This window comes from Streptomyces sp. NPDC002776 (genome assembly GCF_053592195.1).
Window position 1 is genome coordinate 167,832 of record NZ_JBSFVG010000009.1, and the last position, 55,288, is coordinate 223,119.

General features: G+C 72.7%; 52 protein-coding genes and 3 pseudogenes (2 of these 55 only partly in view). 25 read left to right on the forward strand and 30 right to left on the reverse strand.

Annotated elements, in window-relative coordinates:
- Positions 1–1,001: the 3' portion of a right-handed parallel beta-helix repeat-containing protein gene (locus tag ACWD11_RS19980; RefSeq protein ID WP_451284455.1), read on the forward strand. It extends 1,438 nt beyond the left edge of the window; the window shows 1,001 of its 2,439 coding nt (coding positions 1,439–2,439); the start codon falls outside the window, past its left edge; its stop codon occupies positions 999–1,001.
- Here the strand turns inward: ACWD11_RS19980 and ACWD11_RS19985 are convergent.
- Positions 971–3,304, reverse strand: coding sequence for a hypothetical protein (locus tag ACWD11_RS19985; RefSeq protein WP_389417821.1), 2,334 nt, complete (start codon positions 3,302–3,304; stop codon positions 971–973). The genes ACWD11_RS19980 and ACWD11_RS19985 overlap by 31 nt on opposite strands.
- 289 nt (positions 3,305–3,593) lie before the next feature.
- On the opposite strand from ACWD11_RS19985, the gene ACWD11_RS19990 reads away from it, so the two are divergent.
- Together ACWD11_RS19990 and ACWD11_RS19995 are read left to right on the forward strand one after the other, a co-directional pair.
- Entirely contained in the window at positions 3,594–4,424 is an 831-nt protein-coding gene (locus ACWD11_RS19990; RefSeq protein ID WP_389417820.1) for a DeoR/GlpR family DNA-binding transcription regulator, read from the forward strand.
- Between the two features lie 37 nt (positions 4,425–4,461).
- Positions 4,462–4,938, forward strand: a complete 477-nt coding sequence (locus tag ACWD11_RS19995; protein WP_451284625.1) for an SRPBCC family protein — start codon at positions 4,462–4,464, stop codon at positions 4,936–4,938.
- A 1-nt stretch (position 4,939) separates the two neighbouring features.
- Here the strand turns inward: ACWD11_RS19995 and ACWD11_RS20000 are convergent, their stop codons facing one another.
- On the reverse strand, positions 4,940–6,064 hold the full coding sequence (locus ACWD11_RS20000) for an L-cysteine desulfhydrase Cds1 (RefSeq protein ID WP_389417819.1): 1,125 nt from the start codon (positions 6,062–6,064) through the stop codon (positions 4,940–4,942).
- A gap of 326 nt (positions 6,065–6,390) precedes the next feature.
- Here ACWD11_RS20000 and ACWD11_RS20005 point away from each other — a divergent pair, with 326 nt between their 5' ends.
- The 5 genes from ACWD11_RS20005 to ACWD11_RS20025 all read left to right on the forward strand — a co-directional run bounded on the left by ACWD11_RS20005 (position 6,391) and on the right by ACWD11_RS20025 (position 9,029).
- Positions 6,391–6,714, forward strand: a complete 324-nt coding sequence (locus tag ACWD11_RS20005; protein ID WP_389417818.1) for a hypothetical protein — start codon at positions 6,391–6,393, stop codon at positions 6,712–6,714.
- Positions 6,715–6,898: 184 nt separating this feature from the next.
- Positions 6,899–7,435: an ATP-binding protein gene (locus tag ACWD11_RS20010; protein WP_389417817.1), complete on the forward strand. Its 537-nt coding sequence runs from the start codon at positions 6,899–6,901 to the stop codon at positions 7,433–7,435.
- Between the two features lie 112 nt (positions 7,436–7,547).
- On the forward strand, positions 7,548–8,123 hold the full coding sequence (locus ACWD11_RS20015; protein ID WP_451284458.1) for a TetR/AcrR family transcriptional regulator: 576 nt from the start codon (positions 7,548–7,550) through the stop codon (positions 8,121–8,123).
- Positions 8,124–8,132: 9 nt separating this feature from the next.
- Positions 8,133–8,717 (forward strand): DUF4865 family protein, encoded by a 585-nt coding sequence (locus ACWD11_RS20020; RefSeq protein WP_451284460.1) that lies wholly within the window; start codon positions 8,133–8,135, stop codon positions 8,715–8,717.
- A gap of 123 nt (positions 8,718–8,840) precedes the next feature.
- On the forward strand, positions 8,841–9,029 hold the full coding sequence (locus tag ACWD11_RS20025) for a DUF1272 domain-containing protein (protein ID WP_389417980.1): 189 nt from the start codon (positions 8,841–8,843) through the stop codon (positions 9,027–9,029).
- Positions 9,030–9,044: 15 nt separating this feature from the next.
- Here the strand turns inward: ACWD11_RS20025 and ACWD11_RS20030 are convergent, their stop codons facing one another.
- A complete protein-coding gene (locus ACWD11_RS20030; protein WP_389417814.1) occupies positions 9,045–10,289 on the reverse strand; it encodes an ROK family protein in 1,245 nt (414 codons plus the stop codon).
- Between the two features lie 36 nt (positions 10,290–10,325).
- Positions 10,326–10,970 carry an alpha-ketoglutarate-dependent dioxygenase AlkB family protein gene (locus ACWD11_RS20035; RefSeq protein WP_451284462.1) on the reverse strand — a complete coding sequence of 215 codons (645 nt, stop codon included), beginning with the start codon at positions 10,968–10,970 and terminating at the stop codon, positions 10,326–10,328.
- Positions 10,971–11,028: 58 nt separating this feature from the next.
- On the opposite strand from ACWD11_RS20035, the gene ACWD11_RS20040 reads away from it, so the two are divergent.
- The gene (locus tag ACWD11_RS20040; protein ID WP_389417979.1) at positions 11,029–12,162 is read left to right on the forward strand and encodes a methyltransferase; all 1,134 of its coding nucleotides are present in this window, start codon (positions 11,029–11,031) and stop codon (positions 12,160–12,162) included.
- On the opposite strand, the gene ACWD11_RS20045 is transcribed toward ACWD11_RS20040, so the two are convergent.
- Together ACWD11_RS20045 and ACWD11_RS20050 are read right to left on the reverse strand one after the other, a co-directional pair.
- Complete coding sequence (locus tag ACWD11_RS20045; RefSeq protein WP_451284464.1) at positions 12,152–13,012, reverse strand: class II fructose-bisphosphate aldolase; 861 nt, start codon at positions 13,010–13,012, stop codon at positions 12,152–12,154. The genes ACWD11_RS20040 and ACWD11_RS20045 overlap by 11 nt on opposite strands.
- 39 nt (positions 13,013–13,051) lie before the next feature.
- Positions 13,052–13,933 carry an SIS domain-containing protein gene (locus ACWD11_RS20050; protein ID WP_451284466.1) on the reverse strand — a complete coding sequence of 294 codons (882 nt, stop codon included), beginning with the start codon at positions 13,931–13,933 and terminating at the stop codon, positions 13,052–13,054.
- A 122-nt stretch (positions 13,934–14,055) separates the two neighbouring features.
- Here ACWD11_RS20050 and ACWD11_RS20055 point away from each other — a divergent pair, with 122 nt between their 5' ends.
- Both ACWD11_RS20055 and ACWD11_RS20060 read left to right on the forward strand, forming a co-directional pair.
- Complete coding sequence (locus ACWD11_RS20055) at positions 14,056–14,835, forward strand: DeoR/GlpR family DNA-binding transcription regulator (RefSeq protein WP_451284468.1); 780 nt, start codon at positions 14,056–14,058, stop codon at positions 14,833–14,835.
- 77 nt (positions 14,836–14,912) lie between these two features.
- A complete protein-coding gene (locus tag ACWD11_RS20060; protein ID WP_451284470.1) occupies positions 14,913–16,754 on the forward strand; it encodes a glycoside hydrolase family 15 protein in 1,842 nt (613 codons plus the stop codon).
- A gap of 2 nt (positions 16,755–16,756) precedes the next feature.
- On the opposite strand, the gene ACWD11_RS20065 is transcribed toward ACWD11_RS20060, so the two are convergent.
- Positions 16,757–17,710 carry a hypothetical protein gene (locus tag ACWD11_RS20065; protein ID WP_451284472.1) on the reverse strand — a complete coding sequence of 318 codons (954 nt, stop codon included), beginning with the start codon at positions 17,708–17,710 and terminating at the stop codon, positions 16,757–16,759.
- Between the two features lie 167 nt (positions 17,711–17,877).
- Here ACWD11_RS20065 and ACWD11_RS20070 point away from each other — a divergent pair.
- A pseudogene (locus ACWD11_RS20070) lies at positions 17,878–18,098 on the forward strand (heavy-metal-associated domain-containing protein).
- Between the two features lie 29 nt (positions 18,099–18,127).
- A complete protein-coding gene (locus tag ACWD11_RS20075; protein WP_451284474.1) occupies positions 18,128–20,353 on the forward strand; it encodes a heavy metal translocating P-type ATPase in 2,226 nt (741 codons plus the stop codon).
- Between the two features lie 577 nt (positions 20,354–20,930).
- Here the strand turns inward: ACWD11_RS20075 and ACWD11_RS20080 are convergent.
- Positions 20,931–21,956, reverse strand: a complete 1,026-nt coding sequence (locus ACWD11_RS20080) for a saccharopine dehydrogenase (protein ID WP_451284476.1) — start codon at positions 21,954–21,956, stop codon at positions 20,931–20,933.
- 140 nt (positions 21,957–22,096) lie between these two features.
- Between ACWD11_RS20080 and ACWD11_RS20085 the strand changes: the two genes are divergently transcribed.
- Positions 22,097–23,146, forward strand: a complete 1,050-nt coding sequence (locus tag ACWD11_RS20085; protein ID WP_451284478.1) for a glycerophosphodiester phosphodiesterase family protein — start codon at positions 22,097–22,099, stop codon at positions 23,144–23,146.
- A 42-nt stretch (positions 23,147–23,188) separates the two neighbouring features.
- Here ACWD11_RS20085 and ACWD11_RS20090 read toward each other — a convergent pair.
- From ACWD11_RS20090 to ACWD11_RS20110, 5 genes and pseudogenes are all read right to left on the reverse strand, one after another.
- Positions 23,189–23,925 (reverse strand): annotated as a pseudogene (locus ACWD11_RS20090) (cupin).
- The gene (locus tag ACWD11_RS20095; RefSeq protein WP_451284479.1) at positions 23,919–24,830 is read right to left on the reverse strand and encodes a DUF6807 domain-containing protein; all 912 of its coding nucleotides are present in this window, start codon (positions 24,828–24,830) and stop codon (positions 23,919–23,921) included. Before ACWD11_RS20095 ends, ACWD11_RS20090 begins: the two are co-directional and overlap by 7 nt.
- Entirely contained in the window at positions 24,827–25,942 is a 1,116-nt protein-coding gene (locus ACWD11_RS20100; protein WP_451284627.1) for a Gfo/Idh/MocA family protein, read from the reverse strand. Before ACWD11_RS20100 ends, ACWD11_RS20095 begins: the two co-directional genes overlap by 4 nt.
- 127 nt (positions 25,943–26,069) lie before the next feature.
- A complete protein-coding gene (locus tag ACWD11_RS20105) occupies positions 26,070–27,287 on the reverse strand; it encodes a DegT/DnrJ/EryC1/StrS family aminotransferase (RefSeq protein ID WP_451284481.1) in 1,218 nt (405 codons plus the stop codon).
- Between the two features lie 74 nt (positions 27,288–27,361).
- Positions 27,362–28,486 (reverse strand): GNAT family N-acetyltransferase, encoded by a 1,125-nt coding sequence (locus tag ACWD11_RS20110; RefSeq protein ID WP_451284483.1) that lies wholly within the window; start codon positions 28,484–28,486, stop codon positions 27,362–27,364.
- 244 nt (positions 28,487–28,730) lie between these two features.
- Between ACWD11_RS20110 and ACWD11_RS20115 the strand changes: the two genes are divergently transcribed.
- Positions 28,731–30,950 carry a WD40/YVTN/BNR-like repeat-containing protein gene (locus ACWD11_RS20115; protein ID WP_451284485.1) on the forward strand — a complete coding sequence of 740 codons (2,220 nt, stop codon included), beginning with the start codon at positions 28,731–28,733 and terminating at the stop codon, positions 30,948–30,950.
- Between the two features lie 7 nt (positions 30,951–30,957).
- Here the strand turns inward: ACWD11_RS20115 and ACWD11_RS20120 are convergent, their stop codons facing one another.
- The 5 genes from ACWD11_RS20120 to ACWD11_RS20140 form a co-directional block, all read right to left on the reverse strand.
- A complete protein-coding gene (locus ACWD11_RS20120) occupies positions 30,958–31,740 on the reverse strand; it encodes a cyclase family protein (RefSeq protein WP_451284487.1) in 783 nt (260 codons plus the stop codon).
- A 52-nt stretch (positions 31,741–31,792) separates the two neighbouring features.
- Complete coding sequence (locus ACWD11_RS20125) at positions 31,793–32,392, reverse strand: TetR/AcrR family transcriptional regulator (RefSeq protein ID WP_451284489.1); 600 nt, start codon at positions 32,390–32,392, stop codon at positions 31,793–31,795.
- 29 nt (positions 32,393–32,421) lie between these two features.
- Complete coding sequence (locus tag ACWD11_RS20130; protein ID WP_451284491.1) at positions 32,422–34,479, reverse strand: galactose-binding domain-containing protein; 2,058 nt, start codon at positions 34,477–34,479, stop codon at positions 32,422–32,424.
- 147 nt (positions 34,480–34,626) lie between these two features.
- Positions 34,627–35,085, reverse strand: a complete 459-nt coding sequence (locus ACWD11_RS20135; protein ID WP_451284493.1) for a DUF6069 family protein — start codon at positions 35,083–35,085, stop codon at positions 34,627–34,629.
- A 140-nt stretch (positions 35,086–35,225) separates the two neighbouring features.
- Positions 35,226–35,627: a helix-turn-helix domain-containing protein gene (locus ACWD11_RS20140; protein WP_389417794.1), complete on the reverse strand. Its 402-nt coding sequence runs from the start codon at positions 35,625–35,627 to the stop codon at positions 35,226–35,228.
- Positions 35,628–35,701: 74 nt separating this feature from the next.
- On the opposite strand from ACWD11_RS20140, the gene ACWD11_RS20145 reads away from it, so the two are divergent.
- Positions 35,702–36,544 (forward strand): class I SAM-dependent methyltransferase, encoded by an 843-nt coding sequence (locus ACWD11_RS20145; protein ID WP_451284628.1) that lies wholly within the window; start codon positions 35,702–35,704, stop codon positions 36,542–36,544.
- Positions 36,545–36,581: 37 nt separating this feature from the next.
- Here ACWD11_RS20145 and ACWD11_RS20150 read toward each other — a convergent pair.
- From ACWD11_RS20150 to ACWD11_RS20160, 3 genes and pseudogenes are all read right to left on the reverse strand, one after another.
- Positions 36,582–36,854: pseudogene (locus ACWD11_RS20150) on the reverse strand (expansin EXLX1 family cellulose-binding protein); the annotation flags it as partial.
- Positions 36,803–37,426, reverse strand: a complete 624-nt coding sequence (locus tag ACWD11_RS20155) for a DUF5937 family protein (protein WP_451284495.1) — start codon at positions 37,424–37,426, stop codon at positions 36,803–36,805. The pseudogene ACWD11_RS20150 and the gene ACWD11_RS20155, both read right to left, overlap by 52 nt.
- Before the next feature lie 28 nt (positions 37,427–37,454).
- A complete protein-coding gene (locus ACWD11_RS20160; RefSeq protein ID WP_451284497.1) occupies positions 37,455–38,645 on the reverse strand; it encodes a M20 family metallopeptidase in 1,191 nt (396 codons plus the stop codon).
- A 261-nt stretch (positions 38,646–38,906) separates the two neighbouring features.
- Between ACWD11_RS20160 and ACWD11_RS20165 the strand changes: the two genes are divergently transcribed.
- Positions 38,907–39,347 carry a MarR family winged helix-turn-helix transcriptional regulator gene (locus ACWD11_RS20165; RefSeq protein WP_451284499.1) on the forward strand — a complete coding sequence of 147 codons (441 nt, stop codon included), beginning with the start codon at positions 38,907–38,909 and terminating at the stop codon, positions 39,345–39,347.
- A gap of 109 nt (positions 39,348–39,456) precedes the next feature.
- Positions 39,457–40,617 (forward strand): MFS transporter, encoded by a 1,161-nt coding sequence (locus ACWD11_RS20170; RefSeq protein ID WP_451284501.1) that lies wholly within the window; start codon positions 39,457–39,459, stop codon positions 40,615–40,617.
- Positions 40,618–40,661: 44 nt separating this feature from the next.
- Here ACWD11_RS20170 and ACWD11_RS20175 read toward each other — a convergent pair whose 3' ends face one another.
- Positions 40,662–41,225 carry a DM13 domain-containing protein gene (locus ACWD11_RS20175; RefSeq protein ID WP_451284503.1) on the reverse strand — a complete coding sequence of 188 codons (564 nt, stop codon included), beginning with the start codon at positions 41,223–41,225 and terminating at the stop codon, positions 40,662–40,664.
- Between the two features lie 138 nt (positions 41,226–41,363).
- Between ACWD11_RS20175 and ACWD11_RS20180 the strand changes: the two genes are divergently transcribed.
- A complete protein-coding gene (locus ACWD11_RS20180; protein ID WP_389417787.1) occupies positions 41,364–42,098 on the forward strand; it encodes a maleylpyruvate isomerase family mycothiol-dependent enzyme in 735 nt (244 codons plus the stop codon).
- Between the two features lie 12 nt (positions 42,099–42,110).
- Here ACWD11_RS20180 and ACWD11_RS20185 read toward each other — a convergent pair whose 3' ends face one another.
- Entirely contained in the window at positions 42,111–42,488 is a 378-nt protein-coding gene (locus tag ACWD11_RS20185; protein ID WP_451284505.1) for a MarR family winged helix-turn-helix transcriptional regulator, read from the reverse strand.
- A gap of 84 nt (positions 42,489–42,572) precedes the next feature.
- Between ACWD11_RS20185 and ACWD11_RS20190 the strand changes: the two genes are divergently transcribed.
- Together ACWD11_RS20190 and ACWD11_RS20195 are read left to right on the forward strand one after the other, a co-directional pair.
- Positions 42,573–44,066, forward strand: coding sequence for an MFS transporter (locus ACWD11_RS20190; RefSeq protein WP_451284507.1), 1,494 nt, complete (start codon positions 42,573–42,575; stop codon positions 44,064–44,066).
- A gap of 74 nt (positions 44,067–44,140) precedes the next feature.
- Entirely contained in the window at positions 44,141–44,425 is a 285-nt protein-coding gene (locus tag ACWD11_RS20195; protein ID WP_451284509.1) for a DUF6332 family protein, read from the forward strand.
- Here ACWD11_RS20195 and ACWD11_RS20200 read toward each other — a convergent pair.
- From ACWD11_RS20200 to ACWD11_RS20210, 3 genes are all read right to left on the reverse strand, one after another.
- Entirely contained in the window at positions 44,386–45,051 is a 666-nt protein-coding gene (locus tag ACWD11_RS20200) for a response regulator (protein WP_389417783.1), read from the reverse strand. The two genes, ACWD11_RS20195 and ACWD11_RS20200, sit on opposite strands and share 40 nt — an antisense overlap.
- 119 nt (positions 45,052–45,170) lie before the next feature.
- Positions 45,171–46,373, reverse strand: a complete 1,203-nt coding sequence (locus ACWD11_RS20205) for a sensor histidine kinase (RefSeq protein WP_451284511.1) — start codon at positions 46,371–46,373, stop codon at positions 45,171–45,173.
- Between the two features lie 136 nt (positions 46,374–46,509).
- The gene (locus ACWD11_RS20210) at positions 46,510–47,235 is read right to left on the reverse strand and encodes a TetR/AcrR family transcriptional regulator (protein WP_389417781.1); all 726 of its coding nucleotides are present in this window, start codon (positions 47,233–47,235) and stop codon (positions 46,510–46,512) included.
- A gap of 191 nt (positions 47,236–47,426) precedes the next feature.
- On the opposite strand from ACWD11_RS20210, the gene ACWD11_RS20215 reads away from it, so the two are divergent.
- The gene (locus ACWD11_RS20215) at positions 47,427–47,876 is read left to right on the forward strand and encodes a nitroreductase family deazaflavin-dependent oxidoreductase (protein ID WP_389417780.1); all 450 of its coding nucleotides are present in this window, start codon (positions 47,427–47,429) and stop codon (positions 47,874–47,876) included.
- Positions 47,877–48,059: 183 nt separating this feature from the next.
- Here the strand turns inward: ACWD11_RS20215 and ACWD11_RS20220 are convergent, their stop codons facing one another.
- Positions 48,060–49,346 carry a geranylgeranyl reductase family protein gene (locus ACWD11_RS20220; protein WP_451284514.1) on the reverse strand — a complete coding sequence of 429 codons (1,287 nt, stop codon included), beginning with the start codon at positions 49,344–49,346 and terminating at the stop codon, positions 48,060–48,062.
- Positions 49,347–49,539: 193 nt separating this feature from the next.
- Between ACWD11_RS20220 and ACWD11_RS20225 the strand changes: the two genes are divergently transcribed.
- Complete coding sequence (locus ACWD11_RS20225; RefSeq protein WP_451284516.1) at positions 49,540–50,895, forward strand: M20/M25/M40 family metallo-hydrolase; 1,356 nt, start codon at positions 49,540–49,542, stop codon at positions 50,893–50,895.
- A gap of 10 nt (positions 50,896–50,905) precedes the next feature.
- Here the strand turns inward: ACWD11_RS20225 and ACWD11_RS20230 are convergent, their stop codons facing one another.
- From ACWD11_RS20230 to ACWD11_RS20240, 3 genes are all read right to left on the reverse strand, one after another.
- Positions 50,906–51,946 carry an NUDIX hydrolase gene (locus ACWD11_RS20230; RefSeq protein ID WP_389417777.1) on the reverse strand — a complete coding sequence of 347 codons (1,041 nt, stop codon included), beginning with the start codon at positions 51,944–51,946 and terminating at the stop codon, positions 50,906–50,908.
- A gap of 144 nt (positions 51,947–52,090) precedes the next feature.
- Positions 52,091–52,282, reverse strand: coding sequence for a hypothetical protein (locus ACWD11_RS20235; RefSeq protein WP_389417776.1), 192 nt, complete (start codon positions 52,280–52,282; stop codon positions 52,091–52,093).
- A 93-nt stretch (positions 52,283–52,375) separates the two neighbouring features.
- Positions 52,376–53,323, reverse strand: coding sequence for an ROK family protein (locus ACWD11_RS20240; protein ID WP_451284518.1), 948 nt, complete (start codon positions 53,321–53,323; stop codon positions 52,376–52,378).
- 147 nt (positions 53,324–53,470) lie between these two features.
- Between ACWD11_RS20240 and ACWD11_RS20245 the strand changes: the two genes are divergently transcribed.
- The gene (locus ACWD11_RS20245) at positions 53,471–54,565 is read left to right on the forward strand and encodes a LacI family DNA-binding transcriptional regulator (RefSeq protein ID WP_389417774.1); all 1,095 of its coding nucleotides are present in this window, start codon (positions 53,471–53,473) and stop codon (positions 54,563–54,565) included.
- A gap of 7 nt (positions 54,566–54,572) precedes the next feature.
- Positions 54,573–55,288, forward strand: partial view of a hypothetical protein gene (locus tag ACWD11_RS20250; protein ID WP_389417773.1) — the 5' portion only. It continues 76 nt past the right edge of the window; the window shows 716 of its 792 coding nt (coding positions 1–716); it begins with the start codon at positions 54,573–54,575; its stop codon lies beyond the right edge, outside the window.

Genomic DNA, 55,288 nt, shown 5'->3' on the forward strand with positions numbered 1-55,288 from the left:
GCTCCGGGACCGGGCCCGTGGTGGAGGACTGCACGAGCGACGAGAGCGCGGGACTGCGCTCCCCGGCCGCGCCCCGCGAGCCGGCCGTGCAGACCGCGAGCCAGTCACCGGGCCTGCTCGGCACCATCCCCGGCCAGCGCGCCACCGGCCAGGACCCGTCGGCCGCCCCGGCCGCGCCGGAGCGGCCCGCGCGGACCTCTCAGGACGTCCTCGGTGAACTCGACGCGCTGGTCGGCCTGGACAGCGTCAAGCGCGAGGTGCGGGCGCTCACCGACATGATCGAGGTGGGCCGGCGCCGCCGGGAGGCGGGCCTGAAGGCCGCCTCCGTCAAGCGGCACCTGGTCTTCACGGGGTCCCCCGGCACCGGCAAGACGACGGTCGCCCGGCTGTACGGCGAGATCCTGGCCTCCCTCGGTGTCCTGGAGAAGGGCCATCTCGTCGAGGTGTCCCGGGTCGACCTGGTCGGGGAGCACATCGGTTCCACGGCGATCCGCACCCAGGAGGCCTTCGACAAGGCGCGCGGGGGTGTGCTGTTCGTCGACGAGGCCTACGCGCTGTCGCCGGAGGACTCCGGCCGGGACTTCGGCAAGGAGGCCATCGACACCCTGGTGAAGCTGATGGAGGACCACCGGGACGCGGTGGTGGTGATCGTCGCGGGCTATACGGCGGAGATGGAACGCTTCCTTTCGGTCAACCCGGGGGTGGCCTCCCGCTTCTCGCGGACCATCACCTTCTGCGACTACAGCCCCGGGGAACTGCTGCGGATCGTGGAGCAGCAGGCCGAGGAGCACGAGTACCGGCTGGCGCCGGGCGCCGCCGAGGCGCTGCTGGCGTACTTCACGGCGCTGCCCAAGGGGCCCGCGTTCGGCAACGGCCGTACCGCGCGGCAGACCTTCGAGGCCATGGTGGAGCGGCACGCGGGGCGGGTTGCCCAGGTGGCGGAGCCCAGCACGGAGGATCTGACGCTGCTCTATCCGCAGGACCTGCCCGAGTCGTCCTGAGCCCGGGGCGCGGGCAGCTGGGGGCGCAGCCGGGCCAGCAGCCGTTCGCGTTCCTCGGCGAAGGCCGGGTCCGCCTGGTAGTCGGAGTGGCCGAGGACCGGCGCGGGCAGGGGGTGCAGTTCGGTGCGGCCGAAGGCGAGGGGGTCCTTCAGGGCGTCGCGGTCCACCTCGGGGCCGCAGGCGCCGGACAGCAGGACGGGACCGCCGATGGGGTCGGTGGGCCGGTGGAGGTTGCGCCAGCAGTCGACGTCCTGGTGCAGGGCGCTGAGCGCGGCCGGGCCGAAGTGGGCGGGGAACCAGCGGCCGTAGAGGCGCTCCAGGGGCGAGCCGTAGGTCAGCAGGGCGACGCGCTTGCGGACGGCCGGGGGCAGCTGCCAGGCGGCGGACGCGGCGAGGACGCTGCCCTGGGAGTGGCCGGACAGCACGAGGCGGCCGCCCGTGGCCCGGGTCCAGGTGGCCATCCGCCAGGTCAGATCGGGCACCGCGCGCTCGGCGTAGCAGGGCGGGGCGAAGGGGTGGGCGGCGCGCGGCCAGAAGGTGCCCACGTCCCAGAGGATGCCGATGGTGCGCCGCGCGGAGGCGTCCTTGTAGGCACGCCGGCCCCAGGTGACGAACAGTATGAAGCCGAGGCCGATCAGCCAGGATCCGAGGGCCTGGGCGGTCTCGGCGGCGCCCTGCACGAAGGGGTGCGCGGGTTCGGTGGCCTCGGCCGGGGTCTCGTCGGTGGTGAGGGCGCCCACCAGGGCTGCCGCGCCGAGCAGCAGGGTCGCGGTGGAGACGACGGCGACCAGGAGCGGGCCCCGGTCGGTGAGGGAGGCCAGCGCGCGGGTGCGGGCGATACGGCGGCTGCGCGTGCTGTCCTGCGGTTCGCCGCCGTAGTCGCGCCGCACGGCGGCGAGTTCGGCGCGCGCGAGCCGAACGGTGTGCCGGGCGAGCCAGCCGCACAGCAGGAGCACCAGGATCAGCAGCGGCGGGATGACGGAGGCCTGCCAGGTCAGCAGGACCGGCGGGCCGGGGATCGAGGCGCGCGTGCCGTCCAGCCAGTCGGCCACGCGCTGGGCGACGCCGCCCGACATCACCCCGCCGAGGGCGCAGGCCAGCATGGTGACGGCCGGGCCGCCGAGGCCCCGCAGTGCGGCCCTCGGGTCGGGGTGGGTGCGGTGCAGGACGGAGGCGATGACGGCGAGGGCGATGACGAGCAGTCCCTGGACGAAGGCGAGGGCGCCGAAGGTGGCGTCGCCGGGGAGCCGGCCGCTGGACGTCCACTGCGGACGCTGCCAGGCGGCGTAGACCAGGGTGAGGGCCAGCAGGGCGAGGGAGACGAGCGGCAGGCGCCGTACCAGAGCGTTGTCGCGCCGCTGGTCCAGGCGGTGCTCGCTGCGGCCGCGGCGGCACACCACCCAGACCACGACGACCGCCGCGCTCAGCAGGGACGCTTCCATGAGGCGGCCGAGGGCGTCCAGGGCGGCGGGGCCGCCGGGCCGGTGGTCGAAGCGGGCCGCCGGCAGACCGGCCGCGGCGGCGACCGTGAGCAGGCCCGCCGCGGTGTGCGCGGCGCGCAGCCGGGCGACCAGGCGGCGGCCGTACCAGAAGCCGGGGCGGCCCAGCGCGGTGCGGTCGGTGTCCTCGTCGGGTTCGCCCGCGCGGACCGGCGGCTCCTGGGACTCGTACGCGCTCCAGGTGCGGTGGGAGAGGTACCAGAGCAGGCCGGTGAGGGCGAGCGGCACCAGGGCGGCGAGGGCGAGGCGGCGGCCGGGCAGGCTCCACCAGCCGGCGTCGGTGGCTTCGGGCGACAGGAAGTCCAGCCAGGAGTGGCGCTGCGCGCACGCGCGGGTGCCCGCGCACTGCCAGGCGGTGAGATCGAGGGCCACCTCGCAGGCAGCCGCGACGAGCAGCACCGTCAGGGACAGCGCGGCGAGGCGGACGAGCAGGCCGTAGAGGCGGACCGTGCGGATGCGGCCGCGGGCGCTGGGGCGCATCCAGTGGGCGAGATTGACCACCATGAAGGGCAGCAGCAGCAGCCACAGGGCGCGGGCGCCGTGGCCGGAGGTGAGGTTGCACCAGACGTAGGCCTCGGGGACCGGCCGGTCGCGGTAGTCGGCGGGGCGGGACTCGGCGTCGGCGTCGTCGGCGCGCCGGAAGACGGCCGCGGTGTCGTCGCCGGTGATCCGCTGGGTGCGGGGATCGCCGAGCATGTCCGCGGGTGTGGTGCCGCCGACGCCGTGGACCAGGAGTTCCAGGGCGATGTCGGCTTGCTCGGGCCGCGCCGCGGCGGCCGAGGCATGGTCTGGCGCACGCTCCACTGTTCGCCCTTCCCCCGTGACGAGCCGTCGGCCGGTGTCCGCGGGCACCAGGATCGCCGCTCGGCGGGCGGCTCACACCCCTCGTCACGGAATCTCCCCGATCCGGGTGCCAGACGGGGAACGGATGATGCGCGGGTGACATGCGCGCGTCGGGCAGCCGGTGGCGCGGGCCGTGCCCCGGCGTGCGAGGATGGGACGTCCGCGGCCCCCCAATGGTGAGAATGTGCTTGTCGGAGCGGGTGCGGCGCGGCGGGTGAGACGGCTTTTGGCGAAAGGAACCGGAGCGTACGTGAGTGAGAATCAGAACCTCCTCGCGGAGCAGCGGCGCGCCCTGATCCTGGACGAGGTCCGGCGCCGCGGCGGGGTCCGGGTCAATGAGCTCACCCGCAAGCTCGGCGTGTCGGACATGACCGTGCGCCGCGATCTCGACGCGCTGGCCCGGCAGGGCGTGCTGGAGAAGGTGCACGGCGGCGCGGTGCCGGTGGTCGAGGCGAGCACCCACGAGCCGGGCTTCGAGGCCAAGTCGGGTCTGGAGCTGACGGCCAAGGAGGACATCGCGCGGGCCGCGGCCGAGCTGGTCGCCCCGGGCGCGGCGATCGCGCTGTCCGGGGGGACGACGACGTACGCGCTGGCCCATCAGCTGGTGGACGTGCCCGACCTCACCGTCGTCACCAACTCGGTGCGGGTGGCCGATGTCTTCCATGTCGCGCAGCGCACCGCGGGCCCCCGGCAGGGCGCGGCCACGGTGGTGCTGACCGGCGGGGTGCGCACCCCGTCCGACTCGCTGGTGGGGCCGGTGGCCGACCAGGCCATCGCGGCGCTCCACTTCGATGTGCTCTTCCTCGGGGTGCACGGCATATCGGTGGAGGCCGGCCTGTCGACGCCGAACCTCGCCGAGGCCGAGACCAACCGCCGTCTGGTGCAGTCGGCGCGCCGGGTCGTGGTGGTCGCCGACCACACCAAGTGGGGTGTGGTGGGGCTGAGTTCGTTCGCGGCGCTGCACCAGGTGGACACGCTGGTGACGGACCGGGGTCTGCCCGTCGAGGCGCGGACCGAGGTGTCGGAGCAACTGCGGCGGCTGGTCGTCGCCGGAGAGCCGGAGGACCCCGCAGACAGCTAGGGTGGCGCTCGAGGCCATCGCCAAGGGGGTTGCGTCCATGCTGCGCCAACTGCGGCCGGAGGGGCTCGACTTCGTCGAGAGCGCTCCGGTACGGCTCGTCTTCGCCCGCGACATCTCCGCACCGCCCGAGGTGGTCTTCAGCGCCCTGGCCGACGACGTGCCCGGCTGGGCGCAGTGGTTCCCGTCGGTGACCCGGGCCCGCCCCGTCGAGGGCACCGAAGCCGGCCGCGACATCACCCTGCGCGGCGGCATCCGCTTCGTGGAGCACGTCCTTGCGGCGCGCAACCCCGAGGTGTACGCCTACGCCGTCGCCTCCACCAACGCACCCGGCCTGCGCGCCCTGGTCGAGGAGTGGCGGTTGGCCCCGGCCGGGACGGGCACGCGCGTGCGGTGGACGTTCGCGGCGGACGGCCCGGCGCCCTTGCGGATGATGCTCCGGGCCGCGCGGCCCGGACTCGGGCGGGCGTTCCGGGACGCCGTCACCGCGCTGGACCGGCGGCTGGCGGACCGCTGAGTCAGGACGGCCAGACGCCCGTCTCCAGCAGCGACTCGATCGCCTCGGTGTACGGCTGGATGTCCAGGCCCTGTTCGGCGAGCCAGGCGTCCGAGTAGTACTTGTCGAGGTAGCGGTCGCCCGGGTCGCACAGCAGCGTCACCACGCTGCCCTGCCGGCCCTCGGCCACCATCTCGGCGACGATCTTCAGCGCGCTCCACAGCCCGGTGCCGGTCGAGCCGCCCGCCTTGCGGCCGATGACCTTCTCCAGCGCCCGTACGGCGGCCACGCTCGCCGCGTCCGGGACCTTCATCATGCGGTCGATCGCGCCGGGCACGAAGCTCGGTTCCATCCGCGGTCTGCCGATGCCCTCGATGCGCGAGCCGCAGTCGCAGGTGACGTCCGGATCGCCGGTGGTCCAGCCCTCGAAAAAGCAGGAGTTCTCCGGATCGGCGACACAGATTCGGGTGTCGTGCTGCATGTAGTGGACGTACCGGGCGATGGTCGCCGACGTGCCGCCGGTGCCCGCCGTCGCCACGATCCACGCGGGCTCCGGATACCGCTCCAACTCCAGCTGGCGGAAGACGGATTCGGCGATGTTGTTGTTGCCGCGCCAGTCCGTGGCGCGTTCCGCGTAGGTGAACTGGTCCATGTAGTGGCCGCCGGTCTCCACCGCGAGGCGGGCGGACTCCTCGTACATGGTGCGCGGGTCGTCCACGAAGTGGCACTGCCCGCCGTGGAACTCGATGAGGCGGATTTTCTCGGCACTGGTCGTGCGCGGCATGACCGCGATGAACGGCACTCCGATCAGTTTCGCGAAGTACGCCTCGGACACCGCCGTCGAGCCACTGGACGCCTCGATCACCGGGCACCCCGGCCTGATCCAGCCATTGCACAGGCCGTACAGGAAGAGCGAGCGGGCCAGGCGGTGCTTGAGGCTGCCCGTCGGGTGGGTCGACTCGTCCTTCAGGTACAGGTCGATGCCCCACTTCTCCGGCAGCGGGAAGCGGAGCAGATGCGTGTCGGCCGAGCGGTTCGCGTCGGCCTGGACCTTGCGGACGGCCTCTTTCAGCCAGTGCCGATACCCGACATCGGTGTGATCGACGTCGAGGGTCGCGCCGGTCCGGGTCTGCTGAGGGGTGCTCACGACGGGCTCCTTACGCTTCGCGCCGACGGCGACTCGCGCGGCCGACGCCCCGATCATAGACACCTTCAGCACCCTTCTCACCTGCATAAACACACCTTTGGGCAGCTCAAAGGCCACCCTGGGGGCAGCGCCGCGCGACCGGTGGGGGGCGCACTCGGGCGAGTGCTCCGGCCCCGCACGGGCGACCCACGTCACGTACTGGTGCTCGACGCCGGACGGGGGCAGACTTCACCGAGGGCACACACGGGATCACGCACCCGAGCCGGACCTCGCCCGCTCAGACCCTTCGGTCCGGCCGAACGACACGCGCAAGGGGGCGGGACGGCATGGCGGAGCCGGAGTTCACGGCGACGGGCGTGCGGATCGGGAAGCGGCTGCGCTCGCTCACCCGGGCCGGGCAGGTCCGGATCAGCGGCGGTCGGCTCGAACTGCTCACCAGCTACGGCAGCGAGATCGACAGCGCGCCGGTGCAGGCGGTGCGGGCGTCCAAGCCCTGGTTCGTACCGGACGACCGGGCGCTCGCGGACCTCAACGGCAACCGGTACCTGCTGACCCTGGGCGACCACGACCCGGCGCCCGGAGAGGCGGGGCCGCCCGCGGCGCGCCGGTTCATCGAGGCGGTACGGAAGGCTGCGGGACGTAACCGCTGATGTACGGCGAGTTGCGGTACCTCACCCGCTGCGTCACGCTGGTCTCACGTCACTATGGGTTTACCGGCGATAACGCTGCGAACCAGCCGCCGGCCACGACAGCAGGCGGCCGTTGTACCAGGCACTCTGCTGGATCGATCCGAATCCCGTGTTCTTCCGGACCTCAAGTCGGGGAGTCGCAGCCGTGATCAGTCACCCAAGCAGGCACTGCACGGTGGAGCTCCAAGCCCTGCCGTCGCGGATCGGCCAGGTCCGCAGAATCGTATCTGCGCAGTTGCGCTACTGGCATCTGGATCCCTTGATAGACCGGGCGGCGCTCGGTGTGACGGAGCTGTTGACCAACGTCCACCAGCACGCACAGCCCGACAAGATGTGCACGGTGGAGATCGAGCTGCTGCTCGACCGGCTCATGGTCTCCGTGCACGACCACGACCCGCGTCTGCCGGTCGTGGAGGACATCGACGAGGTCGCGACCCTCGCCACGTGCGGCCGGGGCCTCGCGATGGTGGCCGCCGTCAGCGAGAGCTGGGGTGTGCGGCCGGACGGCGAGTCGGGCAAGGTCGTGTGGTTCACGCTGCCGACCCCGGCGTCGGCCAGGGCAGCGGCGGCGCGTCCGCCACGGCGGACGGTGCTGGACACGCACCGGTACACGGACATCGGACCGCGTGTCGATCTGCGCAGGCCCGAACATGCTCCCGCCCGGTCAGCCGCTGTCGGCTGACCGGGCGGTGAGATTTCTGCGGTGACGCCGATCGCGCTCAGCCCTCCGGGGTTGCGCGCGATCGGCATCGTGGCCCCCGGCTCAGCCGTCACTGGCTTCTGTAACTACTAGTATGTACAGTGAGGGTATGAGCACCCCCGAGCGGCTGATCGAGTCCACGCGCGCGTTGCTGTGGGAGCGCGGTTACGTCGGTACCAGTCCCAAGGCGATCCTGGAGCGGTCCGGGGCCGGGCAGGGCAGCATGTACCACCACTTCAAGGGCAAGCCCGACCTCGCCCTGGCCGCGATCCGGCGGACCGCCGAGGAACTGCGGGCCACCGCGGAGGCGGTCCTGAGCGCGCCGGGGACGCCGTACGAGCGCATCGAGGGCTATCTGCGGCGTGAGCGTGAGGTGCTGCGCGGCTGTCCGGTCGGGCGGCTGACCATGGACCCGGAGATCGTCGCGAGCGAACAGCTGCGCGCGCCGGTCGACGAGACCCTGGACTGGCTGCGCGAACGGCTCGCCGGGATCGTCGAGGAGGGCAAGGAGCAGGGGCAGTTCGCTCCCGGCCTGGACGGCGAGGAGATCGCGGCGACGATCGTCGCGACCGTCCAGGGCGGCTATGTGCTGGCCCGCGCGTCGAGTTCCCCGGCCGCGTTCGACACCGGGGTCCGGGGGCTGCTCGCCCTGCTCCGTCCGACCGTCTAGGGGGTTTCTGTGCACGCGATGCAGTACGAGATCAGCCTGCCCGCCGACTACGACATGGGCATCATCAGGCGGCGGGTCGCCGAGCGGGGGCATCTGCTCGACCGCTGGGAGGGGCTCGGGCTGAAGGCCTATCTGATGCGCGAGCGCGGGGTGCACGGTTCGCCGGTCAGCCAGTACGCGCCGTTCTACCTCTGGAACACCGCGGAGGGCATGAACTCCTTTCTGTGGGGCGGCGGTTTCCAGGGGATCTGCGACGACTTCGGAAGGCCCTCGGTGCGAGGGTGGACCGGGCTGGCGTATGCGGAGGGCAGCGGTTCTCGGGCGCGCACGGCGGTACGGCGGCGACGACCGGTGCCGGAGGGGGCCCGCCTGGCCGACGTCGCCGAGGGCGCGCTGAGCGAGGCGCGGCGGCTCGCGGCGCGGGAGGGGGCGGTGCTGGCGGCGGCCGGAGTGGACACCGGGGCCTGGGAGTCCGTGCACTTCTCGCTGTGGCAGCAGGAGGCGCCCGAGACCGAAGGTGACGTGTTCCAGGTGCTGCATCTGTCGGCACCCGAGCGGGACCGGCTGAGTCGGAGGGGCCCGCGCGGCGGATGATCCGTCGCCCGGCCCTGCGGCTGGCCCGATCCTGTTGATCTCTGTCCCGACGGCCCCTTTCGGCCACGCCCGGCGCGCGGAGGATGGAAGCCGACACGGACGATGCCGAGGAAAGGCGCGGAGATGGCCCTGGAGATGCGTGACCGCTGCGAGCGTTGCGGGACGGCGGCCCTGCCGGCCGACGGGCCCGCCCTCATCTGCTCCTACGAGTGCAGCTTCTGTGTGCCGTGCGGCGAGACGATGCGTCAGGTGTGCCCCAACTGCGGCGGCGAACTGGTGCCGAGGCCGCGCCGGGTGGCGTCCGCGGCCTAGGAGCGGCCCGGTGGTTCACCGGGGGGTCAGCGCGCCCAGGGGATCGTCCAGCACCGGCTGCCAGGCCAGTTCGGCCGCGCCCACCAGGCTGTTGTGGTCGAGCGTGCACGCCAGGATCGGCACGCCGCCGCTCTGCCCCCACAGGCTGCGGTCGGCGACCACCGCGCGCAGCCGGTCCGGGTCGGCGGCCAGCAGGGTGCGGTGCAGGCCGCCGAGGATGATGCGGTCCGGGTTGAGGATGTTCACCAGGCCCGCGAGGCCGAGGCCGAGCCGGTCGATCAGCGCCTCGGTGGCGGTGCGGACGTCCGGGTCGTCGTAGTGGTGCCGGATCAGGTCGTTGGCCTGCTGCAGCAGCGACACCTCGGGGCCGGTTTCCCGGCCCGCGGCGGTGAGCAGGGCCAGCGGGTCCGCCTCGACGTCCAAACAGCCGCGGCTGCCGCAGTGGCAGGGGCGGCCCTCGGGGTTCACGGTGAGGTGGCCGACCTCCAGGGCGAGCCCCGAACTTCCGGTGTGCAGCCGCCCGTCGAGCACCAGCGCGCCGCCCACGCCCCGGTGCCCGGTGGCCACGCACAGCAGGTCCCGGGCACCGCGCCCGGCGCCGTGCCGGTGCTCGGCGAGCGCGGCGAGGTTGACGTCGTTGCCCGCGAACGCCGGTCCGCCGATCCCGGCCGCCCGTACGCACTCGGCGAAGATCCTGCGCACCGGGGCACCCACGGCCCACGCCAGGTGCAGCGGGTTCAGGGCGAGACCGTCGGGTTCGGCGACGGCGGACGGCACGGCGAGGCCCGCGCCCACGCAGCGCCGGCCGGTCGTGCGCAGCAGGTCCGCGCCCGCCTCGACGACCGAGCCGAGGACCTTCGCCGGGTCGGCGTCGACGGTCTCGCAGCCCGGCGCGGTGGCGACGATCCGCCCGCCGAGGCCCACCAGCGCGGCCCGGAAGCCGTCGGCGTGCACCTGGGCGGCGAGGACGACGGGGCCGTCCTCGGCGAGTTCGAGCCGGTGCGAGGGGCGGCCCTGGGAGCCGGCCGCCGCGCCGGGCCGGGCGTCGACCCGGATCAGGCCGAGCGCCTCCAGTTCGGCGGCGACCGCGCCGGCCGTGGCCCGGGTCACCCCGAGTTCGGCGGTGAGCACGGCACGGGTGGGGGCGCGTCCGGTGTGCACGAGCTCCAGCGCGGGCCCGAGCGCACCGCGCCCCCGGTCCAACCGCGTCCTCGAGGTGGTCCCTTCCCCCGCCGGCCGGGGGTCAGCCTTGCCGCTCATGAGGGCGAGTCTCCCATGATCCGCAGGTGCGCCGGTCTACCGGCCACTGACTCTGAGCGTGACGTTCAGCCTCCCGGTCAGCCCCAACTCGGGCGGCGCGGTGCCCGGATACACCTTGGGCACCCCGTGATAGGCGAGCCGGGACGGTCCCCCGAACACGAAGAGGTCCCCGCTGCGCAGCTCCACGTCCGTGTACGGCCGGGTCCGGCCCTCGGTGTTGCCGAAGCGGAAGACGCAGGCGTCCCCGAGGCTCAGCGACACCACCGGGGCGTCCGCCTCCTCGTCGCTGTCGCGGTGCATGCCCATGCGGGCGTCGGCGTCGTAGAAGTTGATCAGCGCGATGTCGTACGGCGCCGCCGCCCCGTCCCCGAGCGCGTCCCGCACCGCCCGCCGGCCCAGCTCGCCGAGCCAGGCCGGGAAGGGCTTGACCGGGGCGCCGTCGCCGTCGACGACGGTGCGGGCGTAGCCGTACGGATACCAGTGCCAGCCCAGGCACACCTGCCGCGCGGTCATCGTGCCGCCGCCCGGGGTGTGCACCGTGCGCAGCCCCGCCGGCGGCCGGGCCCACTCCCGGCAGGCCGCCAGCAGCTCGCGCTGCCGGTCCGGGTCCAGCCAGTCCGGTATGTGCACCGCGCCCGGCGCGAGCTGCGCGCGGGGCCTCGGGAACAGCTCGGCGTCCATCCCTCCATCCTGCCCTGAGCTGGGGTTCCGCTAGCCTGGACGGACGATGGACGACTGTATGAAGACGCCGTGGGGCGAGACCCTGCTGTCCCGCTTCCCGGAGGACCCGCGCGACCGGCTGCGCGCCTGGGACGCCTCCGACGAGTACCTCCTGCGGCATCTCGCGGACCGGGAGATGCCGCTGTCCGGGACGGTCGTGGTGGTCGGTGACCGCTGGGGCGCGCTGGTCACGGCGCTGGCGCCGCACCGGCCGACGCAGATCACCGATTCCCACCTCGCCCAGGAGGCGACCCGGGCGAACCTGGCGCGGGCCGGGGTCGAGCCCGGTGCCGTGCGGCTGCTCACCACGCAGGACCCGCCGCCGGAGCGGATCGACGTGCTGCTGGTGCGGGTCCCGAAGAGCCTGGCGCTGCTGGAGGACCAGCTGCTCAGGCTGGCGCCCGCCGTGCACGCGGACACGGTCGTGGTCGGCACCGGCATGGTGAAGGAGATCCACACCTCGACGCTGAAACTGTTCGAGCGGATCCTCGGCCCGACCCGGACCTCCCTCGCCGAGAAGAAGGCGCGGCTGATCTTCTGCACGCCGGACCCGGCGCTGAAGCGGGGCGCGACCCCGTGGCCGTACAGCTATGAGCTGCCCGACGGCGTCGGCGCGGTCTCCGGTCGTACGGTCGTCAACCACGCGGGTGTCTTCTGCGCGGACCGGCTCGACATCGGCACCCGGTTCTTCCTGGCGCATCTGCCGGACAGCCGGGGCAGCCTGCGGGTGGTGGACCTCGGCTGCGGCAACGGCGTCGTCGGTACGGCGGTGGCGCTGGGCAACCCCGAGGCCGAGGTGCTGTTCGTGGACGAGTCCTTCCAGGCGGTCGCGTCGGCGGAGGCGACGTACCGGGCGAACGGGGTGCCGGGGCACGCCGAGTTCCGGGTGGGCGACGGTCTGGCCGGGGTGCCGGCCGGAAGTGTCGACCTGGTGCTGAACAACCCGCCCTTCCACTCGCACCAGACGACCACCGACGCGACGGCGTGGCGGATGTTCACCGGGGCGCAGCGCGCGCTGCGGCCGGGCGGCGAGCTCTGGGTCGTCGGCAACCGCCATCTGGGCTATCACGCCAAGCTGCGCCGCCTGTTCGGGAACTGCCAACTGGTCTCCGGTGACCCGAAGTTCGTGGTGCTGAAGGCGGTCAGGCGATAGCGCCTGCCAGGGTGCGGACGATCCCGGTCACGGCCCGCGCCATCGCCTCCCTCCCGGCGCTCAGGTAGGTGCGCGAGTCGACCGCCTCGGGGTGCGCCGCGAGGTGGGTGCGGATGGCGCCGGTCATGGCGATGTTGAGGGCGGTGCCGATGTTGACCTTGGCGATGCCTCCGGTCACCGCCGCGGTGAGTTCGGCGTCCGGCAGGCCGGAGGAGCCGTGCAGGACGAGGGGGACGTCCACGGTGGCGGCGAGCCGCTCGAGGCGGTCGTGGTCGAGGGTGGCCGTGCGGGTCGTCATGGCGTGGGTGCTGCCGATGGCGACGGCGAGCGCGTCCACTCCCGAGTCGGCGACGAAGGCGCGGGCCTGGGCGGGGTCGGTGCGGGCGCCGGGGGCGTGGGCGTCGAGGGCGGGCTGTCCCTGCTTGCCGCCGACCTGGCCCAACTCGGCCTCGATCCAGAGCCCTTGGGCGTGCGCCCAGTCGGCGGCGGCCCGGGTCGCGGTGAGGTTCTGGGCGTAGGGCAGCCGGGCCGCGTCGTACATCACGGAGCTGAAGCCGGCGCCGGGTGCCTGGCGCAGCAGGTCGTCGCTCTGGACGTGGTCGAGGTGCAGCGCGACGGGGACGGCGGCGCGTTCGGCGGCGGCGACGGCGGCCCGGGCGAGCGGGAGCAGCCGGCCGTAGCGGAACTTGACGGCGTTCTCGCTGACTTGGAGGACGACGGGGGCCTGCGCGGCCTCGGCTCCGGCGATGACGGCCTCGATGTGCTCCAGGGTGATGATGTTGAAGGCGGCGACGGCGGAGCGCTGTTGTGCGGCCCGGGTGACGAGCTCGCCGGTGGTGACGAGGGGCACGGCTGGGTCCTTCCGTGGACGTCGGGGAGGTCGGCGGCGTCAGGGGGCGAGGATCACCGAGCGGGTGAGGTGGCGCGGGCGGTCCGGGTCGAGGCCGTGGGCCCGGGCGACGGCGACCGCGAGGCGCTGGGCGCGGATCAGGTCGGCGAGCGGGTCGAGGCCGGCGGTCACCCAGGCGGCGCCGGTGGCGCGGACCTGTGCTTCGAGGCCCTCGGGCGGCTCGCCGAGCATCCAGGTCGCGGTGCCGTCCGCGGAGATGCTGATCGGGCCGTGCCGGTACTCCATCGCCGGGTAGGACTCGGTCCACGCCTGGGCTGCCTCGCGCATCTTCAGTGCGGCCTCGTGGGCGAGCCCGACGGTCCAGCCGCGGCCGAGGAAGGTGAACTGCGCGCTGTCGACGAGCCCTTCGGGCAGCGGGGCGGCCAGCGCGGCGCGGGCGTCGGCGACGACAGCGTCGGTGTGCAGGCCCAGGTGGGCGCGGAGCAGGGTGAGCGCGGTGGTCGCGAAGCGGGTCTGCACGACGGAGCGTTCGTCGGCGTAGTCGAGGACGACGACGTCGTCGGCGGCCGTCATGACGGGGGTGTGCGGGTCGGCGGTGATCGCGGTGGTGCGGGTGCGGCCCCGCACCTGGCCGAGCAGGTCCAGCACTTCGGTGGTGGTGCCGGAGCGGGTGAGGGCGACGATCCGGTCGTAGGTACGTCCGCGCGGGAACTCCGAGGCGGCGAAGGCGTCCGTCTCCCCCTGGCCCGCGCCCTCGCGCAGGGCTGCGGCCGACTGCGCCATGAAGTACGAGGTGCCGCAGCCGACGATCGCGACCCGTTCCCCCGGCGCGGGCAGCGCCCCGCCCTCCGTGGTCGCCTGCGTCGCGGCCCGGGCCCAGCATTCGGGCTGGCCGGCCAGCTCCTCCTCGACGTGGGTCATGCCCACCCCTCCCCTGGTGTGATTTTTCCTGCAAGATATAGCCAGCTTTCGAGCAGAATCAAGCATTCCGGTGAAGTGGGGGTGCGTTAGGGTCGCCGGGAGATCGAGGAACGGAGGTGCGGATGTCGCGCGACGCCCGCTGGAAGTCACTGCTGGAACTGCTCGTCGAGCGCGGCCGTCTCGACGTGGAGGAGGCCGCCGCCGAGCTGGCGGTCTCGGCCGCCACGATCCGCCGCGACTTCGATCAGCTGGCCGAGCAGCAGATGCTGGTGCGCACCCGCGGCGGCGCCGTCGTCCACGGTGTCTCCTACGAGCTGCCCCTGCGCTACAAGACCGCCCGGCACGCCTCGGAGAAGGAGCGCATCGCCAAGGCGGTGGCCGCACTGGTCGCCCCCGGTGAGGCGGTGGGCCTGACCGGCGGCACGACGACGACCGAGGTGGCCCGCGCGCTGGCCGTGCGCGGCGACCTGGCCACCGGCTCCCCGGCGCTGACCGTGGTCACCAATGCCCTGAACATCGCCAACGAGCTTGCCGTACGGCCCCAGTTCAAGATCGTCGTGACCGGCGGGGTCGCGCGTCCGCAGTCGTACGAACTCATCGGGCCGCTCGCGGACGGGGTGCTCGGGCAGATCACCCTCGATGTGGCGGTGCTCGGTGTCGTCGCCTTCGACGTGGCGCACGGGGCGGCGGCCAACGACGAGGCGGAGGCCGCGATCAACCGGCTGCTGTGCGAGCGGGCGGGACGGGTGGTCGTCGCCGCCGACTCCAGCAAGCTGGGCCGCCGCGCGTTCGCCCGGATCTGCGCGCCCGACGCGGTGGACACCCTCGTCACCGACACGGCGGCCGGCGCCGACACGGTCCGGCGGTTCACGGAGGCGGGTATCGAGGTCGTCACGGTCTGACGCCGTTACGCGCCCACGGGGTACCCCTTTCCGCCTAGGCTGGTGACGTGGCGGTGTCGGGGGCCAGGGAGGCTGCGATGAGCGGAACAGCACCGAGCGACCAGGACGACGCCCCCGGGGCTTCGCGTTATCTGCCGATCGCCGAGCACGGCCTGATCGGCGATCTGCGCAGCGTGGCCCTGGTGGGGACCGACGGCACGATCGACTGGTACTGCTGCCCGGCGTTCGACGCGCCGAGCGTCTTCGCCGCCATCCTCGACGCCGAGCGCGGCGGGTCCTTCGAGCTGGCGGCGGCCGTACCGGCGCAGACCAAGCAGTTCTACTTCCCGGACACCAACGTCCTGATCACGCGCTTCTTCACCGAGGACGGCGTCGGTGAGGTGCAGGACTTCATGCCGGTCGACGGCGACGCGGTGGAGACCGAGCGGCACCGGCTGATCCGGCGCGTGCTGTGCGTGCGCGGCACCATCCCGTTCCGCACCCGGGTGGCCCCCCGCTTCGACTACGGCACTCAGCCGCACACCGTCCGGATGGCCGGCGACGTGGCGGTCTTCGAGTCCCCCAAGCTGTCGCTCGGCCTGACCGCCACGGTGCCGCTGGAGCCCGACGGCCTCGATGTGCGGGCCGACTTCAAGCTCTCCGAGGGCGAGTCGGCGGTGTTCGCGCTCGACCAGGTCGGCGGCGAGGTGCCGCCGCGCAGGTGTGCCCGGACCGAGGCGGAGGAGCAGTTCAGCACCACCGTCGCGTACTGGCGGCACTGGCTGTCCGCCTCCAAGTACCGGGGCCGCTGGCGGGAGATGGTGCACCGCTCGGCGCTCACCCTCAAGCTGCTCACCTACGCGCCCACCGGAGCGATCGTCGCCGCGCCGACGACCAGCCTGCCCGAGCAGATCGGCGGCGAACGCAACTGGGACTACCGCTATGTGTGGGTGCGCGACGCCGCCTTCTGCGTGTACGCGCTGCTGCGTCTCGGCTTCACCGGCGAGGCCGAGGCGTTCATGAACTTCGTGACCCGGCACGTCAGTCCGGGCGACGGCAAGCCCTCGGGCCCGTTGCAGATCATGTACGGCGTCGACGGCCGCACCGATCTCACCGAGCGGGAGCTCGGCCATCTGGAGGGCCACCGCAGGTCCGCGCCGGTCCGCATCGGCAACGCCGCCGCCGAACAGCTCCAACTCGACATCTACGGCGCCCTGATCGACTCGATCTACCTCTACGACAAGTGGGCCAAGCCGATCTCCAGCGACCAGTGGGACGACGTGTGCGCGCTGGTGGACTGGGTGTGCGAGCACTGGGACCAGCCGGACGAGGGGATCTGGGAGACCCGGGGCGGGCGCAAGAAGTTCCTGTATTCGCGGCTGATGTGCTGGGTGGCGATCGAGCGGGCGATCCGGATGGCCAACCGGCGCGGGCTGCCCGCCGACATCGTCCACTGGCGCAACTGCCGGGACACCATCTACCGCCGCATCATGAGCAAGGGCTGGTCGGAGACGCGCCAGGCCTTCGTCCAGCACGAGGACGACGACGTGCTGGACGCGGCCGTCCTGATGATGCCGCTGACGAAGTTCATCGCGCCGACCGACCCGAAGTGGCTGTCCACCCTGGACGCCCTGACCCAGGATCTGGTCTCCGACTCCCTGGTCTACCGCTACGACCCGGTGGCCAGCCCCGACGGACTGCGCGGCGACGAGGGCACGTTCTCGATCTGCTCCTTCTGGTACGTCGAGGCCATGGTGCACGCCGGCCGCGTCGACGAGGCCCGGCTGGCGTTCGAGAAGATGCTCACCTACGCCAACCATCTGGGCCTGTACGCCGAGGAGATCAGCCACACCGGGGAGCAACAGGGCAACTTCCCGCAGGCGTTCACCCACCTGGCGCTGATCAGCGCGGCCTTCAACCTCGACCGGGCGCTCGGCTGAGGTCAGTGGCCGTGGCCGGGGGCCTCCTCGTGCGAGGCGGTCCCCTCCGGTGACGGGGCCGGCGCCGCTCCGGTGCGCACGGTGAACGCTGCGGTGCGGACCTTGCCGTCGTGCTTGAAGTCGAGGAAGAGGCGGTAGGTGCCGCTGCTCGGCGCGGTCGCGCTGAAGGAGACGCCGGGGCCGGGCTTCGTCCTGCCGTCGCCGGGTTCGCCGTTCGGGTGGACGTGCAGGTAGGCGAGGTCACCGGAGCGCAGGGCGACCAGGTGGCCGTAGGCGCCGAGGTAGGGCTGGAGGTCGGTGACGGGCTTGCCGTCGCGTGACACGCTCAGCTTCAGCTCGCTCGCCGCGCCGGGGCGCAGGGTGCCGTCCAGGCGGACCTGGTAGCCGTCGACCTCGGCGGTGGCCTTCGGGGCCGGGAGGTGCTGGGGCCGGTACGGGCCGGAGGCGGCGAGGTCGGCGCCGAGGGTCAGGTTCGCGGCGCCCTTCTTCGCCGGGGTGAAGTCGGCGAAGACGCGGTAGCCGCCCGCGCGGGGCAGGTCGACGGGGGTGCTCCAGGTACCGTCGGCGGCGCGGGTCGGGTGCAGGTGGCGGTAGGTGACGAGGTCGCGCGAGGCGACGATGAGATGGAGTTCCTTGTCGTGCTCGCGCTGGTAGGCGGTCACCGCGCGGCCGCTGTCGTCCCGGATGACGAAGCGCAGGTCGGTGCGGGTGCCGGCGGCGAGGGCCGGGGTCTTCAGGTCGAGGGTGTAGCCGCCCTCGGAGATCTGGAGCCCGCCGGGCGCCGCCTGGTGACCGCCGCCCTTCTCCGGGCTCGGTGAGGCCCCGCTGTGGCTCTCGTGGCGCGCGGGCGCGGGGTCCTCCCCGACCGGTCCTACGCCCTTGCCCACGCCGTAGGCGGTGCCGAAGGTGGCGGCCAGGCCGGCGGCGAAGGCGGTGATCTTCAGTCCGGCATTCATGACGATCTCCTTGGTCTCACGGTCTCTATGCCGCCCACCATACCCCCAGGGGGTATGAAGTCAACCCTGGATCCCACTTGCTTTCGATACCCCCCATGGGTATACATGGATCCACCGGACGTGATACCCCCACCGGGTATATCGACAGTCTATCCAGGAGGCACCTCATGACCACGCAGACGATCACCACCTACGCCGTCGCCGGGATGTCCTGCGGCCACTGCAAGGCCACGCTCACCAAGGTCATCGGCGAGCTGGACGGCGTCACCGGGTGGAGGTCGACCTCGACCGGGGCCAGGTCACCGTCAGCAGCAACGCCGAACCGGACGACACGCTGATCGCCGAGGTCGTCGACGACGCCGGATACGAGCTCACCGGCCGAGCCTGACCCCCGCACGCCCACACGAGGAGCAGACAATGACCACCACCATCGACACGGAACTCACCATCGGCGGCATGACCTGCGCCTCGTGTGCGGCGCGCATCGAGAAGAAGCTGAACCGCATGGACGGCGTCACCGCCACCGTCAACTACGCCACCGAGAAGGCGAAGGTCTCCTACGGCGGTGACGTCTCCGTCGACGATCTGATCGCGACCGTCGAGGCCACCGGGTACACCGCCCAACTCCCTGTCCCGGAGCCTGAACAGGCACCCGAGCGGGACGAGCTGCAGCCACTGCGGGAACGGTTGATCACCGCCGTCGTCCTGGCCGTACCGGTCGTCGCGATGGCCATGATTCCGGCCCTGCAGTTCGAGTACTGGCAGTGGCTGTCCCTCACCCTGGCGGCGCCCGTCGTGACCTACGCCGCCTGGCCGTTCCACAAGGCCGCGTTCACCAACGCGCGGCACGGCGCGGCCACCATGGACACGCTGATCTCGGTCGGCACCTCGGCCGCCTTCCTGTGGTCGCTGTGGGCGCTGTTCCTCGGCACGGCCGGCGAGCCGGGGATGACGCACCCCTTCGAGCTGACCATCTCCCGCAGCGACGGCTCTGGGAACATCTATCTGGAAGCGGCCGCCGGAGTCACCGCGTTCATCCTGGCCGGGCGGTACTTCGAGGCGCGCTCCAAGCGCAAGGCGGGCGCGGCCCTGAAGGCGCTGCTGGAGCTGGGCGCCAAGGACGTCACCGTGCTGCGTGACGGGGGCGAACAGAGCATGGCGATCGGCGAGTTGAAGGTCGGCGACCGGTTCGTCGTACGGCCGGGCGAGAAGATCGCCACGGACGGTGTGGTCGTCGAGGGCTCGTCCGCCGTCGACGCCTCGATGCTCACCGGTGAGTCGGTGCCGGTCGAGGTCGGCGCGGGCGACTTCGTCACCGGGGCCACGATCAACGCGGGCGGGCGCCTGGTCGTCGAGGCCACCCGGGTCGGCGCCGACACCCAACTGGCCCGGATGGCGCGGCTGGTGGAGGACGCGCAGAACGGCAAGGCAGCGGCGCAGCGGCTCGCCGACCGGATCTCCGCCGTCTTCGTGCCGATCGTGATCGCCCTCGCGCTGGGCACGCTGGGCTTCTGGCTGGGCAGCGGTGCCGGGGTGACCGCCGCCTTCACCGCGGCCGTCGCCGTCCTGATCATCGCCTGCCCCTGCGCCCTGGGGCTCGCCACGCCCACCGCGCTGATGGTCGGCACCGGGCGGGGTGCCCAACTCGGCATCCTGATCAAGGGCCCCGAGGTGCTGGAGTCCACCCGCAAGGTCGACACCGTCGTCCTCGACAAGACCGGCACCGTCACCACCGGCCGGATGACCCTGCTCGCTGTGCACACGGCCGACGGCACCGACGAGGCCGAAGTCCTGCGGCTGGCGGGCGCGTTGGAGCACGCCTCCGAGCACCCGATCGCCCGTGCCGTCGCGGACGGCGCCCTGGAGAAGCTGGGTGCGCTGCCCGTGCCGGAGGACTTCGCGAACGTGCCCGGGCTGGGTGTGCAGGGCATCGTCGACGGCCACGCGGTCCTGGTGGGCCGGGAGCGGCTCCTCGCGGAGTGGGCCATGGAACTGCCGCCGGCGCTGGCGCGGGCCAAGTCCGAGGCCGAGGCGGGCGGCCGTACCGCCATCGCCGTGGCCTGGGACGGCCGGGCGCGGGCCGTGCTGGAGGTCGCCGACGCCGTGAAGGAGACCAGCGCGGAGGCGATCAGCAGGCTGCGGGCGCTCGGTCTGACGCCGATGCTGCTCACCGGGGACAACCGGGCCGTGGCCGAGTCCGTGGCCCGGCAGGTGGGGATCGCGCCGGAGCATGTCATCTCCGAGGTGCTGCCGCAGGACAAGGTCGATGTCGTCAAGCGGCTGCAGGGCGAGGGGCGTTCGGTGGCGATGGTCGGCGACGGCGTCAACGACGCGGCCGCGCTGGCCCAGGCCGACCTCGGCCTGGCGATGGGCACGGGGACGGACGCGGCGATCGAGGCCGGTGATCTGACCCTGGTCCGCGGAGACCTGCGGGCCGCGGCGGACGCCATCCGGCTGGCCCGCCGGACCCTCGGCACGATCCGCTCCAACCTGTTCTGGGCCTTCGCCTACAACGTGGCCGCGCTGCCGCTCGCCGCGGCCGGCCTGCTCAACCCGATGCTCGCCGGAGCGGCCATGGCCTTCTCCTCGGTCTTCGTGGTCGGCAACTCCCTGCGGCTGCGGTCCTTCAGGGCCACCGCCTGACCCGGGCCCGGCGCCCGGCCGCTCCGCCCGGCGGCCGGGCACCTGCCCGTTTCCGGGTGACCGGGGTGGCGGTCACCGGCGGGCGGTGCGGCGACTTGAGCGCAGACACAGGAGGCCCGCGACGTCTTGGGCGTCCTTGACGCGGCGGCTGGGCCCGCTGGACGGGGCTGTGAAGTCGTGTTCGCGGGGCGCGAGCAGAGCCCGGTGACCGGGCTGGCGGCAGGCGCCAGGCGGTCCGGCACAGTGAGCGACTGCCCGCGCTGACCGGTCTGCCCGCCGGGGCGCGCAGATCCGGCGCCGAGTGGGGCGCGAGGCCGCAGCCTCCGGCCGCGGCACCACCACGCCGGTCAACCGGACCTGCCCGGCCCTGGCGGAACACGGCTCACAGCCGGGCCCGCCGCAATACCACCCCACCCCCAGCCAGCCAGTCCCTCGTCGTGCCACACCGTCCGCCCACAGCCACCACGCCAAGTCACCCGGACCTGCCCGCCCCCGGTGGAACACGGCACGCAGCCCCACCCGCCGCGGCACCCCCACTCGGGTCACCCGCCTCAGCTCGCGCCCCGCGCACGCCGCTTCACCGCAAGCCCCGCCGCCACACCACCACCCCGTCCCCGGCCAGCCGTTCGGGGAGGTCGGTCAGGGTGGGTAGTTGCTCGATGTGCCGTACGCCGGTCGGCAGTCGGTCGGTCAGCAGCTCGCGGGTCACCTCGGCGGTGACCAGGGCCGTCACCCGGCTCTGCTCGTGGCCGGTGAGGGCGAACGCGGCGTGCCGGTCGCCCCGGTGGGCGTCCGCTCGCAGCGCGAACGCGTCTCCGCCGAGGTGTACGCGGCGGAAGACGCCGGTCAGCGCGCGCCGCACCGGTGCCCGCCGCTCGCCGCGCAGCACTCCCGTCCGGCGCAGCGCGAAGAGCGCGGTGGTCTGGGCGCGGGAGTCCAGGCACAGCCGCGTCGTCACCTCCGGCACGCCGAGCGTGCGGCGCAGGGTGTACTGGTCGGAGAACGGGAACGGATACGCGCTGTGGGTGCCGTGTCCCGGCAGAGAGACCTTCTGCGGCCCGGCCGTCACCGGCTCGGCCAGACCGTCGACGGTCCAGCGCACCGCGTCGGTGCCGTGGCGCTCGCCGGAGCCCAGCAGCACCGTCAGATCGAGCCGCTCCGCGCCGCCGACCGCCTGGTGGGCGCGGTGGGCGAGCAGGTTGGTCAGACCGGGCGCCACACCGACGCTCAGCACGGCCGTGGCCCCGGACGCGGCGGCGAGACCGTCACAGTCGGCGACGGCGTCGAGCAGGTCCCGGGAAGCGCCCACGTCCACCAGATGGATGCCCCGGTCCAGGCAGACCCGGGCGAGCGAGGCGTCCTCGGGTTCGACGCAGAGCACCACCGCACGCACGTCACCGAGTTTGTCCAGCGCCCGCCGGAACCCCGTCAGGTCCCCGACGTCGACCGCCACGCCTCCCAACCGGCGGGCCCGGACCTCGTCCCGCCCGGCCGGAACCACCCGCCCGGGGAACCACTCCGCCAGCCGGGAGGTGACCGCGGCGCCGACGGCTCCGTAGCCTCCGATGACGAGAACCCGCCCATACGCATCGCCCGTAGTCATGGACCTCAACGTAAGGCACGCTGGGTGCGCGGTGAGGCGTTCGCTCAGCGTTCACGGCTCCCTCACCCCGGGGCAGTCGAGCGCGTCCGCCCCCGCACTAGCGTCTTCTGGTCGCCCGAACCCACACGATCGAGGTTGCCATGTCCGCACGACACGTCCTCGCCGGCCTGGCGCTGTTGCCGGTGTTCACCGTCCCGGCTGCGGCGCACGAGCCCGACGCCCGGCACCGGCCGTCCTTCGACCTCCAGGCCCACCGCGGCGGCCTCGGCATGACCACCGAGTCGTCGCTGGAGGGCTTCGCCAAGGCCCTGCGGCTGGGCGTGTCCACGCTGGAGCTGGACACCCAGGTCACCAAGGACGAGAAGGTAGTCGTCACCCACGACCGCCAGGTCAGCGCCACCAAGTGCCGGGACACCGCGCCCCTGGTGCCGGGCGACCCGATGTACCCGTACGTCGGCAAGTACATCAAGGATCTGACGCTCGCTCAGATCCGGACGATGGACTGCGGCTACCAGCAGCTGCCCGGCCACCCCGAGCAGGAGCGGATCGCCGGTCTGCGGATGATCGAGCTGAAGGACGTCCTGAACCTGGTCAAGCGCTCCAAGGCCCGGCAGGTCACCCTCAACATCGAGACGAAGGTGGAGGCGGGCGCCCCCGAACAGACCGCGCCCCGCGAGCTGTTCGTCCGCCGCGTCCACGAGGAGATCCGCCGCTCCGGCATCGAGCGGCAGGTCACCATCCAGTCCTTCGACTGGGGTGCGCTGAAGGCGATGCACAAGCTGGCGCCCAAGTGGCCGCTGGTGGCGCTCACCAACTACGACTTCCTCCAGGTCGGCAAGGAAGGCGCCTCCCCGTGGCTCGGCGGGATCGACGCCGACGACTACGACGGCGACTTCGTGAAGGCCGCCGACACCCTCCCCGGGGTCACCACCCTCTCCCCCAACTACGGCTTCCCGCAGAGCGGCAAGGTCGGCGACCCCGGCTTCCGTTTCTACGCCGACGCGGCGATGGTCGAGGCGGCGCACGCCCGGGGCCTGAAGGTCGTCCCGTGGACCTGCGACGACCCGGCCACGGTGGAGGCGCTGATGGACGCCGGGGTGGACGGCATCATCACCAACTACCCCGACCGGGTACGGGAGATCATGGCTGAGCGGGGCATGCGCCTGCCGAGGGCGTATCAGCCGCGCTGACACCGGCGTCCCCGGAAGCAGAAGGGGGCCCCCGACGCGCCCTTACGGCAGCGTCGCCCCCGGCAGCGTGTACTCGTCCCGCCTCCCGCACATCCCGAACCCGCCGAGCCGCGTCGGTGAAGCCTGGTGTGCCGTCGCCTCGTTCAGGTACGCCGGTTCCCCCGCGGCGAGGGCGTCGAGCTGGGCGCCGGTGCGTTCCGCCGCGGCACGTGCCCCCGCCTGCCACAGCTCGCGCCAGGCCGTCACCTTGTCGCGCACCAGCCGGGCGGCGGCGTGCTGGAAGGCCAGATACGGGCCGTCGTCGCCCGCGACAAGGGCCTCGCGCAGGACGAGGTAGCCCTCGACGGCGAGGTCCCTGCGGCGCCGGGCGGCCTCGGCCGTGCCGACTCCCGTACCGGGCGGGAGCGTTGCCGCCGCCGCGTACCGCTCGGGGTCGGCGAGCACGTCGGGCGGGAAGGTGAACACCGCGTCCCCGGCCTCGGGCAGCCCGCTGTTCTGCATCAGCACGGTGACCCGCAGGTCCCCGCCCTGCACCATGCGGTGGACGGTGCCGGGTGTGAACCAGGCGAGGGTGCCGGGCTCCAGCGGGATGTCCCGGTAGCCGTCGGGGCTCAGGGTCTGCACGGCACCCCGGCCGCCGGTGACGACGTACGCCTCGGTGCACACCAGGTGCAGATGCGGGCTGCCGCCGCACACGCCGTCCGCCGACTCCCAGTCGTAGGCGGTGGGGACAGGCCGACGGCGCCGGGCAGCGGACGCGGCAGGGCGGGCCTCACCACGGCAGGCCCGCCAGATGCGCGGCCACGCGCTCGGCGTCCCAGGCGCCGTCGGCGATCAGCACCCGGTAGCGGTAGCGGAAGGACTCGCCCGGCGGCAGCGCGAACTCCTCGAAGAACGCCCAGGAGAACGCGACCGTGGGGAAGGGCTCGGAGCGCACGAACCAGTGGGACTCGTGGATCGCGTCGAGGTTCTCCGGCGCGTGCGCGAAGACGATCGTGGAGTGCGCGTCGACGTCGTCGTGCTCGGTGGTGAAGGCCAGCCAGGGGCCCTGGGAGCCCATCAGTTTCTCCGGGTCGGTGCCGGGAGCGAAGACCGTGCCACCGGTGAAGTCGCGCGGTCCCCGCCACTGGAGTCCGGTGTAGCCCGCCATCGCGCGCCCGGCGGTGGTGGGTGACCCGAACCGCAGGGGGGTGTCCCGCACGTTGGTGAGCCGGATCGACCAGTCCAGGGCCCAGGCCCCGGCCCCCTCGTCGACGGAGTGGACGGTGAGGCCGCGGGTCTCGCGCGCCCACTCCTCGCCGCCGTGGGCCAGCCAGGTCAGTTCCTCGGTGACGGCGAGAGCGTCGTCGGTCACCGTGCACCCGGGGAAGCCGTCGTGGCGCATCGAGCCGACCCGCTCGGGCAGGCGCAGATATCCCTCGCCGTGGACGTAGCTGTTGCCGCCCCAGAAGTTCTGCCCGGACAGGTGGCTCGCGGTCATCTGCAGGCCCTTGTGCCAGCGGTGGTCGCTGGGCCGGTACCCGGTGACCGTACGGCCGGACAGGGTGCGCAGCGGGTGGGCGTAGGGCTTGCGGGACTCGAAGGCCTCGGGGTCGGGGCGGTAGACGTAGCGGAGGATCTCCGTGCCGTTCGCCGCCGCGACCGCGAGGTGCTCGCCGTGCGTGTGGCTGACCCGGATGCTCATGCGCGCTCCTCGGGGGCCCAGTCGGGGTGGTCTCCGTGCATGGCCGCGTAGAAGGGATCGCCCGGCGTGATCTCCCCGGAGCGGACCGGCAGGCCGGTGAACGCCGACTTGTACAGCGCGGCGGCGAACTCCAGCGTGGCCCGCGCCTCGGGGCCGCTGCCGGGGGGCCGTACACCCGCGTCGTACGCGTCGAGGAGGCCGCCGAGCTGGGCGGTGTGGGAGCTGGGGACGTCGGTGGCGGGGGTGCGCCAGGCGTCGGCGCGGCCGGCGGCGACATGGGGGGCCGGGGTGTAGACCCAGTCCTCGTTGCGGTGACCGTACAGGTGGGTCAGTTCGACGGTGGCGTCCGCGCAGTCGACGCGGATGCGGCTCATCTCGTGCGGGGAGAGCACGCTGTTGACGACGGTGGCGAGGGCGCCGTTGGCGAAGCGGACCAGTGCGGTGGAGACGTCCTCGCTCTCGGTGTCGTGGACCAGCCGCGCCGCCATCGCGCGGATCTCGTCCCACTCGCCGAGCAGGTGCAGCAGCAGGTCGTACTGGTGGATGCCGTGGCCCATGGTCGGGCCGCCGCCCTCGCTCGCCCAACGGCCGCGCCAGGGCACCGCGTAGTACCGCGCGTCCCGGTGCCAGGTGGTCTGGCAGTGCGCGACCAGCGGGGCGCCCAGCTCACCCCCGGCGATCAGCTCGCGGGCGTGCGCGGCGCCGGAGCCGTAGCGGTGCTGGAAGATCACGGCGGCGTAGGCGCCGGAGGCCTCCTCGGCCGCCGCGATCTCGTCGTACTCGGCGAGGGACAGGGTCAGCGGCTTCTCGCACAGCACCCAGGCGCCGGCCTTGAGCGCGGCCACCGTCTGCTCCCGGTGCAGGGAGGGCGGGGTGCCGATGAGCACCAGGTCGGGGCGTTCGGCGTCCAGCATCGCGTCGATCGACGTGTATCCGGTGACCGCGTCGCCCGCCAGTTCCCGGAAGGCGGCGAGTCTGCCCGGGTCCACGTCGACGGCGGCGACCAGTTCCGTCCGGTCGGCGTGGGCGGCGAGGGCGGCCAGATGGCTGCCGCTGACGATGGCACCGGTGCCGACGACGGCGACGCGGCGGCGGACGGGGTTCCCGGACAACACGGACATGCGGCGCTCCTCGAACGGCCGACGGACTGCCAACAGAAAGCGCTTGCTCCCGAGGAGAGACCCTAGGCGCCGAGGCATCGCCCGAACAACCCCTCCCCGCACACTGCCGGGACTCTTCTCAGGTCACGGCGGTCGTCGACGTCTCCCGCAGGGGTGGCCGGGCCGTCGCCGCCCGCTCCCGGGTGAGGGCGCCGGTCATCCGGCGCGCCGTCAGCGGGTCGGCGGGCAGGACGTGGGAGGCGAACCAGCGGGCCGCGGCGGGGTCCGGGGGGGCGACGAACTCCGCGCCCGCGTAGTCGTCGAGCGGTGGGTCGTAGACGTAGCCGCAGACCATGCCGTGGTCCACCAGGCGCTCCAGGAGGGCGTCGCGGTCGTGGACCAGGAGCGGGACGCGGAACAGCGGGAGGGGCCCGTCGGGGACCGCCCGTTCGCGCAAGGCGGGCGAGGCCCAGGTGGTGCCCGCCAGCAGGGCGACTCCGGCCCGGCGGCGGGTGAGGTCGTCGTCGAGGCGGGACACGCGCAGGGTGAGCTGCCCGCGTACCAGGGTGCCGTGGCGGACCCGGAAGCCGTGCAGATCGACGCGGACCCAGGGCTCGTAGGCGGTCAGGCTCGGTGCCGAGAGGGCCGAGAGGGCCGAGGCGGTCAGGCGCGGGGCGTGCAGGGCCATCCGGAACGCGTCGCGCTCCAGCAGTCCGAGCCGCTGCATCGTGCGCCACACCGGGCGCACCAAGTGCAGGGTGCGGACGGACGAGCGGGCCAGCGGGCGCAGGGTCACGGTGAGGTCGTCGCGCAACTGGCGCGGGGTGAGCAGGTCGTCGCGGAGCAGTTCCAGCTCGCGCCGGGTGCGGGCGTCCTGGACGGCGAGGAACCCTCCGGCCGTCGCGGCCACGTGCTTGGAGAGGCTGAACGCGGCGGCCGTGCCGAAGGTGCCGACCGGCCGGCCGTTCACATGGGTGCCGATGGCGTGGGCCGCGTCCTCGATCAGCGGGATGCCCAACTGCTCGCAGCGGCGGCGCAGTTGGGGAAGGCGGTCGGGGATGCCGTAGAGGTTGGTGGTCAGCACGGCGTCGATGCCGCGCCAGGTGGACTCCGGTACGGCGGCCGGGTCGATGTTGCCGTCCCACACGCAGACCGGTGCCTGCACCGGGCGGCAGCCCGCGGCGAGGACCACGAAGAGGATCACGTCGTCGTTCACCGGCGACATCAGCACCCGGGCACCGGGCCGGCACCAGCGCCGCAGCGCCAGGTAGAGGGCCAGCCGGGCCGAGGGGGTGTAGACGCATTCGCGTCCCAGCCGCCGCGTCATCGTCGCGGCGAGCCGCGTTCCGTACGGCATCGCCACTTCTTCCGTCGAGGGATGGACGGACGCGGCGCACCTCCGCATGCGCCGAGGGCTGCCGTGGGGCCGGCTCAGGGGGTTCGCGGGGCCGTCCGGCGGGAGGACCGCAGGGCGCCGACCGTCTTCAGCAGCCGGTCGGCGGGTTCCCGCAGACGGGGATGGGCGAGGACGGTGTTGCGCAGTCCGCGCACGGGCCTGCGGCACATCCGGTGCGCCGCCGCCACGGGGTGCGGCCGGGTCGCGAAGCCCTCGCCCACCCGCAGCTCGCGCGTCTTGAGCCAGTCCTTGTACTCCTTGTCGCCCCGCCCGAGGTCGATCAGCCGCACCCCGTGCCGGGCCGCCGCCTCCGCGGTGCGCAGATGCATCATCAGCCCCGGCGAGTAGGAGGGGAACTCGGGGTCGTAGGCGGTGAACCAGGCGGCGAGCACGGTCCGCGACCTCGGCCCGAAGTGCGCGGCCACGGGACGCTCACCGGCGTAGAGGACGGACAGCACGCCGGTGCAGTGCTCCTCGCGCAGCCGGAACAGATGGTCCACGAGACCGACGATCCAGGGCCGGGCGAACCGGTCCATGCGCCCGGTCCTGCGGTACTGGGCGGACTTCCACTCCATGAGCCGCCGCAGCACCTTCGGGTCCCGCTCGTCGAAGACGAACCGCACCTCACCGAGGTCGCGCCCCAGCCGGCGCTCCTTCTTCAGCGTCGTCTTGGCCTGGCCGGGGTAAGTGGCCCGCAGCCACCGCGCGTAGTCCCCGTCGCCCGGTTCCAGGTCGATCACCGGGGAGGCGAACGTGCCGGTCACGTACCGGCCGAACGGCTTCTGCTCCTCGACGAGATGGTCGAACTCGAAGCTGGCGAGCCCGCAGCCGCGCAGCAGTTCCTCGGTGTCCCAGACGATCCCGGGCCGGTGCACGAGCGCCTGGCGGTCGGAGAGGCCGAGCCCGATCGCCTTCCCCACGCCGAGGACGGTACGTTCGTACGGCAGGAAGCCGACAGGTTCGCCGTGTTCGTGCAGGACGCCGATCTCGACCCCGCGCCGGTGGGCGCCGACCCCCAGGGCGAACTCCGGGGACAGGAACGGGTTGGCGTACTCGGGTGACGCGTCCATCGCCCGGTGCCAGGCCGCGCGCAGCGGGTCACTCAGTTCGCCGGGTCTGTGGACGGTGATCCGCGTATCGGTGCTGCTCATGGATCGCATGGGCGACCGCTCCCCCCAGTTCCCCCCGGTGACGCGCGGTGCGCGTCACGCACCTCGGCCCAGGGATCAAACGTGGCGAAACCGCACCGAGACTGTCAAGGGTGGCGTTCGCAAAGGAACGGCATGTTTCGGATGGCCCGCGACCTCCTGTCCCCTGACTGGCCGAACGGCCCCCTTCTGCTCAACTCGCCTCTCCCGTACCGTCGTTGTCGCTTGTCGCGGCCATGACTACGAAGGGGTTCTCATGGGCAGAGGTCTGCTGTCGCTGATGCTGGCCGCGGTGACCGGGGCCGCCTTGCTCGGGGCACCCGCGTCCGCGGCGCCACCTCCGCCGCCGACCGATGTGTACCGGCCGGTCCGGGGTCCGGCGGCACCCGCGGAATACCGCTACCTGCAGAAGACCCTGCCCGGCCAGCCGATCCCCCGGCACGCCCATGACCGCGCCGCGGCCCAGGCCCGTGAACTGCCCGTCGTGGGCGGGCGCTGGAAGAGCGTCGGGCCGACCAACATCGGCGGGCGGATCGTCTCCCTCGCCCTGGACCCCCGGCGCGCCGACACCCTGTACGCGGCGGCCGCGAGCGGCGGCCTGTGGCGCAGCACCGACGCCGGGCAGACCTTCCACTCGGTGTGGCCGGACAGCTGGACCCAGGCCATGGGCGCGGTCACGACCGCCCCCGACGGCACCCTGTACGTGGGCACCGGCGAGCCCAACCCCGGTGGCGGCAGCATCACTTACGAGGGGACCGGGCTGTACCGCAGCAAGGACGGCGGCCGCAGCTGGCAGCCGCTCGGCCTGCGCGACTCCGGCGCGATCAGCGCCATCACGATCGACCCGGCCGACCCCCGCCGCATCTATGTCGCCGCGGCGGGCTCGCTCTACAACGGCGGCGGCGACCGGGGCGTCTACCGCACCGAGGACGGGGGCGCGACCTGGCAGCGGATCCTCGCGGGCACGAACGAGTTCACCGGCGCCACCGAGATCGTCAAGGACGGCGACCGCCTCTACGCCGTCCTGTGGGACCACCGCCGCCGTCCCGACCTGCGCACGTACGGCGGTGTCGGCTCGGGCGTCTTCCGCAGTGACGACGACGGCGCGACCTGGCGGCGGCTGGGCGGCGGACTGCCCGCCGCGGGACCGGACGTGGGGCGCATCGGCCTCGCCGTGGCCGGGGACCGCCTCTACGCGATCGTCAACAAGGCGAGCGGCCCCTTCGAGGGCTTCTACGCCTCCTCCGACGGCGGTGACACCTGGAACCGCACACCGGACAACGCCGATCTGGCCAACTCCCAGTCCAGCTTCGGCTGGTGGTTCGGCAAGGTGTGGATCGACCCCCGGGACACCGAGCACGTCCATGTGGCCGGGGTCGCCCTGCTCACCACGAAGGACGGCGGCGCCACCTGGACCGCGGACGACACCAGCATCCATGTCGACCACCACGCCATGGTGTGGGACCCGCGCCGGCCGGGCCGCGTCTACCTCGGCAACGACGGCGGCGTCTACCGCTCCGACTCCGACGGTGACGGCGGCTGGGTCAAGGCCCGGCACGAGCCGTACACCCAGCTCTACAGCGCCGCGATCAGCCCGCAGGACGTCACCCGGATCTCCGGCGGCTCCCAGGACAACGGCTCGCTGCGCTCCTGGGGCGGGGACGGCTTCAACGAGTACCTCGGCGGGGACGGCGAGGAGAACCTGATCGACCCGACCGACGTGAACACGGTGTACGCCTGCTACCAGTACGGCAATTGCTTCCGCTCCACCGACGGCGGGGACACCCTCACGTACTTCGCGAACAGCACGACGTTTCTGCGCCGCAACTGGTTCACCCCGGTCGTCTTCGACCCACGCGACCCGAAGATCCTCTACTACGGCGCCGAAGTGCTCAACCGCTCCACCGACGGCGGCGTGACCTGGCAGCCCATCAGCCCGGATCTGACCGGCGGACCGGGCGCGGACCCGATCTACACCAACTTCGGGACCATCACGTCGATCGCGCCCGCCTCCGACGGACGCACGGTGTACGTCGGCACGGACGACGGACGGGTCTGGGTCACCAAGGACCTCGGGGCGACCTGGACCAAGCTCGCGGAGGGGAGGCCCTGGGTGACCCGGGTGGTCGTCGACCCGAAGGACCCCGACCGGGTCTGGACGACCCACTCCGGCTACCGCTCCGGCTCACCGCTCCCCCATGTCCTCGGCAGCACCGACGGCGGCGCGACCTGGCGGAACCTGTCCGGCAACCTCCCCGCGGCCCCCGTCAACGACCTCGTCGTCGCCAAGGGGGGTGCCCTGTACATCGGCACGGACCAGGGCGTGTTCGCGAGCTTCCGGGGCGGCGGCAACTGGATGCGGCTGGGGCGCGGCATGCCCGCGGTGCCGGTGGACGACATCGAGTACGACCCGGGCCACCGACGGCTGGTGGCGGCTACCTTCGGGCGGGGGTTCTACGAGCTGAAGGTGCACTGAACCGGCATCAGCGCTCCACCAAGGCCAGCACCCGGGCGGGAGAGCCGGAGCCGGTGACGATCGGCAGCGGGCCGGCGATCACGACGCAGCCCGTCGCGGGCAGCAGGGCCAGATTCTGCAGCTGGGTCAGGCCGTACTTGTCGTTGCCCATGAGGTAGGAGTGGCAGGGGAAGGCCGGTTCGAAGGCGTGTCCGCGTCCGGCGTCCGTGCCGACCGTCTCCACGCCCAGTCCGATCACCGGCGATTCCTCGGCGACCCAGCGTGCGCACTCCGGCGACAGTCCCGGCGTGTGCGGGCCGTTGTCGTCGGCGTTCAGGAACTCCTCCTGCGACTGCGCGCGGGCGTCCCAGCCGGTGCGCAGCAGCAGCCAGCCGCCGTCGGGAAGGGGGCCGTGCTCCGCCTCCCACGCCTTCACATGGTCCACTTCCAGGAGGAAGTCCGGATCGCGTTCCGCCTCGGCGGTGCAGTCGAGCACCGCGGCCGGGGCGACCAGCCGGCCCGCCGGTACGGACGCCACGTCGGCGAGGTTCTTGCCCGTCACCCAGTGGTTGGGGGCGTCGAAGTGGGTGCCGGTGTGTTCGCCGGTGCGGAAGTTGTTCCAGTACCAGTCCGGTCCCCGGCCGTCGTACCGGCTGATCTCCTGCAGCTCGAAGGCCGCCGTCTGCCCGAACACGGACGGCAGTTGGATCAGCGGGGTCGCCGCCGACAGCGGCGCGGTGAGGTCGACGACGTCGATCGTGCCCTCCCGCAGGGCGGACACGAGCGAGGCGAGGACGGACGGTTCGGGCATGGGGGCCTCCGGACGGTCGCGGACCTCCCAGCATGGATCGTTCCCGGGGTATTCACCATGCGGCGTCCACGAGTCCGGCGATGTGCGCGGTGACCGTGTCCAGGACGCCGACCCAGGACTCCTCGTCGCCCAGCACCAGGTAGTTCAGGGTCAGTCCGTCCGTCATGGCGGCGAGATAGCGCGCCAGCACCGGTACGGGCACCCGCAGGCGCAGGTCCATGGTCCGGCTCAGCTGCTCGATGAGGTCGGCGTAGGTGTCGCGGTACAACTCGTGCTGGCGCCGGGCCAGATGCTCGAACCCCGGCTGGCGCAGGGCGTACTGGGTGAGTTCGTAGGTCAGCATGTGCTCGTCGGGGTGGGCGCGGACGTGGTCCCAGTACGCCTGGAGTGCGGCCCGGACGGTCTCCTGGAGGGTGGCCCTGGGGACCAGGGCCTGCTTCACCAGCGTCACGTAGTGGTCGGTGATGGTCGTGATGACGGACTCCACCAGGGCCTGCTTGGAGTCGAAGCAGTAGTGGAAGACGCTGAGGGACACGCCGGCCTCGGCGGCGATGGACCGGGTCGTCGTCCGTGCGACGCCGTCCCGGGCCATCGCCCTGATCGCCGCTTCCGTCAGCTGCAGGCGCCGTTCTGCCGACGGCATGCGTGCCATGTCCGTGTCCCTCGTGCTCGTACCGGCGCTCAGTCGCTGTGGACGCTCACCTCGCGCAGTGAGTACCCCCATTGCGTGCCGCGTTCCAGACCGAGGACGCGTACGTAGCGGGCGGGTGTGCCGGCGAACCGGGCGGTGTCCAGGCCGCCGTCACCGGCGGTGGTGGACCAGGCGGTCCGCCAGCTCTGCCCGTCGGTGGAGAGTTCGACGCGGTAGGACGTGCCGTAGGCGCGCTCCCAGTCGAGGGTGACCCGGCCGACGCGGTGGGTGGCACCCAGGTCGATCCGCAGCCACTGGTCGTCGCTCCAGTCGCTGGCCCAGCGGGTGCCCCGGTCACCGTCGGCGGCCCGGCCGGGCGCATAGCTGGTGAACGGGTGCCACTCCGCCGAACTGGCCGCCGCGGCAGCGCCGTCGGCGAGGTTCACGGCGGACCGGTGCCGCTCGGAGGCGCCCCAGGTGTCCAGGTAGGACTCGGCGCCCCGGAAGAGGTCGTCCACCACCTCCTGGCCGCCGACCTTGCGGATGTCCTCGATCCAGTCGGGGACGAGGCCGTAGTGGGCGGCGCCGTCGGTGTTCAGGTCCCAGGTGCGCTGTCCGGTGGTCTGCCGTTCGATCACGGAGCCGCCGTCGACGCTCTGGAAGGGGTACGTCACCTTGTTCGGGGCGTCCGCTCCGCGCGGTGCCGGCCAGCCGCCGACGCCGTTCATGTCGGTGCCGTAGGCGTAGCCCACGCCGTACTTGTCACGCAGGGCCTCGGTGCGCTCCGCCTCGGCGATGAAGCCTTCGGAGCCGTGCATGTACTGGCCGATGAAACCGCCGAGGCCGTAGACCCGCTCGGTCCAGTCCATGTCCATCCAGCTGTGCGAGGAGAGCACGCCGGGGTAGGACTCGGCCTCGAAGATGTCGAGCACCCGGCCGGTGGCCTTGACGCTCATGTGGTCGATCTCCAACATCATGCCGCGGTCCATCATGCCCCGGACGGCGTACTCACCGAGGTCGCTGAGCCCGCGCACATTGCACTGCGCGCCGCTCGCGTACGAGGGCACCTCGACGCCCGCCGGGAGCTTCGCCTCGGCCTCGGCGGCGGTGGCGTTGCCGATGGGGTTGTCGCGCTGGGGGCCGGTGCACTGCTCGGTCTTCCAGAAGGTGCCGGTCGACAGGAACTGGCCGACGTTGATGGCGGTGCCGAGGGTGCCGGAGTCGAAGCGGACGCCGCAGAGCGCGTTGTCGAACTTGTGGCACAGGAACATGCTGCGCACGCCCAGGTCGTACAGCTCGTCCAGGCCCTTGTCGATGTCCGCCCGGCTGCACTGCGGGATGTCCAGGATCTGCTTGCAGCCGAAGGGTTCGGAGGTCTCGACGCCGAGGACGACCGCCAGCTTGCCCTGCTCGATGACCTGGCGGGCCTGGGCGCTGTCGGTGACGATCCGGAACCAGCCCTTGCCCGTGCCGCCGTACATCTTGTCGATGTAGGCCTGGAGGTCGTAACTCAGCTTCGCCTGGAGGCGGATCGACGTCATCTCGTCGCAGGAGCGGTCCTTGAAGAAGTAGACCGAGCAGATCACGCCGTTGGTGACGAGGTCGTTGACGAGGACCCGCTGGCCGCCGCGCCAGGCACGCTCCACCCAGGCGTAGTAGTTCTGCTGGTGGGTGAGCGAATCATGGGCGGGCCAGTCCTTGAAGGTGGGCCAGCCGACCGGGTCGTGCCTGCCGTCGCCGCCGTTGGTGATGAAGTCGAAGATGGCGAGGGAGCCGTCCGGGTAGTGCTCGGGGCAGTCCTTGAGGGCGTCGGCGATCCCGGCCTCGGAGAAGGTCTTGCCGCAGATGAGCCGGCCGCCGAACGCCTCGTTGGAGAACAGGTGGTTGTGCACGTCGGCGAAGCCGCGCACCTCGCCCTGTGCGTTGGTGCCGGTGAACGGTTCGCCGGTGACGTTGATCTGCGAGTCCGGCGTGGGCCGGGCCGTCGGCTGCCACCAGTCGGTCCCGGCCGCCGAGCTCGGCGCGGGGCCGAGCAGCAGCGCCAGGACCAGCAGGAGCAGCGACGCGACCGTGACGTCCTTGCGTCGGCGGTACGGGAGTCGAGCCATGGACCCACCCTCCTGGAACGGCATGACGTCATTGTCATGGCCAGTCCAATACGTGGGTCGAGGATGACGACTGGGTCACTCCGAGTCAAGGGTCCGGGACAAGTGACCTGATGGCGGGTCACAGTGACCGGGTCCGACCCGTACGGCTCACCGCTGGTGCTGCGAGAGGCGGCGCGCCAGCAGGGGGATGATCACTGCCGCGGCCACCACATGGGACACGGCCAGGACGATCTGCGTCGAGGTGGCCGTGTGCGGGGCGACGACCGGGCCGACCAGCGACAGCGCGGTGAGCGCGACGGTGGTGACCGTGAAGACGCGGGCGGGCCGCCGGGCCCAGCGGGCGAGCGCGACGGCGAGGACGATGCCGGCGACCGACCAGAACAGCACGCCGCCCGCGAAGCCCCCCACCGGGATCTCCGCCGCCTCCACGGCCCCCGGACTGGCCGCCTCCATCGGGACCCCGGCCGCCCGCGCACCGAGCGCGAAGGCCTCGGTCACCACGGCGCCGGCGACCGTGGCGACAATGCCGACGAGCCATACGGGGCGCTGCGCGAGGGAGGAATCGAGGGTGCTCCGGGTCCGGATCTGGGTCGTGGTCACGCTCATGGCACGGTCTCCTGTTCAGCGGTGGGGCTCGGGCTGCCTTTCATGGGGTTAGACCGTGCGGAGCCCAGGAACTGAGCGGTCTGCGGCGGAAGTTCATGTCACGGGTCACCTTCGGGGCTCCCACCGCTGATGCCGACGGGCTAACCCGTACGGGCCGTCCCGGCCGCACGGAGGAGGCGGCGGAAGGTGGGGCACTCCAGATGGCTCGGTGCGGGGCAGGCCGCTGCGTGCCGGAGGGAGTCGCGCAGGACGGTGAGTTCCCGGATCCGCGCTTCCAGTTCGTCCGCCTTGGCCGCGAGCATCCGCCGGTCGATGTCCGGCGTCCCGTCGGGGGCGAACATCCGGGCGATCTCGTCGAGGGAGAACCCGGCGGTGCGGCCCAGCACGATCAGCGCCAGGCGTTCCAGCACGCCGGGGTCGTACTGCCGGCGCAGGCCGCGCCTGCCGGTGGAGGCGATCAGCCCCTTCTCCTCGTAGTACCGCAGGGTCGACGCGGGCAGTCCGGCGCGGCGTGCCACCTCGGCGATGTCCAGTTCCGTCATCCTCTTGACCTCAAGTCGGCTTGAAGTAGCAAGCTGTCATCTCCGCCCGGTGACGGCAAGCAGGGGAGACGATGATGAACGTGACACACAGCACCGATGACGATCAGGCGGCCCGCTGGAACCGAGCGGGTCATGTCTGGGTCCAGGAACAGGCGTTGCTGGACGAGATGCTCCGGCCGTTGGGGGAACTGCTCGTGGAGGCGGTGCCCGACGGGCACGGAGGGCGGGTCCTCGACGTCGGCTGCGGCACCGGCGGCACGACGGTGGCGGTGGCCAGGCGGCTCGGTCCGGAGGGTCGTTGCGTCGGCGTCGACATCTCCGAACCGATGGTCACCGCCGCACGGGAACGCGCCGCACGGGAAGGCGCCCCGGCGTCGTTCATCCTGGCCGACGCGGCGGAGTACGACTTCGTACCCGCGACCTTCGACACCGTCGTCTCGCGCTTCGGCGTGATGTTCTTCGACGACCCGGTGCGCGCGTTCACCAACCTTCGGCGCGCGGCCGAGGACGGTGCCGCACTGCGGTTCGTCGCCTGGCGCGGCCCCGAGGAGAACCCGTTCATGACGACGGCCGAACGCGCCGCGGCGCCCGTGCTCCCCGACCTCCCCGCCCGCCGCCCGGACGGGCCGGGGCAGTTCGCCTTCGCCGATCCGGACAAGGTCCGGCATCTGCTCACGGAAAGCGGATGGGCCGGGATCGACATCCGGCCGATCGACGTCACCTGCGCCCTGCCCACCGCGGATCTGGTCCGCTACTTCACCCGGCTCGGTCCGCTCGGCCAGATCCTGCCGGACGTGGACGAGCGGACCCGGGCCCGGCTCGTCGAGACGGTCCGCCCCGCCTTCGACGAGTACGTGCGGGGCGCGGAGGTCCGTTTCACCGCGGCCTGTTGGGCGGTCGGCGCCCGGGCATCATAGGCGCGGCCGTAACGGGCACCCTCAGCACCGGGCTCCCTCAGCGTCGGGCGAACTGCACCCGGGTCGGCTGTGCGACGTCCGGCCGGATCGCGATCCCCTGGACGGTGAGCCGCTCCCCGTGGATGTCGGTGACCCTGATCGCGCCGCCGCACCCGCCCCCGTCCTCGGCGAGGAAGTAGTTGTACTCGGCGCGCGGCAGCTGACGCCAGCCGGTGCCGGTGCCGACTTCCAGCCGTGCCACCGGATTGCGGTGGCCGATCACCTGGATGCCGCACCAGTGACGGCTGGACCCGGTCTTGTACCGGACCGACCCTCCGCTCCCTCGTCCGCGAGCCGCTGCCGGACCAGGTGCGCGGCTCGGGCGAGCGCGGGCTCGGTCGCCTTCCACAGGTCGGTGAAGTAGACGCGGCGGCACAGGGCGAGGAAGGCGAGGATGTCGCCGCGCAGCCGCTCCGGGTCGCGCAGCAGATCCTCGGCGAGGGCCGGGTGCGGTGCGGGCAGACCGGAGGCCGCCCGGCGCAGCACGCCCGCCTGGGCCGGGTCGTGCAGCAGCCGGGCGAAGTCGAAGCCCCGGTAGCCGCTGACGCAGGTCTGGGCGGTGAGTTCGGCGAACCGGTCCGTCGGCAGGGTCGCGAGCGGGGCATCCAGGCCCGGGTAGAACCCGCGCCAGCGCAGCGCCGTCCACAGCGGGGCGAACCGTCGCAGGCCGGCCCGGAAGGCGGGAGGCGCGGCGCGGGTGATCTCCTCGGCCCAGGAGGTGTGTTGGGCGTGGTGGGCATGCTCGGTCAGGACGTGCAGGCTGGCGGCGAGTTCCGCGCGCGGCGACACGGCGACGGTGAAGCGGCCGGGGCCGGCCCCTTCCAGGACGATCACGACCGGCATGGCGGGAAGTGTAGGCGGGGGGTTTCGCTCACGTCAGGGCCCCGGCGAACTCCGCTCCCGCTGCCGCCAACAGGGCGCCGTCCAGCAGGAGTTCCGTCACCAGGCGCGCGAGGCCTGTCGCCGCGAGCTCGGTGCGGTCGTGGGCGAACGGGCTGGCAGCTGCCTCCCGCATCGCCTCCGAGTGCGCGGGCGTGCCCGGTTCGGCGATCTGGATGTACGGGTGGATGACCGGCAGGAGGTGGGAGAGGTTGCCGATGTCGGAGGAGCCCGCCGGAGTGTCGGCCGCGCCGGGCGCGATGTCCAGGCCCAGTTCGCGCACCGCCCACCCGAACCGCTCGGCGAGCACCGCGCTGTCGCGGCGCTCCGCGTACAGCGGCCCGGTCTCGGACACCGCCCCGGCCGTCCCGGTGGCCAGCGCCGCGCCCTCGGCAGCGGCGCGGACCCGCTCGACCAGCGCTTCGGTGGCGGCGGTCGTACGGTCCCGTACGTACAACTCGACGGCCGCGTGGGCCGGTACGACGTTGGGGGCCTGACCGCCGTCCGTGACGACGCCGTGCAGCCGCGCGGTGGGCTCTACGAACTGCCGCAGGGAATCGACGGCGTTGAGGAAGAGCTGCGCGGCGGCCAGCGCGCTGCGCCCTTCCCAGGGCGACCTGGCGGCGTGGGCGCCGACTCCGGTGAAGTCGATCCGCAGATGGGCGGCGGCCAGCGCGTGCTGGGTCGTCACGGACCGGTCGGCCGGGTGGAACATCAGCGCCGCGTCCACGCCCTCGAACACCCCGGCCTCGGCGAGCCGTACCTTCCCGGCGCCGCCCATCTCCTCACCCGGGGTGCCGATGACGGCGACGGTGCCCGGGTGCGCGGGCAGGGCCCGTACGGCGGCCACAGCAGCGGCCGCGGCACCGGCCGCGATGAGGTTATGCCCGCAGCCGTGTCCGACACCGGGCAGGGCGTCGTACTCCGCGAGCACGGCGACGCGGGGCCCCGGCCGCCCGCCCTCGTGCACCGCGACGAACGCGGTGTCCAAGCCTCCCGCGCCGGACGTCACCGTGAACCCGGCTTCCGAGAGCCAGCGCGTCAGCACCTGGTGGGCGTGGAACTCGGTGAACTTCAGCTCGGGACGGGCGTGGATGGCGAGGCTCACGGCCTCCATCCGGGGCCGCAGGACGGCGAGTTCGGCGGCGAGAGCGGTCAGCGGGGGTGGCTGGGTGGCGGGCATGGTGGCCTCCGTCGTACGGGTGGCGGTCGATCCGCCGTGTCGTAGGCAGCGTGCGCCCACGTCCCCGTCAGCGGTCCGCGATTACCGCGGCTCAGGTAATCCGGGCCGGGCGGGCGCCGACTGAAGAGCTAGGCGAATGTCGATGCGGTCGGCGGTACGGGTGTCGGTGGACCAGACAACTCCTCGGCTGACACTCAAGGTTCGCGGGACCCACGCCAGACGCCGAATGCTGGTGGAACCAACACTGTCACGGTGGTTGGCATGGACGAGATCCCCGAGCGGCTGACGACGATGCCGAGCTGGCTCATCAGCCAACTCGCCCTGCACACACGTCGGTTGGTGTTCGACGGGGTCACCGCGGCGGGGGCGCGCGGGTACCACTACCGCATCCTGGCCGCCCTGCAGGAGTTCGGGGCGGCGAGCCAGGCCGAGCTCGGCCGACGGTGCCGTATGGACCGCAGCGATGTGGTGGCGGCCGTCAACGAACTGGTGGAGCAGGGCTACGTCGACAAGGCACCGTCCCCGGACCACGGGCGGCGCAACCAGGTGAGCCTCACCAGCGACGGCGCCCGGCAGCTGCGGCACCTGGACCGCGTACCGGACCGGGTGCAGGACGACCTGCTGCGCCCCCTGTCGCCCGCGGACCGGGAGACCCTGACCCACCTCTGGACCCGGGTACTCGCCCCGTACGAGGCGGAGTGATCCAGGGACGCGACCCGATCCCCCTCCTCCTGAAAGCCTTGCCCTCTCCCCGTCTCCTCCCTACCCTGACTTTGTGCCGCAAATAAACAAACCCTGTTCGCACAACGTCGTGCCGGGAACCTCCACCGACCTCACCCGCCTCCGCATCGCCCTCACCGTCTTCTTCGCCATGGACGGCTTCGTCTTCGCCGGCTGGGTCGTGCGCATCCCCGCGATCAAGGAGCAGGTGAACGCCTCGGCCGGAACCCTGGGGCTCGCCCTCCTCGGCGTGTCCGCGGGAGCCGTGATCACCATGACGCTCACCGGGCGCCTCTGCCGCCGCTACGGCAGCCATCCGGTCACCGTCGTCTGCGCCGTCCTGCTTTCCCTCAGCGTCGCGCTGCCGCCGCTGACCCACTCCGTCCCCGCCCTCACCGCCGTGCTGCTGCTGTTCGGCGCCGCGTACGGCGGGATCAACGTCGCCTTCAACAGCGCCGCCGTCGACCTCGTCACCGCACTCCAGCGGCCGATCATGCCCAGCTTCCACGCGGCCTTCAGCCTGGGCGGGATGGTGGGCGCGGGCCTCGGCGGGCTGGTCGCCGGCAGCCTCTCCCCCACCCGGCACCTCCTCGGCCTCACCCTCGTCGGTCTCGCGGTGACCTTCTTCGCGGGGCGCGTCCTCCTGCGGATCGAACCGCCGCGGGCGGCGCAGCCGCGGGAAGCGGGCCCGCGGCGCCTGGACCGCCGTACCCGTCGGCTCGTCGCCGTCTTCGGACTGATCGCGCTGTGCACGGCGTACGGCGAGGGCGCCATGGCCGACTGGGGCGCGCTCCATCTCGAACAGGACCTGGGCGCCTCGCCGGGGCTCGCGGCGGTGGGGTACTCCTGCTTCGCGCTCGCCATGACGCTCGGGCGGCTGACGGGGTCCACGCTGCTCCAGCGGCTCGGCCGCACCCGTACCGTCGTCGTCGGTGGCGCCACCGCGGCCGCGGGCATGCTCCTCGGTTCGCTCTCCCCGTCGGTGTGGGCCACGCTCATCGGGTTCTCGGTCACCGGGCTCGGACTCGCCAACCTCTTCCCGGTCGCCATCGAGCGCGCCGGTGCCCTGGCCGGGCCGAGCGGTGTGGCGACCGCGTCCACCCTGGGCTACGGCGGCATGCTCCTCGGGCCGCCCACGATCGGTTTCATGGCCGAGTGGTTCTCCCTGCCCATAGCCCTGACCAGCGTCGCCGCCCTCGCCGCCGTCGCCGCGGCCATCGGCTTCGCGACCCGGCGCGCGGCCACCGGCTGACAGCCGCACAGACCCGGCGCCCTCCCCACACCCCCCGCCCGCTCTCAGGCGCGCGCCAGCTCCGCCGCGCCGAAGGACACGTCGAACCGGTCGCACCAGATGCTGACGCTGCTGTACTGCGTCAGCTCGACGTCGGCCGGTACGGCGTAGTTCTGGCTCCCCTTGTTGCCCTTGAGCTTGCCCAGGCTGACGTACCGCCCGTCGTCGAAGACGCGCCAGCCGGCGGTGCCCTCCTTGACGGGGGCGTCGGTCAGCCAGACGCGCAGGTCGGGACCGTTGCTGGTGTCGAGGTTCTCCAGCCGGACGACATGGGATCCGTCGGCCAGCCGTACCAGCCGCACGCTGCCGGAGGTGTCGTGTTCGTGGCTGATCAGCTCACCGCGGGCGAGAGTCCGCGGCGCCGGCGGCGCGGAGGTCTCCCCGGCGGTGGACGGCGCGGACGGCTCCCCGGCGGCCGGCGCGGACGTCCCCGCCGCGGCCGGCAGGGCCTCGTCCACCGTCTCGTCCTGCCACAGCTTCCACGGCTGGAACCAGTACAGCCCGAACCCCGCCCCCACGACGGCCACCACCAGCACCCCGGCGATCAGCGACTTCCGTACGCGCCCCATGCTCTTCCCCCGATACGTGAGAGTTCCTGTCGGCTCCCATTCCACCCGATCATCGAGGCGCGCGGCATCCCTGACCGGATGACGAAATCCTTACGGCCACTCCCCTTGGACCGCGCTTCATCAGGCAAACTCGGCCGCATGCAGACTGCTGAGTTCATACGCGTCCTGGACCGGGAGGGCCGGTTGCTGGCCGAGGCGGCCGAGCGGGCCGGGACGGACGCCAAGGTGCCGACCTGCCCGGAGTGGCAGGTGCGCGACCTGCTGCGGCACACGGGGATGGTGCACCGCTGGGCGGCGGCCTTCGTCGCCGAGGGCCACCAAGCCTTCCAGCCCTTCGGGGACCCGCCCGACCTGGACGGCACCGAGCTCACCACCTGGTTCCGCGAGGGCCACCGCCACCTTGTCGGCACCCTGACCGGCGCCCAAGTCGACGTGCGGTGCTGGCACTTCCTGCCCGCGCCGTCGCCGCTCGCCTTCTGGGCCCGCCGCCAGGCCCACGAGACGACGATCCACCGCCTCGACGCGGAGGCGGCACGCGGCGGTACGCCGACCGCGATCGACCCCGCCTTCGCGGCCGACGGCATCGACGAACTCCTCCTCGGCTTCCACGCCCGCACCAAGAGCCGGGTCCGCAGCGCCGAGCCGCGCGTGCTGCGGGTGCGGGCGGCCGACACGGACGACGCGGTGTGGACCGTACGCCTGTCCCAGGAACCGCCCGCGGCGGAGCGCGGGGAGACCGCGGAGGCCGACTGCGAACTGGCCGGACCCCTCGCGCAGTTGTACCCGGCACTGTGGAACCGGCTGCCTTTCCCGGCCGTGCACGGCGACGCCTCGCTGGCCGCGCTGTGGCGGGAGACGTCCGGCGTCATCTGAAGCCGAGCCAGGTCAGCTCGACAGCATTCTGGTCAGCACCGCGCGCTGCACCGGCAGCACATCGCCGTGCAGCGCGCGCCCCTTCGCCGTGAGCGCGACCTTCACCCCGCGCCGGTCCTCGGGGCACATGTGACGGTCGACGAGGCCGTCCCTCTCCAGCCGTGCGATCAGCCGCGACAACGCGCTCTGACTCAGGTGCACATGCTCGGCGATCTCCTGCACACGCTGCGCGCACTCGCCGCCCGCCAGCACGTCCAGTACCTCGAAGTCGCTGCCGCACAACCCGTGTTGGTGCAGCGCCCGGTCGAGTTCGCACTGTGTGCGGGCATGCAGCGTGAGGATGTCCCGCCACTGGTCCACGAGCGCCTGCTCGGCCCTTTTAGCCGCCATGGGCGCACCGTAGCAGAGAGCCGAGTTTGTTGCATCGGAATTAAATGTATTTGCATCCAATGCATGCGCATGTAGTGTCTCGGCATGACCTCTCCGCTCACCACCCCCACGTCCGACGGACGTTGGACGCCCCGGCTGTGGGGCACCCTGCTGGTGCTCTGCGCCGCGATGTTCCTCGACGCCCTGGACGTCTCGATGGTCGGCGTCGCCCTGCCGTCCATCGGCGCCGACCTGGGTCTGTCGACCTCGACGCTGCAATGGATCGTCAGCGGCTACATCCTCGGCTACGGCGGCCTGCTGCTCCTCGGCGGACGCGCCGCCGACCTGCTGGGCCGGCGCCAGGTCTTCCTGGTGGCCCTCGGAGTCTTCGCGGTCGCCTCCCTGCTCGGCGGGCTCGTCGACTCCGGTCCGCTGCTCATCGCCAGCCGCTTCATCAAGGGCCTGAGCGCGGCCTTCACGGCGCCGGCCGGCCTGTCGATCATCACCACGACCTTCCCCGAGGGCCCGCTGCGCAACAAGGCCCTCGCCATCTACACCACCTGCGCGGCCACCGGCTTCTCCATGGGCCTGGTCCTGTCCGGACTGCTCACCGAGGCCAGTTGGCGGCTCACCATGCTGCTGCCCGCGCCGATCGCCCTGATCGCCCTGGTGGCGGGCCTGAGGCTGCTGCCGCGCAGCGCCCGCGAGAAGAACCACAACGGCTACGACATCCCCGGCGCCGTCCTCGGCACCGCCTCGATGCTGCTGCTGGTGTTCACCGTCGTGCAGGCACCCGAAGTCGGCTGGACCTCCGCCCGGACACTGCTGTCCTTCCTCGCCGTGGTCATCCTGCTGACCTCGTTCGTGCTGGTCGAACGGCGCTCGCCCGGACCGCTGGTCCGGCTCGGCGTACTGCGCTCCGGCAACCAGATCCGTGCCCAGCTCGGCGCCCTCGCCTTCTTCGGCTCGTACGTCGGCTTCCAGTTCCTCACCACGCTCTACATGCAGTCGGTGCTCGGCTGGTCCGCGCTGCACACGGCGCTCGCCTTCCTGCCCGCGGGCGCACTGGTGGCGCTCTCCTCGACGAAGGTCGGCTCGATCGTCGACCGGTTCGGCACCCAGCGGCTGATCGCGGTGGGCTTCGGGTTCATGGTCGTCGGCTACGCGCTGTTCCTCCGGATCGACCTCGACCCCGTGTACGCGGCGACCATCCTGCCGTCGATGCTGCTGATCGGCGCGGCCTGCGCGCTGGTCTTCCCCTCGCTCAACATCCAGGCCACCAACGGCGTCGACGACCACGAGCAGGGCATGGTCTCCGGGCTGCTGAACACCTCGGTGCAGGTGGGCGGCGCGATCTTCCTCGCCGTGGTGACCGCGGTGGTGACCGCGGGAGCGCCCGAACAGGCCACCGCGCAGGCGGTCCTGGACAGCTACCGGCCCGGCTTCGTGGTGGTGGCGTGCGTCGCCTTCGCGGGCCTGCTGATCACCCTCCCCGGACTGCGCGGGACACGCGCGGCCCAGCGGCCCCAGCAGTCCGTCGTGGTCGCCAAGTCCACTGTGCGGGAGGCGGAGACGGACCGGGTTCCGGTCCGCGACTAGGGGGACCGCCTCCGTTCCGTGTGCCCGGCCCGGGTCGCTTGCCCGGCCGGGCACACGCCTGCTTGACTCCGGGCATGAGCGTTCACGGGGGCCGGCGGACCAAGGCGGAACAGGACGCGTTCGCCGTCGAAGTGGGGTACGCGCTGTTCAGCGCGGTGTTCGCGGCGGGGGTGGTCTTCGGGGCCGTCGTCGGTCCGGCGCTGCTGTTCGATCTGCCGCCGGCGGTGGAGTCGCTGCTGTGGCAGGGCGGAAAGTGGCTCGCCGTGGTGCTGTTCGCCGCCCGCGTGATCAGCGTGCTGGTGCGCTACCGGCGGGGGGCTCAGCCGAGCCAGCCCGGCCGCACCAACCCCGACTCGTAGGCGAGGACGACCAGTTGCGCCCGGTCCCGGGCGCCCAGCTTCACCATGGTGCGGCTGACGTGGGTCTTGGCGGTGAGCGGGCTGACCACGAGACGGCGGGCGATCTCCTCGTTCGACAGCCCGATGCCGACCAGGGCCATCACCTCCCGCTCCCGCTCGGTGAGCACGGCGAGGGCGTCGGCCGCCGCGGGCTCCTTGGAACGGGCCGCGAACTCGGCGATCAGCCGACGGGTCACCCCCGGTGACAGCAGCGCGTCCCCGCAGACCACCGCCCGTACGGCGCGCAGGAGTTCGTCCGGCTCGGTGTCCTTGACCAGGAACCCCGAGGCGCCGGACCGGATGGCCTCGAAGACGTACTCGTCGAGCTCGAAGGTGGTGAGCATGACCACCTTCACGTTCTTGAACCGGTCGTCCCCGGTGATCCGCCGGGTGGCGGTCAGCCCGTCCAGCACGGGCATCCGGATGTCCATCAGCACGACGTCGGGGGCGAGTTCCCGCACCGCGCGCACCGCCGCCTCACCGTCCGCGGCCTCACCGGCCACCTCGATGTCGGGCTGCGCGTCGAGCAGCGCCCGGAAACCGGCCCGCACGAGCGACTGGTCGTCGGCGAGCAGTACGCGGATCACTGGTGGTCTCCTTTCGAGGGGCGGGGCAGTGCGGGGCTCACCGGTCGCCCTCCTTCAGGGTGCCGGGCGGTACGCCGATCACCGGTCACCCTCCTGCGCGGTGCCGGGCAGTACGCCGATCACCGGCCGCCCTCCTGCGCGGTCCGGGGCAGTACCGCGAGCACCCGGAAGCCGCCGTCGGCGCGCGGGCCCGCCTCGATCGTGCCACCCAGTGCCGCGGCCCGCTCCCGCATTCCGGCCAGACCGTTGCCGCTGCCGCCCGCGTCGGCGCCGGTCGCCGGGCCGTCGTCGTCCACGCGGATCCGGAGCCTGCCGCCACCGTGATCGAGGTGCACGCGCGCGTGCCGCGATCCCGAGTGCCGTACGACATTGGTGAGGGCCTCCTGGACGATCCTGAAGGCGGCGAGGTCGGTGCCGGGCGCCAGCGGGGGCGCGGCGCCGTGCACCTCGACGGTCAGGCCGGCGCCGGCGGCCTGCTCCACGAGTTCGGGCAACCGGTCGAGTCCGGGCGCGGGCGCCCGCGGCGCGGTGCCTGGCGTGCGCAGCGTGTCGAGCACCTGACGCACCTCGCCGAGCGCCTCCTTGCTCTGGGCCTTGATGGTGGTCAGCGCCGTCCGGGCCTGCTCGGGATCGGAGTCGAGGAGCGCGAGCCCGACGCCCGCCTGCACGTTGATGACGGAGATGCTGTGCGCCAGGACGTCATGCAGCTCTTGGGCGATCCGCAACCGCTCCTCGTCGGCCCGCCGCCGAGCCGCCTGCGCCCGCTCGGCCCGCTCCCGCGCCCACTGCTCCCGCCGGGTCCGCACCAGCTCCGACAGCGCCGCGACGGCCACGACCCAGGCGGCGATCACGCCCTCCTGCCCCCAGGAGGCGGCGGAGTCCCCGGCGGGCGGGAGCCACTGGTAGAGCCAGTGGCTGACCAGCCCATGCCCCGCCCACAAGGTGCCCATGGCCGCCCAGGCGGCCCACCGGTGCCCGGCGACGACGGCACTGAAGCAGCCGATCGCCACGGTGAGGAAGACGGGCCCGTACGGATACCCGGCGCCGAGATAGACCAGCGCGGCTGCGGCCGTACCGAACGTGACGGCGACCGGGTGCCGCTGCCGCCACAGCAGCACAACCCCGGCCAGGAGCAGCAGGACCCGGGCGAGGACATCGAGGCCGACCCGCTCCCCCGTCTGCTCCTCGGCGGCGAAGGTGGACCCGACGAGCACGAAGGCGGTCACCAGCACCGTGGACCGCCAGGGCCACCGCCCCCGCTCCTCCTGCCGCCACCATGACGGACCGCTCCGCCACCAGTGCGGCACCCGCTGCTCCTCCATGCCCGCCACGCTAGACGCCACCACCGCCGGGCCGCGTCAGCCGAGTGAGGTGATCACACGTACTCCCGACGAAGTACGAAGCCCTCTCCGAGCCGCCGCCGTGCCCTCGGCGGGCCGCAGCCAGGCAGGCCGCCGGTCACGCGGCCGGTCCGGTCTGCGGATACACCAGCCCCACCCCATGGGCGAGCTGGGACACCGCATGCCGGAAGAACCGCTCCCGGTCCTCGACCACCCGGTGGAACTGACCGAACACCTCGAAGCCCACCAGACCGTAGAGCTGCCCCCAGGCCGCGACGAACGCAGCCACCGTCTCCGGGGGGAGGCCGGGGGCGAACTCGGCGGCCATCCGCTCGGCCTCCGGGCGGAGTTCGGCGGGGAGGCGCGGCTTGGCGAGGCCGAGGCCCTGGTGGGCGTCGCGGAGGATGCCGAAGAAGACCTCGCCGGTCCGGGCCGCGGCCGGGATCGTGGTCTCGGGGGCGCTGTAGCCGGGCACCGGCGATCCGTAGATCAGCGCGTACTCGTGCGGATGCGCCAGCGCCCATCCCCGTACGGCCTCGCACACCGCGACCCAGCGGTGCCCGGGACCGGCGTCGGCGAAGGCGTCGCGCGCGGCCTCGGCGCTTTCGCCGAGGGAGTCATAGGCGTCGATGATCAGCGCGGTCAGCAGCTCGTCGCGGCTCGGGAAGTAGCGGTAGAGCGCGGAGGAGACCATGCCGAGTTCGCGGGCCACGGCGCGCAGCGAGAGCTTGGCGGCGCCTTCGGCGGCGAGCTGTCTGCGGGCCTCGTCCTTGATGGCGGCGGTGACCTCGATCCGGGCGCGGGCCCGGGCTCCCTGGGGGGTGCGGCCGTGTGCGGTGCTCATGCGGGGCAGTCTCCCACGGCAAGCGAGAGCAGTGCACACAATAGTGAGCAGCGCACACAAAGGAGAGCGGTGAGCTGAAGGAAGAGCGGCGAACCGAAATGAGAGCACTGCTCTTGCTTTGGAGCAGCGATCTCGGCCACACTGTGGGAGCGGCAAGCGAGAGCACCGCTCACCAAACTCAGGGGGTCCTCATGTCCACGCACGTCAAGAAGCCCGGCTGGTTCACGGTCAACGTCCTCAACCGCACCGTCGCCTGGCTGACCCGCCGCGGCCTGAGCGTGTGGGGCTCCCGCGTCCTCGCCGTCCGCGGCCGCAAGAGCGGCCAGTGGCGGACCACCCCCGTGAACCTGCTGACCGTCGACGGCCGGCACTATCTCGTCGCCCCGCGCGGGCACGTCCAGTGGACCCACAACATGCGCGCGGCCGGTGGCGGGGAACTGCACCTGGGCAAGAAGGGGGAGGCGTTCACCTCGACCGAGCTTTCCGACGACGACAAGGTGCCCGTGCTCCGCGCCTACCTCAAGCGCTGGAACGCCGAGGTCGGCGTCTTCTTCAACGGAGTCGGCCCCAAGTCCCCCGACACCGACCTGCGCCGCATCGCCCCGGACCACCCGGTGTTCGAGGTCACCCTCAAGAGCTAGCATGCGCGGCCGCCGTAAGGCGGAGACGGCGTCGGCCGTCCCTCGGTCCGGCCGACCGGGAAGCATCGCACCTCATGACCGGACCGCCCCGGACGGCAAGCCCAACCCCCGGCCCGCCCTGCCTCCCTGCCCCCTGGCCTCCGGCCCGACCTGCCCCCGGCGCCACCCGGCCTGAGCCGACCGCTACCCCTCAGCCCGCTCCTCCGCACGCCCGCCCCCGGCCTCGGCGTCCGTCTCCCGCCGTTCCGCCTCCGCTTCCGCCTGCCGTCGGTCCAGCGCGTTCAGGGCACGCTGGGCCATCGGATGACTGCGGACCAGCTCGCCGAGGGACGACGAGCCGCGGGTGATGTCCATGAACGCCCGCCAGGCGGGCCGGAAGCCGGTCAGCGCGGCATGGAAGAGGCCGGGGCGCCTCTCGAACAGCGCCAGCATCCGCTTGCCGACGCTCATCTCGACGCCTAGCCCGGCCTTGACCGCGAACGCGTAGTTCAGGGCCTGGCGCCGGGCATCCACCGCGTCGTTCGCCTCGGCGATCCGGACCGCCCACTCCCCCGCGAGCCGCCCCGAGCGCAGCGCGAAGGAGATGCCCTCACGGGTCCACGGCTCCAGCAGCCCCGCCGCGTCCCCGCACACCAGGACCCGCCCGCGCGACAGCGGCGAGTCGTCGGCCCGGCAGCGCGTCAGATGACCGGAGGAGATGCTCGGTTCGAACCCGGCGAGCCCGAGCCGCCCGATGAACTCCTCCAGATACCGCTTGGTGGCCGCGCCCTCGCCGCGCGCCGAGATCACCCCGACCGTCAGGGTGTCGCCCTTGGGGAAGACCCAGCCGTAACTGCCGGGAATCGGCCCCCAGTCGATGAGCACCCGCCCCTGCCAGTCCTCGGCGACCGTCTCCGGCACCGGGATCTCCGCCTCCAGGCCGAGATCGACCTGGTCGAGCTTGACCCCGACATGCGCTCCTATCCGGCTCGCGCTGCCGTCCGCGCCGACGACCGCCCGCGCCAGCAGTGTCTCGCCGCCCTGGAGGACGACGGCGACCGTGCGCCGGTCCGGCACCGCCGAGCCGTGCTGCTCGACCCGCTGCACGGTGACGCCCGTGCGCAGCTCGGCGCCCGCCTTCTGCGCGTGCTCCACCAGCTGCTGGTCGAACTCGGGCCGGTTGATCAGCCCGAACAGCATGTGGCGGGAGCGCCGGGTGCGGTTGAAGCGGCCGTTGTTCGAGAACGTCACCGCGTGCACCCGGTCCCTGAACGGCAGGTCGAAGCCGGGCGGCAGGGCGTCGCGGGAGGGGCCGATGATGCCGCCGCCGCAGGTCTTGTAGCGTGGCAACTCCGCTTTCTCCAGCAACAGCACGCGCCGCCCCGCGACCGCCGCCGCGTACGCGGCCGAGGCCCCCGCGGGGCCCGCGCCGACCACGACGACGTCCCACACCTGCCGCACGTCGTCCGCCGAAGAGTTCTCGCTGCTCACGATGGTCTACTGCTCCCGATCAAGCCGCCCGCTGCTGCTGTCTCCCGCATCCTACGGCGGCGGTTGCCGCAGGCCTCTGTGGGAGGATCGGCGGCGTAGGTGCCCACCGCACCCGGCGGGGCCTACGCTCGCCCGATCAGCCGTACTCAGACGTACGCACTCGTACAACGTCGCACCTACAAGGAGCGTGCCCATGCCGTCGAATCCGGTCGCCGAGACCGTCGCCTCGCTGATGCCGAGGGCGAAGCAGGAGCTCACCGAACTGGTGGCGTTCGCATCGGTGGCGGACTTCGGCCAGTTCCCCCGCAGCGAGAGCGAGGGCGCCGCGCGCTGGGTCGCGGACGCACTGCGCGCGGAGGGCTTCGAGGACGTGTCGCTGCTGGACACCCCGGACGGCACGCAGTCGGTGTACGGCTACCTGCCCGGCCCGGCGGGCGCGAAGACGGTCCTGCTCTACGCCCACTACGACGTGCAGCCGCCGCTGGACGAAACCGCCTGGCTGAGCCCGCCGTTCGAGCTGACCGAGCGGGACGGGCGCTGGTACGGGCGGGGCGCCGCCGACTGCAAGGGCGGCCTGATCATGCACCTGCTGGCGCTGCGCGCGCTCAAGGCCAACGGCGGGGTCCCGGTGCACGTCAAGGTGATCGCCGAGGGGTCCGAGGAGATGGGCACCGGCGGTCTCGAGCGGTACGCCGAGGCGCATCCCGAACTCCTCGCGGCCGACACCATCGTCGTCGGCGACGCGGGCAACTTCCGGGTCGGGCTGCCGACGGTCACCACGACGCTGCGCGGGATGACCATGCTGCGGGTGCAGATCGACACGCTGGTCGGCAACCTCCACTCCGGCCAGTTCGGCGGGGCCGCCCCGGACGCGCTGGGCGCCCTGATCCGCGTACTGGACTCGCTGCGCGCCGAAGACGGTTCGACGACGGTCGACGGGCTGACGTCGGATGCCGTGTGGGACGGACTGCAGTACGACGAGGAGCAGTTCCGCAAGGACGCCAAGGTGCTGGACGGGGTGGAGCTGATCGGTTCCGGCACGGTCGCGGACCGTATCTGGGCGCGGCCGGCCGTCACGGTCCTCGGCATCGACTGCCCGCCCGTGGTCGGCGCGACCCCGTCCGTGCAGTCGAGCGCCCGTGCGCTGATCAGCCTGCGGGTGCCGCCGGGCGTGGACGCGGCCGAGGCCACCAAGCTGCTGCAGGCCCACCTGGAGGCGCACACGCCGTGGGGGGCGCGCCTGCACAGCGAGCAGGTCGGACAGGGCCAGGCGTTCAGCGCGGACACCACGAGCCCGGCGTACGAGGCCATGGCGCGGGCGATGACCGAGGCCTACCCGGGCCAGGAGATGCAGTACGCCGGTCAGGGCGGCTCGATCCCGCTGTGCAACACCCTCGCCGCCCTCTACCCGGACGCCGAGATCCTGCTGATCGGTCTGAGCGAGCCGGAGGCCCAGATCCACGCCGTGAACGAGAGCGTCTCGCCCGAGGAGCTGGAGCGGCTCTCGGTGGCGGAGGCGCTGTTCCTGCGCAACTACGCGTCGAGCTGAGCGGATCCGGTCAGGGGGCGGGGATGCCTGCCTCCAGATAGAGCGCGGCCCCGCGTTCCCGTGCGCGCAGGGCCCAGCGCAGGCGCTCGTAGCGGACGGGGGGCAGCAGCTCGGCGGCCTCCTCCTCGGTCACGAAGCGCCAGTCGCGCAGTTCGGGTCCGGGCAGCAGCAGCCGTCCGGCCCGCGCGGAGTCGAGCCGCCCGCCGTCGAAGAGCAGGCGCAGTCCGCCGTAGCCGGGCGGCGCGGGCGGTTCCCAGTCGACGACGAGCAGGCGGGGTACGTCGTCCAGGCGGATCCCCGTCTCCTCGGCGACCTCGCGCATGCCCGCGCGCGCGGGCGCCTCGCCGGGCTCGACGACCCCGCCGGGGAATTCCCAGCCGGCCTTGTAGGTGGGGTCGACGAGCAGGACGCGGTCCTGTTCGTCGAAGAGCAGCACTCCGGCGGCCAGCGTCTCGGCGGTCGGCTCGGGTGTCTGCACGATGTCGCTCACCGGGGCCCGACCGGAGGCGACGGCCTCGGCGATCCGGGCGGCCGTCCGGTACGGGGTGAGCCGGCCGTTGTCCACGAGGTGGGCGTCGGCGGTGAGCCAGGAGGCGAGGGCGGAGCGGTAGGGCTCGATGTGGTCGTACGACCACCGCCGGGCGCGGAGTTCGCCGTCGGGGCCTTCGGGGACCTCCCGGTGCGCTATTCGCTCCCGCAGGATCGTTTCCGCCGGGGCCAGCAGGATGTGCCGTACCGCGATCCGGCGCGCGGCCAGGCCGCCGAAGATCTCGTCGCGGTACTCCTGGCGCAACAGGGTCATGGGGACCACGAGGGTCCCGCCGAGTTCGGCGAGCAGCGCGGCCGCCGTGTCGATCACGAGTCGTCGCCAGATCGGCAGATCCTGGAAGTCGCCGACCTCGGCGAGGTGTTTGGGCGGGAGCAGGTGCGGCAGTGCTCCGCCGATGACCTCGGGGTCGAAGAGCGTGCTGTTCGGGATCAGTTCGATCAGTTCCCGTGCGGTGGTGGTCTTCCCCGCACCGAAAGGCCCGTTGATCCAGACGACGATCACAGACTCCCCCTCTTCTGTTGGCCCCCTGTGGCTTGCCCGCTCCACCCTGCCACGGAAACCGGTTCCCGTTGAGGGCGCAAACGCGGCGGCGCCGGTGCCCCCAGGTGCGGGACACCGGCGCCGTGCTCCCTGCCGTCGGCCTCGTCAGCCCTTCCGGCCGAGCGGGTTGTCCTCGATGTCCAGACTGTCGCTGGCCACGGTGTCCTCGACGGCGCTGAGGGTCTCCCCCACGTCGAGGTCGGTCAGGTCACTCCCGAGGGAGTGCGAGGGCGTGACCGCCGCGACGACGAATCCGGTGGCCAGGGAGGCGATGGCGAGCATGCTGCGCTTCTTCATGACCGTTTCAACTGCGCGGTCCCGGCGGGGGTCACGGCGTCCGGCGCAGAAAGCGGCGGCACACCCCCGCCGGAACGTTCCTGCCGAGGACTGTCAGACCCCGGCCGCGTCCTTTCGCCAGGTGAGGGCCGCGGCTGCCGCGCCCACCAGGCCCGCGTCCGTCCCCATCTGCGCCGACGTCACCGTCAGGCGCCGGACGAAGGAGAGGGTGGCGTAGTCGCCGAGCGCCTTGCGCAGGGGGGCGAGCAGCACCTCGCCCGCCTTGCCGACGCCGCCGCCGATGACGGCGATGTCGATCTCGACCAGGGTCGCGGTGGCCGCGATCCCGGCGGCCAGGGCCTGCGCGGCCCGCTCGAAGGAGGCCACGGCGACCGGGTCGCCCGCGCGGGCGGCGGCGGCCACCGCGGCCGCGGAGGTGTCACCGTCGGGGCCGGGCTCCCAGCCGTGCTCCAGGGCGCGGCGGGCGATGTTGGGGCCGCTGGCGATGCGCTCCACGCAGCCACGCGCGCCGCACAGGCAGGGGTCGCCGTCGAGATCGACGCTGATGTGACCGATGTGGCCGGCGTTGCCCGTGGGCCCGGGGTGCAGCCGCCCGCCCAGCACCAGCCCGCCCCCGACGCCGGTGGACACCACCATGCACAGGGCGTTGTCGTGGCCGCGGGCGGCACCCTGCCAGTGCTCGGCCGCGGTGATGGCCACGCCGTCGCCGATGAGCTCGACCGGGAGTCCGCCCGCCGCCTCGCGGACCCGCCGGACCAGCGGATAGTCGCGCCAGCCCGGAACATTCACCGGACTCACCGTCCCGGCGGAGGCGTCCACCGGGCCCGCGCTGCCGATCCCGAGGGCCGTCGCCCGCCCCCACAGCGGGTTCGCGGTCAGTTCACCGAGCACCGCCTCGACGGCACCCATCACGGTGTCACCGTCCTCCCGCGCCGGAGTAGGGCGCTGGGCGCGCGCCAGGATCCGGCCGCGGCCGTCCACAAGACCTCCGGCGATCTTCGTTCCGCCGATGTCGAGTGCGGCCACGAGGTCGGTGCGCATCAGAGTCAGATCTCCCGGTCAACCAGTGGAAAAGGGCAGGCCGGCCCAGCTGTGGGGCGCGGGCCGGAGAATTGCGGTGGACAGTGTCCCCTGCATCTGACAACGTTGTCCAGGCTCTATGCTCGACGCCACATCCTCATACAAACCATGGATCGCCGCATCCCCATGGACAAACAGGACAGGACCCGCATCGTGCCCGAGACCATCCGCCGCGCCGACCACACACCCGGGAACCGTTACGGCAATCGGCCGACGATGAAGGACGTGGCCGCTCGGGCGGGAGTCGGACTGAAGACGGTCTCGCGGGTCGTCAACGGCGAGCCGGGTGTCACGCCGGAGACGGAGCGCCGCGTCCAGGAGGCCATCGACGCCCTGGGTTTCCGCCGCAACGACAGTGCCCGGGTGCTGCGCAAGGGCCGTACCGCCAGCATCGGCCTGGTCCTGGAGGACCTCGCGGACCCGTTCTACGGCCCGCTCAGCCGCGCGGTCGAGGAGGTGGCCCGGGCGCACGGCGCGCTGCTGATCAACGGCTCCAGCGCCGAGGACCCGGAGCGCGAGCAGGAGCTGGCGCTGGCGCTGTGCGCGCGGCGGGTGGACGGTCTGGTGGTGATCCCGGCCGGGGACGACCACCGCTATCTGGAGCCCGAGATCCGGGCGGGCGTCGCCACGGTGTTCGTGGACCGTCCGGCCGGGAAGATCGACGCCGATGTCGTGCTGTCGGACAACTACGGCGGCGCCCGGGACGGCGTCGCCCATCTGATCGGCCACGGACACCGCCGGATCGGCTTCATCGGTGACATGCCCCGCATCCACACCGCCGCCGAGCGGTTGCGCGGCTACCGGGCGGCCATGGAGGACGCGGCCATACCGGTGGAGGACTCCTGGATGTCCCTGGGCGTCACCGGTCCCGAGCGGGTGCGCAGGGCCGCCGAGGAGATGCTCTCCGGGCCCCGGCCGGTGACCGCGATCTTCGCGGGCAACAACCGGGTGACGGTCACCGTGATCCGGGTCCTGGCCGAGCAGTCCCGCCGGGTGGCGCTCGTCGGCTTCGACGACCTGGAGCTCGCCGATCTGCTCCAGCCGGGCGTCACCGTCGTCGCGCAGGACGCCGCCGCCCTCGGCCGGACCGCCGCCGAGCGCCTGTTCCGGCAGCTGGACGGTACGCTCGTGGCACCCGAGCGGATCGAGCTGCCGACCCGGCTGATCACCCGCGGCTCGGGAGAGCTGCCCCCGGCGGACTGAGCGAGTCATGGACGCGTGCACCCTGCAGGCACTGGGCCTTTCGATGGCGCCCCGCGACCATCCGCTGCTCTACCCCGGCACCTGGCCCGCGGACTCCGGCCTGCTGGACGGCGACCGGTTCCTGTCCCTGGACCGGCTGACCCACCCGGACCGCACCCCCGTCCTCGCGATCGGCTCCAACGCCTGCCCCGGCCAACTGCGGCACAAGATGGCCGAGTTCGGCATCCTCTCCCCGGTCCCCATGGTCAAGGTCCGCGCCACGGGCGTCGAGATCGGGGTGTCGGCACACGTGAGCCGGCTGGGCTATGTCTCGGCGTCTCCCGTCCACGCGCCGGGCCGGGTACGGGAGTTGTTCGTCCTGTGGCTCGACGCCGACCAGCTCACCGTGATCGACGCCAGCGAGGGCGTACCGCTGCCGTACGGCAACTACCGGCGCGTGTGGCTGTCGTCCTCGGAGGTACGGGTCGACCTGGCGGACGGCACGACGCTGCCGGGCGTCTTCTCCTACGTGAATCGCCGCGGCGTGCTGCACAACGGCTCGGGAGCGCCGCGCACCCACCCCGGGCAGCGGGCGCTGATCGGGGAACTGCTCCTGAAGTCGGCCCGGTTGCGGGAGCTGTTCGGCGCGACGCCGGAGGAGTTCTGCGCGCGGGCGCGCGCGGACCGGCGGCTGTGCGAGCGGGGCACGCGGCTGTTCAGACGGGAGAGGCTGGTGACCGTGCA

Bases quoted from the DNA above. Each gene is read 5' to 3' on its own strand.
- ACWD11_RS19995 (WP_451284625.1), top strand. From the start codon at position 4,462: ATGCTGCGCCAACTGCGGCCGGAGGGGCTCGACTTCGTCGAGAGCGCT.
- ACWD11_RS20005 (WP_389417818.1), top strand. From the start codon at position 6,391: ATGGCGGAGCCGGAGTTCACGGCGACGGGCGTGCGGATCGGGAAGCGG.
- ACWD11_RS20015 (WP_451284458.1), top strand. From the start codon at position 7,548: ATGTACAGTGAGGGTATGAGCACCCCCGAGCGGCTGATCGAGTCCACG.
- ACWD11_RS20025 (WP_389417980.1), top strand. From the start codon at position 8,841: ATGGCCCTGGAGATGCGTGACCGCTGCGAGCGTTGCGGGACGGCGGCC.
- ACWD11_RS20030 (WP_389417814.1), bottom strand. From the start codon at position 10,289: ATGAGCGGCAAGGCTGACCCCCGGCCGGCGGGGGAAGGGACCACCTCG.
- ACWD11_RS20035 (WP_451284462.1), bottom strand. From the start codon at position 10,970: ATGGACGCCGAGCTGTTCCCGAGGCCCCGCGCGCAGCTCGCGCCGGGC.
- ACWD11_RS20040 (WP_389417979.1), top strand. From the start codon at position 11,029: ATGAAGACGCCGTGGGGCGAGACCCTGCTGTCCCGCTTCCCGGAGGAC.
- ACWD11_RS20050 (WP_451284466.1), bottom strand. From the start codon at position 13,933: ATGACCCACGTCGAGGAGGAGCTGGCCGGCCAGCCCGAATGCTGGGCC.
- ACWD11_RS20055 (WP_451284468.1), top strand. From the start codon at position 14,056: ATGTCGCGCGACGCCCGCTGGAAGTCACTGCTGGAACTGCTCGTCGAG.
- ACWD11_RS20060 (WP_451284470.1), top strand. From the start codon at position 14,913: ATGAGCGGAACAGCACCGAGCGACCAGGACGACGCCCCCGGGGCTTCG.
- ACWD11_RS20065 (WP_451284472.1), bottom strand. From the start codon at position 17,710: ATGAATGCCGGACTGAAGATCACCGCCTTCGCCGCCGGCCTGGCCGCC.
- ACWD11_RS20075 (WP_451284474.1), top strand. From the start codon at position 18,128: ATGACCACCACCATCGACACGGAACTCACCATCGGCGGCATGACCTGC.
- ACWD11_RS20080 (WP_451284476.1), bottom strand. From the start codon at position 21,956: ATGACTACGGGCGATGCGTATGGGCGGGTTCTCGTCATCGGAGGCTAC.
- ACWD11_RS20085 (WP_451284478.1), top strand. From the start codon at position 22,097: ATGTCCGCACGACACGTCCTCGCCGGCCTGGCGCTGTTGCCGGTGTTC.
- ACWD11_RS20095 (WP_451284479.1), bottom strand. From the start codon at position 24,830: ATGAGCATCCGGGTCAGCCACACGCACGGCGAGCACCTCGCGGTCGCG.
- ACWD11_RS20105 (WP_451284481.1), bottom strand. From the start codon at position 27,287: ATGCCGTACGGAACGCGGCTCGCCGCGACGATGACGCGGCGGCTGGGA.
- ACWD11_RS20110 (WP_451284483.1), bottom strand. From the start codon at position 28,486: ATGCGATCCATGAGCAGCACCGATACGCGGATCACCGTCCACAGACCC.
- ACWD11_RS20115 (WP_451284485.1), top strand. From the start codon at position 28,731: ATGGGCAGAGGTCTGCTGTCGCTGATGCTGGCCGCGGTGACCGGGGCC.
- ACWD11_RS20120 (WP_451284487.1), bottom strand. From the start codon at position 31,740: ATGCCCGAACCGTCCGTCCTCGCCTCGCTCGTGTCCGCCCTGCGGGAG.
- ACWD11_RS20125 (WP_451284489.1), bottom strand. From the start codon at position 32,392: ATGGCACGCATGCCGTCGGCAGAACGGCGCCTGCAGCTGACGGAAGCG.
- ACWD11_RS20130 (WP_451284491.1), bottom strand. From the start codon at position 34,479: ATGGCTCGACTCCCGTACCGCCGACGCAAGGACGTCACGGTCGCGTCG.
- ACWD11_RS20135 (WP_451284493.1), bottom strand. From the start codon at position 35,085: ATGAGCGTGACCACGACCCAGATCCGGACCCGGAGCACCCTCGATTCC.
- ACWD11_RS20140 (WP_389417794.1), bottom strand. From the start codon at position 35,627: ATGACGGAACTGGACATCGCCGAGGTGGCACGCCGCGCCGGACTGCCC.
- ACWD11_RS20145 (WP_451284628.1), top strand. From the start codon at position 35,702: ATGAACGTGACACACAGCACCGATGACGATCAGGCGGCCCGCTGGAAC.
- ACWD11_RS20155 (WP_451284495.1), bottom strand. From the start codon at position 37,426: ATGCCGGTCGTGATCGTCCTGGAAGGGGCCGGCCCCGGCCGCTTCACC.
- ACWD11_RS20160 (WP_451284497.1), bottom strand. From the start codon at position 38,645: ATGCCCGCCACCCAGCCACCCCCGCTGACCGCTCTCGCCGCCGAACTC.
- ACWD11_RS20165 (WP_451284499.1), top strand. From the start codon at position 38,907: ATGGACGAGATCCCCGAGCGGCTGACGACGATGCCGAGCTGGCTCATC.
- ACWD11_RS20175 (WP_451284503.1), bottom strand. From the start codon at position 41,225: ATGGGGCGCGTACGGAAGTCGCTGATCGCCGGGGTGCTGGTGGTGGCC.
- ACWD11_RS20180 (WP_389417787.1), top strand. From the start codon at position 41,364: ATGCAGACTGCTGAGTTCATACGCGTCCTGGACCGGGAGGGCCGGTTG.
- ACWD11_RS20185 (WP_451284505.1), bottom strand. From the start codon at position 42,488: ATGGCGGCTAAAAGGGCCGAGCAGGCGCTCGTGGACCAGTGGCGGGAC.
- ACWD11_RS20190 (WP_451284507.1), top strand. From the start codon at position 42,573: ATGACCTCTCCGCTCACCACCCCCACGTCCGACGGACGTTGGACGCCC.
- ACWD11_RS20195 (WP_451284509.1), top strand. From the start codon at position 44,141: ATGAGCGTTCACGGGGGCCGGCGGACCAAGGCGGAACAGGACGCGTTC.
- ACWD11_RS20205 (WP_451284511.1), bottom strand. From the start codon at position 46,373: ATGGAGGAGCAGCGGGTGCCGCACTGGTGGCGGAGCGGTCCGTCATGG.
- ACWD11_RS20210 (WP_389417781.1), bottom strand. From the start codon at position 47,235: ATGAGCACCGCACACGGCCGCACCCCCCAGGGAGCCCGGGCCCGCGCC.
- ACWD11_RS20215 (WP_389417780.1), top strand. From the start codon at position 47,427: ATGTCCACGCACGTCAAGAAGCCCGGCTGGTTCACGGTCAACGTCCTC.
- ACWD11_RS20225 (WP_451284516.1), top strand. From the start codon at position 49,540: ATGCCGTCGAATCCGGTCGCCGAGACCGTCGCCTCGCTGATGCCGAGG.
- ACWD11_RS20235 (WP_389417776.1), bottom strand. From the start codon at position 52,282: ATGAAGAAGCGCAGCATGCTCGCCATCGCCTCCCTGGCCACCGGATTC.
- ACWD11_RS20240 (WP_451284518.1), bottom strand. From the start codon at position 53,323: ATGCGCACCGACCTCGTGGCCGCACTCGACATCGGCGGAACGAAGATC.
- ACWD11_RS20245 (WP_389417774.1), top strand. From the start codon at position 53,471: ATGGATCGCCGCATCCCCATGGACAAACAGGACAGGACCCGCATCGTG.